Below are 57,425 nucleotides of genomic sequence, written 5' to 3' on the forward strand. Positions count from 1 at the left end.
GCGATCCGCTTCACCGAGTCGTATCCGCCGGCCGTGGTCGAGTGCACCTCCCACGGCAGAACGTGCGTCTTCCGGCTGCGCCAGGCCGGTATCTGCACTGCGGTCGGCGTGCTCCAGTACCTCTGAGCGACGAACGCGCCGTGCGAAGAACGCACCGTGCGACGAACTCTTTGGCGACGAACGGACTGAACGACGAACAAAACGCCGACACTCGGTGACCCCTTGCTTACTGCGGGTCATCAAACTAACGTAGTGATCGTTATGTTTCGGGCAGGCGATTCTCGCGGCCTGTACGACAACAGCGGTCGGCGCCCAGCGCCCTTCTGAGCCGCCAGGACATTTCCACTGCGCGGCCCCCGCAGGTACAGGCACACCCTGCGCCGATTCCTCCACCTCCCATGGAGCGGCAGACAGATGACAGCCGAAAAGTTTCTCGGATGGACCCCAGCCGCAATCGTCTTCGACTGCGACGGCACCCTGATGGATTCCGAACGACACTGGGAGGAGGCGCGTGAAGTGGTGCTCAGAAGCCATGGAACCGCCCCCGACGAGGAGTTCGCCCGGCGCACGAAGGGGCTCCACTACACCGAATGCGGCCGCATGCTGGCCGAATTCGCCGGGCGCCCCGAACTCGCCGAAGAAATGACCGAACAACTCCTGGACGCGTTCCGCCGGCTGGTGGCCGACGATCCGGTCACCATGCCGGGGGCGCCCCAACTGGTCGCGAAGGCCGCGACCTTCGCGCCGCTGGCCGTGGCCAGCAACTGCCCGCGGGACGTCGTCGAGGACGGGCTCGCCAAGGCCGGGCTGCTGCGCTACTTCGGCCATGTGCTGGTCCCCGAGGGGGAGGTGCGGCCCAAACCGTATCCCGATGTCTATCTGGAGGCCGCCCGGCTGTGCGGTGCGGCCCCCGCGGACGCCCTCGCCGTGGAGGACTCCCACTGCGGGTTTCTGTCCGCCTCGCGCGCCGGGCTGAGGGTGCTCGGCGTCGGGCCGCGCAAGCCGGTGGACGAGTCCCCGCCGGTCGATGTGTGGGTCTCCACCCTCGCCGACCCGGACCTGGTCAAGTGGGCGGACTCCCGGGCGGCCTGAGGGGCTGACCCGCGCACACCGCCTGGTCGGCGGGCGCCGCGCGTCACTTCTTCCCGTCGTGGCCGCCATGGCTCGCCGAGCCGTCCATGCCCTCCATGCCCTCCATTCCGTCCTTCTGCTTCTTCCCGCCGTGGGAGGCGCCGTGGGACATCCCCTTCTCGAGGGATCCGCCGATCTTCTCGCGCAGGGGCTCCAGCGAGTTCATGGACAGGCCGGTGACCGACCAGCGCTTGCCGACCAGGTACATCCCCCCGTAGTCCTTCGACGTCGTCAGCCAGTCGTGCTGGCCCTTGTCGGTGGCGAAGGTGACCATCGTGAACCGCTTCGCACCGGACCCGCAGGCGCCCTGGCGCAGCTCGTCCGCCTCGGTGATGACCGTGGCCTCGCAGCCGATGGCGTCGGCGAGCTTCGTCAGTGGCGCGGGCGTGCCGGGCTCGGCGAACTCCTTGGTGGCGGGGGATATCTTCTTCTGCTCATGTCTGGCGCCGTGTGCCTGGTCGTTTCCACCGCAGCCGGCCAGGAACAGCAAACCGGCGCAGACCGCGGTGGCACGGAGTGCGAGTGACACATCAACCTCCCGTAGAACGTCAGGCGGGGCGGTCCGGGCCCGGATGGCCTCGGACCACCCGCCGCGGTGGACCGTCAGTATGGTGTCCGCCCTACTGGCCCGCCTTCTTGCCCTTGTCGGTGACCGCGAACCAGGTGCCCTTCACGCCCTGGCCGTTGATGTCGCCGGGCTTCTTGTCCCCGGTGAAGGTGTACAGCAGCCAGCAGTCGAACGCGGCCTGCTTGGTGCCGTCGGGGCGCTTGAAGGAGGTGACCTTCGCCGCGTCGACCCCGGCGACCTTGGTGGTGTCCACGGCCTTGACGGGCTTCCAGGTGTCCAGGCAGGCACCGAGACAGCCGGTCTTCATCGGCCAGGCGCTGTCCTTGTTGAACCGGTAGACGGTCATACCGTCGCCATCCACGATGATCTTGCCGAGCTCGGCGTTGTTGTTGACCATCAGCTGGAGGCTGTCGTCCGTGGCCGCGGTCTTGCCGGCCGGCTTTCCGTCGGGCGCCAGCGCGTTCCAGGTGCCGCCCACACCCTGGCCCTTGGTGTCACCCGGCTTGTCGTCGCCCGCGAAGCGGTAGACCGGCCAGCCCGCCAGCGTCAGCTGCTTGGTGCCGTCGGAGCGGGTGACCGAGCCCAGCTTGGCGGAGTCGATACCGGTGGTGGCCGTGGCGTCGTCCGCGGGGACCGCGGGCCACTTGGTGGCGCAGTCGTCGTTGCAGTTGGACTTGGCCGGCTTGGGGGTGTCCTCGTCGAACCGGTAGAGCGTCCAGCCCTTGCTGTCGGTGATGAACTTGCCCAGCTTGGCGTCCTCCTTGACCGCCAGCTGCTTCGCCGGACCGGTCCGCTCGGCCGCGGCGCCCGCGGCCGCGCCCGTGTCGCCGCCCGCCTCGTACCCGCCGCCGGCGCCGGCCACCGCGCCCGCCGAGGCGGAGGCGCCCGCACCCACGGTCTGGCTGCCGCCCGCGGGCTGCACATTCGCGCTGCCCGCGGTGTTGTCCTTGCTGCTGCCGCACGCCGCCGTCAGCAGAACCATCGCTACCGACACCCCGGCGAATGCGATGTGACGCCGCTTCTCCATGACCATTCCTCTGCAATCTCGATCGGTCCGGCGGTGATTGCGCCGACGTCATGTGCATACGGAGCCCATGCGGACCGGCGTTCAGCGGCCTGCGAATTTGTCACCGGAGGCAAAAAACTCCGGATCGCTGAGCGCACAGCAGTCGGCGGCCGTTTCTCACGGCCGCCGCGGTGTCGGTGGTGCGGTGGTGCCAGATGGATCCGCCTCCGGCTACTCCTCGATGCGCAGCGCCAGGGCCGGGCAGCGGCGGACCGCGCGGACCGCCTGCGCCCGCAGCTGCCGGGGCACTTCCATCGAGGCCGAGGCCGGATAGCCGTCGATCCCGAGCGTCAGCACCTCGGGCGGCAGGATGTCCGCGCACAGCCCGTGGCCCTGGCACAGCGACCAGTCCACCAGGAGCTTCTCCATCGGCCCGCGCTGGGAGCGGTCGTCGCGCGCCGAGGGGTTCAGCGGGGCGGGCGGCAGGGCCAGTGGCAGCGCGTCCTCCGGCAGCGGCAGCACACCCATCGTGGGCCGTCCGCACCCGGCGCCGAGCGCATGTGCCTCGAACTCCTCGGGGAACGCCTCCAGCGCGGTGGTCACGAAACCGGCGGTGCCGTCGGGATGGCTGCACGCTCCGCGCTTCTTCACCGAGTTGACGTAGGCGCGCACATTGTCGATCGCGGCCTGGCCGCCGCCGCGCTCCACCTGGCCGATGGCGTCCGCGATCGCCGGCAGCCCGATGAAGCACGGCCCGCACTGACCGGCCGTCTCGGCGGCCAGCCAGCGCGCCACCCGTGCGGTCTCGCCGAGCGGGCAGGTGTTCTCGGGGATGGGCAGCACCGCCCCGGCGCCCAGCCGGGCGCCGTACTTCTTCATCGACTCGCGGGAGATCGTGGCCGCGTTGATGCTCCTGGGGTCCAGCCACTTGCCGTGGTAGCCGCCGACCAGCACCGCCTGGCCGGCGGTGAGGCCGCACAGCTCAAGGACGTAGGTCAGCGGCACCCCGGTGGGCGTCTCCATCACGTACTTTCCACCGACCGTCAGCAGCGTGGTGCCCGGTTCGGTGGGCAGCCCCACCGAGCGGTACGGCAGGGCGCCCATCCGCGCGGCCACCGCGAGCTGGGCGAAGGTCTCGGTGTTGGACAGCAGGGTGGGCAGCCCGCTGAGCCCGCTGTCACTGGTCCGGATCTTCCGGCCGTTGGGGATGGCCGGGGCGCCGCTGATGCCGTTGATGACCGCGCCGCCCTCACCGGCGACGAACCGGTCCGGGGTGCGGCTCACCCGCACCGGGACCCCGCTGGGGCCGCGCTCGGCGATCGCGGCGGCCAGGGACTCCTCGACATCCGGGCGGTGCACCGCGATGGCGACCTCCTCGGCGCCGATCGCCTCGGCGGCCAGAACGGCGCCGTCGATCACCAGATGCGGGGTGTGCAGCAGCAGCGCGGTGTCCTTGAGACAACTGGGCTCGCCCTCGCTGCCGTTGACCACCACGGCACAGCGGCCCTCGCGCCGGCCGGCCGACTCCACCACGGCCTGGACCTTCTTGGCGAAGGGGAAACCGGCGCCACCGCGCCCGCGCAGATCGATGTTCTCCGCGAGCGCCACGAGCTCGTCCGCCCGGAGGGCCGGCATGGTGCCATGGACGGTCAGATGGCCGACGCGGTCGAGCCGGTACACCTCGTCGAGCCCGGCCAGCAGCCGGGGCGGATCGACACAGGCGAGCCTGGGTTTGGTCGTGATCACCGGTCCCACCCGCGAGAGGCACCGAGCGGCTGACTGTCACGCGGGCCGGGCTCGGCCGCACGCTGGCGCGGCACGGTGGGATCGGCCCGCCGGGTCCGGCCCTCCTGCATGCTGCGGGCGGGCGGGTTCCTGACCTCGATGCCGTCCGCCCGGTCGATGTCCTGGCGCCGCCGCTGGACCAGACGCAGCCACAGCGCGATGGCCACACCGGCGAGCGCCGCGATGTAGCCGTAGGTGGCCCAGATCTTGGCGGCGCGGCCCGCCTTGAGACCGTGGATCAGCGCGGCGCACCACGCGGGGTAGGCGCCCACATGCAGCGCCCGCCACCAGCGGTACCGCCAGCGGGAGTTGCCCGCCGAGGCGAACGAGCTGCGCACGGCGCCGGTCACCGCGGCGATCACGAAGAGATAGCCGGCGATGGTGCCGAGCCCGATGAGCACCGGCTGATTTGCGTCCGCGAACGGTAGTACGGCGGACGCGGCGTTGGTGTGGCTCTCCGCGACCTTGACCCAGATGTGAACGGCCAGGAACAGCAACCCGGCGACCGCGGCCGCCCGGTGGATCGCCTGGGCCATCAGCCGCTGCCTGGTGTGCAGGATCATCTGGTCGGTCGCGGCGAGCCCCCACAGCACCGCCGAGGTGAGACAGACCAGTGCGAGCACACCCGCGCCGAAGTCGAGGAACGCGAAGGTCTTGGAGAACGCGCCGGCGTCCCAGGCCACGTACAGGGACAGTGCGGCGGAGCCGGCGATGGCGTAGATCCGGAGGTTGCGTGGCCCTCCGATCCCGGATGGAGCACGCTGCTGGGTACGGCGAGCGGCTCGTCGTCCGCCACGAGCTCGGCGTCCCCCGTGGCGCCCCTGTGAAGAGGGGAGCGGCGTTTGGGACATGGACATTGGAGCCTCCCGATCGCGCGGATTCGCGCGGGTGACGAGATTCGTCAAAGTCGTCTTGGGGGCGCCAGCTTCTCGGAAGTACACCTGATCTCCATAAGATTTGTCGTAACGTGACAACTTCTAGTGGACACGCCGTGCCCAGACCGTCTCCGGCTGATCGACTGCCGTCTCAATGGCAAAGAACCGGCAAAGTGTCGGGACCGGGAGGGGGCGGAGTCCTCTATGACGTAGCGGAGGACCCTCGACTCCCTGACCGGTACTGGACGAACCGGCTCAAGGAGGCAACCTCCACGGACCTGACCGACCCCCCAACGGCCAGGTCTCCCCCCGGCAAGAACGAGGTAATGATGGGCGAACTCGTGAACCGCATCTGGTCCCGCCCCCGTGGCGAGTGGACCCGCATGCTGCGCAATGAACTCCCGTCCGTGGCCGACGACGTGGTTGAGAACCTTCGGCACAGAATTCCGGGATTCGCCGAACTCCTGGAGAACGCTGAGCGGGACAAGGTCCGATGGGGAGTCGAGCAGGCTCTCCTGACGGCCCTCGGCCACCGCAGGACGGGCGAGGACGGCGCGGTCGAGCCGGCCGCCTCCCCCGCCCACGGCGAGGAGACGCTGGCCGAGGTGCCGCCCGAGCGGGCCCGGCGCGATCTCTTCGAAGCCCTCATCGGCGACGTGGCGGTCTCCGAGCGCACCCTGGTGGAGCTCTCCCGGGCCGCCCGCTGGCCACTTCCCGAAACGGTGCAGGCCATCGCCCTGCCCACCCCGGGTGAGGCGCCCCAACTGGCCGCCGTGCTGGGAGACACCCTCATCGGCGCGGTCGGCGACGAGCTGTGCCTGCTGATCCCCGACCCGGACGCGGACCCGGGGCCCACCCCGGACACCGGCGCCGCCGCCACCCAGGAGGGCGACCGGGACCCGGAGCGGGAAACGGCCCCCGCCGAGCCCGGCACCCGGGCGGCGCTGGAGACCGCGCTGCGCGGCCGTACCGCAGCCGTGGGCCATGTGGTGCCGCTCAACGACGCGGCCTCCTCGGTGCGCTGGGCCCGGCGCCTGCTGACCCTGGCGCCCGCCCGTCCCGGCCTCGAGGCCCGGGTGCTCTTCGTCGACGACCACCTGTCGATGCTGCTGCTCCTCCAGGACGAGTCGCTGGTCAGGGCGCTGGCCTCGCGGTGGCTCAAGCCGCTGGTCGGGCTGACCCCCCGGCAGAGCGAGCGGCTCCAGATGACGTTGCTGGCCTGGCTGGAGGGCGGTGGCGCGCCCGAGGCGGCCAAGGCCCTCAAGGTGCATCCGCAGACCGTGCGATACCGGCTGCGCCAGATCGAGAAGCTCTTCGGGCCGGGCCTGCGGGACCCCCGAATACGCTTCGAGCTGGAGATGGCGCTGCGCGGCCGCAGGCTGATGGCGCAGATGGACCGGATCCGGCGGCAGGCGTCCCGGGTGGGCCGCAGGACCCGTACCGGTGCGCCCCCCGGCGTCCGGCCGCTGGGCATCGCCAGGGAGGCGCGCGTCAACGGACTCTGACGGGAGGGCCTGACCGGAGGACCTGACCGATCGACGACGAACCGCCGGCCGCGCTCACGCGGCCGGCGGTTCGTCGTCGTCCTGGGCCGATTCGGCCGCCTCAGGGTGAAGCGGGGCGGTTCAGCCTCTCGCCCCGGCGGGCGCCGCCATACGCGGGGTGTTGCGCATCGCGGCGTTCAGGCCGAGCAGTTCGCGGTAGGCGTGGGAGCAGAAGGCGCAGCCGGCCAGATGGCGCGCGAGCGCCCGGCCGCGCACCCCGCCACGGCGCACCGAGGCGCCGATCTGGCCGCTGTAGTGCCGGCACCGGTTGTCGTGCGCCGACTCCAGATGGGCCCGTAGATACGACCTCCGCAAGCCCTCCCGGGCGCGGAAGGCCAGCGAGGTCACCCCACTGGGGGAGATGTTCAGGACCATGGCCACCCGGTGCGGGGGCTCCTCCTCGACGAGGGTCAGCCACAGCACGATCTGCCAGCGCTCGGGGAGTCCGCGGAAGCTGCGGATGAGCAGCTGGCGGTCCTCCCGGGCCATCAGACGCTGCTGGGGGTCGGCGGTGACCGCGTGCTGCTGCCGCCATGCCTCGAAGTCGGCGGTGAGCAGCACCCTTCGCTCCCCGGCGCTCCATTCCATGGCCGTATGGCGCACCACGGTGAGCAGATACGGGCGCCAGGGGCCGCGGGGTCCGCCGCCGGCGCGAACGGCCTGGAAGGCGCGGAAGAACGCCTCGGAGGTCAGATCCTCGGCGTCATGGGGATCACGGCAGCAGGTCCTGGCGTAGCGAAGGGTCGCCGCGTGGTGGCGGCGGTAGAGCAGGTCACCCGCGGCCGGGCTGCTGCTGCCCGACCGGTAGCCCTCCGCCAACTGCCGGGTGAGCTCCTGGTCGGGGACGGTACGGACCGGTCGGCCGGTAGACGCCCGGCCCAGGAAACCCTCGGTGTCCGGATGCCCCGCCGCCGGCGGGTCGGTGGCCGCGTCGTCGTCCGCGGCCTCGTGTAAGTGGGGGGTGGCAGCGCGGCGCGCGCCGGCCTCACGGCCGGCGCGCGCCTGGTGATTCCGCTCCATCAGCCGCACTGCTTGCCGCTGTTGATGCAGTCCACCGCCTCGTTCATCAGGTCTTCCGACATCACGTTGATGAAGTCGTCGTGGTCGGTGATGGGCTTGTGCAACTGCTCGGGGAAGCCGTCCACGGCGAACGGGGTGTTGGCCGGCACATCGTAGGTGATGGTGTTCACCAGCTGGGGGATGGCCTTGAAGCCGTTCGGGCAGGAGCCGTCCTCGCCCGCGAAGGCCACGTGGTCACGGTGGTTCGCGCTGTCGATGTTCTGGCCGTCCCAGCAGCTCTGGAAGTCGAAGGTGCGGGTGACGGAGGAGCCCGCGGGGCAGAGCGGGTACTTGTCGGTCAGCTGCCGGTCCTCGAAGCCGGTGCAGCTCCAGGAGGCGTTGGCGTTGGCGTCGCCGTTGGTGAACGCCTTGGCGTCACCGGTGATGATCCGCAGGAACTTCGGCATCGCCGTGACCTTGTTCTGCGCGTTGCCCTTGAACTCGATCTTGGAGCTCTTGGGGGTCAGGATCGTGCCGACGTTGCCCTCCTGGCCGCCGCCGAGGTCGTTGGCGTCCGCCTCGTCCTTGCCGTCCTGGGCGCGGACCACGGGCCAGTAGTACGTCGACTTGTCGTCCTGGTTCTCGCAGGAGGTGCCGCCCTGCTCGAAGGTCTGGTTGTTGGCGAAGGCGTCGTTGCTGTCGTTGCCCACGTAGTCGTGTGTGTGGTGGGCGCCGTTGCCGACACCGGGCGCGACGATGACGTTGTCACTGTTGCGCAGCTCGGGGTCGCCGACACCGCACTCGGTGGTGAAGGTGCCGGTGGAGCCGTTCTCCTGGGCCTGCGGCGGCTGCTGGACGTTCGGCTGCACCGTGGTGATGTCCACGAAGTCGTCCTGCGCCGGGCCGTTGCCCGCCTGGCCGCCCGCGTTGCCGGGCACCTCGTTGGCGCCCTGCTGGTTGCCGCCTTCCTGGCCGCCGCCCTGCTGCTCGCCGCCTTGCTGTTCGCCGCCCTGCTGCTGACCGTCCTGCTGGCCGTCGCCCTGTTGCTGACCGCCCTGCTGCTGACCGTCACCGCCTGCCGTGCCGGCGTCCTGCCACTTGCAGTCGACCATCCCTTGCAGCTGGGAGTCGTCGCCGCCCATGGCCGAGCCGATGTTGCCCAGCGTCCGGGAGCGCTCGTCGTGGAGCTTGGAGAGCACCGCGTCGTTCGAACCCTGCTGCCGGTTCATCCGCTGGTACGCCTTGGCCACCTGGTTGTCCAGCTCGGCCAGGTTCTTGTCGACCTGGGGCCTGGCCCGGGACGGCACGTCGTTCAGCTTCTGGCCCACATCGGGGCACTGGATCGTCCCCGCCTTCGCGGCCACGGTGCGGTTCTGGTCCGAGCCGCTCCGGTCGCCGTGGGCGGACGCGTTGGCGGCGATGATCGCGGCCCCGCCACCGCCGAGCGCCAGCGCGGCGACGATGGCGACGGTTTTATTGGTGAACCGCCCGCGTTTGTGGGTCTGTTGCCTCATAAGATCACTTCACTTAGTCGTTAGAGGGCGTCGAAGTCGACAAGCCCGGTGTCCTCGAGGACCGTGATGTGGTCGAGAACGATGGCATTGGCCCTGGTGGCCAGAGATCTGACCATGGAGTTGCGGCTCTCGGCGCGCACCTGCGCCACGAGGTTGAACACCTTGCCGTGAGCGGCGCGCAACCGGTTTGCGAAAACGCGCTCGAACTCGGCGCTGCTGCCGGCGCTGGTCATCTCGTTCAGCCAGCCCTGCTGCTGGGCGTTGGGCTGATTGGGCAGCGGGATCCCGAGGGCCCGGCCGACCTCCTCCGAGCGGCGGTCGAGTTCGGTGTGTCCCTCGATGAGATGCTCACCGGCGGTCTTCACGGCATCCCGGGCGCCACGTTCCTGGGCGAGGCGCCCCGCGGGGAGCTCCCACGTTCCGGCCAGCCTGACCTTGCGGACAAAGTCCCGGTCAGTAGCCGTGAGTGGCCCGTACTGGGTGCTGACCGTCCCACCGCCGTCGTCCGTGACGCCGTTGCGCGGCAGGGCCGCGCTGCTCTCGCCGAACAGCGACACCGGGACGAGGATCGCCGCCAGGGTGACGGCGAGCGCTCCAATGATGAGCCCGGTGCCGATGGTGCGGCTGGAGCCGATGGGTCTGGTGAGGTTTGCTGGTCGCACAGCGCCCTCCTTGGTTCGGAGTGACACCGGACGCTAGTACCTCGTGTGGCTCGGTCGTGGAGACCTCATCACCAGTGAATAAAGCCGGGACAGAGATCATTGCCGGCTGGTACCCTGCGCGGCCGCCGTCCTGAGGCGCCGTCAGAAGTTTTTTCGCGCCCGGTTGAGCAACGCGCGGCGCCCGTACGTACGGCAGGGAGAGCACCGGTGCACGGCCGCGCCCGAGCGGTCCGGCCGCACACCGTCCCGACGACCCGGAGGCGCCCCGCCGTGGATGCGACAGCGCGGAAGACCACGCCCACCAGGCCCCGTCATACGCCGAGAGGTCATCCGCTCAGAGTCGAGGCCGGCTGCGGCCACTGCCGGTACTGCCCCAGCTTGCCGTCGAGCACCCGGGCATCGGGGTGGTTCAGCTCCTGGAGAATTTCCAGGGCCCGCCGCCAGTCGGTGAGCGCGGTGGCCAGGTCGCCCTGGGCGAGCCGGGTGTCCCCCTGGTGGTGCAGGGTGTCGGCCTCCAGATACCGGTCGCTGATCTCGCGGTAGACGCGAAGCGCCCGGCCGTACGAGCTGAGGGCGTGCTCATACCGCCCCAGGTGGTGGTAGGCGTACCCCAGGCTGTCCAGCGCGGCGGCCTCGCCGGACGGGTCGCCGATCCGCCGGTGCAGCTCGACGGCCTGTCGGCAGTGGGCCAGGGCCTGCTCGTACTCACCGCGCAGGACATGCGTCCAGCCGATCTCGTTGAGCACACTGGCCTGTCCGCTGATGTGGGCCGAGGCACGGTAGTGGTCGAGCGCCGGCCGGTAGTGGTCCAGCGCCTCCTGGTGGCGGCCCTGGCGGTTGCTGAGAAAGGCCAGGGCGCGCAGGGTGCGGGCCTGTCCGCCCCGCTCGCCGAGCTCGGTGAACAGTTCCAGCGCCCGTTCCAGATGGCCGTACGCCTCCTCGTACCGGCCCAGCCGTCCCTCGGCGAACCCCAAAGTGCGGTGGCTGTGCGCCTGGCCGAGCCGATCGGACAGGGCCCGGGCCGCCCCCAGCGCGCCGCGCTGGATGGCGGTCTGCTCCTGCCAGTGGCCGCGCCGGTCCAGGAAGAGCTCCAGCGTCACGGCCAACTGCCAGGCGTGGGAGGGGAATCCGTGGTCCCGTGCGTGCTCGACGACCGACAGCAGTACGGCCCGCTCGGCCGAGAGCCATGCCTCGGCCCGGTCCTGGCGGCCGAGGTGCTCGGGCGCCGCGTCGGGCCGGGCCGGGGAGAGGGGCAGCGGTTCGGTCCGGTACGGGGCGAGCAGCGTGGCGGCGGTGCGCGCGGTGTGCAGATAGTGGTCGAACATCCGGTGCCGGGCGTCCCGGCGGACCTCGTCCGTGTCGTGGTCCTGGACCAGCTCCATGGCGTAGGCCCGCAGCAGATCGTGGAAGGTGTGCCGGCCCGGAGCGTGCTCCACCAGCAGATGGGCGCGGGTGAGCGCGGCCAGCAGGGCACGGGTGACCCGCAGCGGAAGCCCGGCCAGGCTCGCGGCCGCCGCGGTGGACACCTCGGGGCCCGGGTGCAGGGCCAGCAGCCGGAACAGCCGGGCGGCCTCCGGCTCCAGGGTCCGGTAGGACCAGGAGAAGACGCTCCGCGCGTCGGTGCTCGGATCGGCGCCCGCGAACGCGTCGAGGTTCCCCTGGCTCTCGCGCAACTCGGCGGCGACAGAAGAAAGGGGAAAGGACGGACGGGTCGCGGCACGCGCGGCCACCACCGCAAGCGCGAGCGGCAGCCGCCCGCACAGCCGGATGATGGTCGCCACCGCCCGCGGCTCCGCGGCGACCCGGTCCGTGCCCAGCCGCCGCACCAGCGCCTCATGGGACTCGGCCGGGGACAGCGGCCCCAGAGTAAGAGGACGGGCCCCTTCGCCCGCTATCAGACCGTGCAGCTGATTGCGGCTGGTGACGATGGTCAGACAGCCGGGGGAGCCGGGCAGCAGCGGCCGGACGTGCTGGGAGTCCACCACATTGTCCAGCAGGATCAGCATCCGCCGCCCCGCCAGCAGACTGCGGTACAGCGCGGTCTTGGCGTCCAGCCCCGTGGGCACCCGGCTCGGCGGAACCCCCAGCGCGTGGAGGAACGCGCGCAGCGCCTCGTTCGGCGACATCATCGAACCGGTCGGATCGAAGCCGCGCAGATTGGCGTAGAGCTGTCCGTCCGGAAAGCGGTGGGCGATCCGATGGGCCCAGTGCACGGCCAGGGCGGTCTTGCCGATCCCGGCCATCCCGTCGATCGCGCTGATCACCAGCGGAGTCGGCGATCCGGTCTCGGCGCCCTCGGGCAGCAGGGTCTGGATACCGGCGAGCTCGGCGTGGCGTCCGCTGAACGCCGGTAGGTCCGGCGGGAGTTGGGCGGGACGGACCGCCGGGATGGGCCGCGCCGCCGGAGGGCTGGGCTGGACCGGCTCGGCCGGGGCCGGGGTCGACCGGGGCACCACCTCGCGGTGGGCGGCGCGCAGTTCGGGGCCGGGGGTCACCCCGAGCTGTTCGGCCAGCCGGTCCCGCGCCGTGGAGAAGACCTTCAGCGCCTCGGCCCGCCGTCCGGTGGTGGCGAGTACCCGGATCAGCTGGGCCTGAAGGGTCTCGTCCAACGCGTGCTGGGCGGCGAACTGTTGGAGCACGGTGGGCAGTTGCTCCGGAACCTCGGAGGCCAGCGCCGTGGCGGTGGCCTCCTTGGCGGCGGCCAGAAGTTCGCGGTCGACACCGGAGAAGACGGGATGGGGCTGGATCTCGGCGGGGACTCCGGTGGCGGTCGGCCCCTGCCACAGCGCGAGCGCCCGCGAGAAGAGTTCGGCCGCCCGCTCCGGCTCCCCCGCTTCGGCGGTGCGCCGCGCCGAGTCGCTCAGATGCCGGAAGCGCAGCAGATCCAGCGTGTCCGCCTCGGCGTTCAGCCGGTAACCGCCCGAGCTGCGCACCAGCCGGCTGCCCTCCGCCCGCGCCGGCAGGTCGGGCTCCAGCAGCCGGCGCACCGACCCCACATGGCGGTGCACCACATTCACCGCGGTGCTCGGCGGATCCTGCGCCCAGAGCACGTCGACGATCTCGCCGAGCGCCACCGGCTGTCCCGCCCGTACCAGCAACAGCGCCAGCAGCGCCCGCTGTTTGGGCGGTCCCAGCTCCAGTTCGACATCATCACGCCATGCCCTGACCGGGCCTAACACCGTAAATCGCACAACTGGGGATCTTAGTCGAGCCCGTTTCGGGCACCGTGTTCTTCCGGCCGCGGTGTGACGTCAGAGATTCGTCACTCAATCGGCGCCCTTCTTCTTTTACGCTCACGCCATTGAGACATCAGCCTCGGGGGGAACGGGACGATGGACATCCACGCGGCGGCCGTCATGACCGACGACGCCGACACGTACTTACGGACGCTCTACCGACGACATGGCTCGGCGCTGCTGCGCCTGGCGGCCCGGCTGCTGGGCGGGGACTGGCACCGGGCCCAGGACATCGTGCAGGAGGTGGCGATCCGGGCCTGGCAGTACCCCATGGACGTCGGCCCCATGGACGGCACCGTCCGCCACCGGCTGTTCACCGTGGTCGGCGATCTGGTGACCGACGGCCACCAGGATCAGGTGGAGCCGTCGGTGGAGACGGCCGGTGAGGCGGAGATGGCGCTGCTGGTCACGCCGGACGCGGTCGATCAGGCGCTCACCGCCCAGGTGGTGTGGGACGCGATGGCGGATCTGGCGCCCCCGCAGCGGGAGGTGCTGCTGCATCTGCACTATCTGGACCGCAGCATCAACCAGGCGGCACGGGCGCTCGGGGTGCCGCCCGGAACCGTCAAATCGCGGACGTACTACGCGACTCGGGCCCTGCGGACGGCCCTTCGAGCGCGCGGCGTCACCGACTGCTGACCTCCTCCGGCCATCCACCGACTGCTTCCTGATCGAATGATCGCTACTATGGCGGTGTTTCGAGCGAAGACGAAAGCCGATCGCGTCAGGGGTGGGGAGCATGCGGGAGCCGGCGCCGAAGCGGCAGACACGGATCGCGGCACTGGTGGAGGCCCGGGGCAGCGCGCGGATCACCGATCTCGCGGATGAGCTGGGGGTGTCCGTCGTCACCGTACGGCGGGACGTGGAGGAGCTGGCCCAGCGCGGGGAGCTGCGCCGCGGCCACGGGGTGGCCCGCTCGCTGCGGCCGATCGCCCAGGAGTCCACCGCCACCGGCGACACCATCGGCATGGTGGTCCCGGAGCGCAACACCTATCTCACCGAGGTGGTCCAGGCGGCGCGGGAGGCCGCAGAGAAGGCCGGTCTGCGGCTCGCGCTGCACATCGCCGCGGACGAGCGCGGCACCGAGCGCGCGGTCCGCCAGGCGCTGGACGCGGGCGCGCGGGGTCTGCTGCTGGCACCGCGCTGGCGCACCGAGGCGGAGGCGCGGGCGGACCACACCTGGCTCGCCGAACTGGAGGTGCCCGTGGTGCTGGTGGAGCGCCGGCCCCACCGGGGCAGCGCCGTCTACGGGCTGGACTGTGTGCGCTCCGACCACGCCCACGGGGTGCATCTGACGCTCGAGCACCTGACCGCGCTCGGGCATCGGCGCATCGTGCTGGCGGCGCGCGACGACAGCCCCACCGCGCGGGTGATCCGGTCGGAGTTCGCCGCGCAGACCGCGGCCCGTGGCATCGCCGAGGGGTGCCCGGTCATGCTCAGCTCGCGCACCGCGGGGCCCGATCCCCGCCCCCGTGACGCGCGGGAGGCCGACCTGGCCGGCGCGGTGCGCCGCGCCGGGGCCACCGCCGCGCTGATCCACGGTGATATGGACGCGCTGGTGCTGGTCCAGCGGCTGCGCGAGGCGGGGATCGAGGTGCCGGGCGACTGCTCGGTGGTCGCCTACAACGATGTGGTCGCCGACATGGGGCAGATCGCGCTGACGGCCGTGGCCCCGCCCAAGGGCGAACTCGGGCAGGCCGCGCTCGAGCTGCTGATCCGCCGGCTGGAGCGGACGCGGAACGGGCGGTGGGCCGGTGCCACCCGCCATCTGGAGCTGCTGCCGGGGCTGGTGATCCGGGACTCCACCGCCCCTCTGCGCTGATTCTCCTGATTGATTGACCGCTTTGGTTTCTTCTGTTCGATGTATTGACGGCTTTTCAGTCAAGCGCTCAGGATTCCCTCTGACTCCACCGTTGAATCAGGGGAGGGTCCATGCCTGGTCAGAGACGCCCAGGACGCCCGGTAACCGGACGCCGGGCGACGGCGGGAACCACCGCACTGCTCACACTGCTCGCCCTCGTCCTGGCGGGCTGCGCGGGTTGCTCAACACATCGCGCAGCCGACACCGCCGGTGACGGACCCGTACGCCTCACCTTCTGGTCGCCGCTGCGCGGCAGTCAGGAGGTCGTCGACGAGTTCAACCGCACCCACGACACCATCGAGGTCGACTTCCAGCAGGTCCCCTCCGGCGAACAGGGCGGCTGGGCCAAGCTCAGCAACGCCGCCCGCGCGGGCAACGCCCCCGATGTCGCCACCATCGAATACCCCCAGCTGCCCGGCTTCACCATCGATGGCGTGCCCCGGGACATCAGCGAGCTGCTGCCCGACTCGGTGCGCCGCAAGATCCTTCCGCAGGCGCTGGACCTCACCACCTTCGACGGGCGCACCTACGCCGTACCGGTGGACATCGAGCCGATGGTCTTCCTGTACCGCAAGGACATCTTCACCAGGAATCACATCCCGGTCCCCAAGACCTGGGCGGAGTTCGAGAGTTCGGCCCGCAAGCTCAAGCAGGCCCAGCCCCGCTCCCGTATCGCCAGCCTCTTCACCACCGGTGGCACCCTCTATCTGGCGGGGTACGCCTGGCAGGCCGGTGCCCAGTGGTACCGGACGTCCGACGACACCTGGCACATCTCCATGGACGACGCCCCCACCCGCAAGGTCGCCGCCTACTGGCAGCGCCTGATGGACAACGACCTGGTGCGCGTGGAACCCGGCTCCAGCCAGCAGTGGCGCGCCCATATACAAAGCGGTGAGACGGCCGGCTATCTGGCCGGCGCCTGGGCCGCGGGCTCGATGATGTCGTCCACCCCCGGCGGCAAGGGCAAATGGGCCATCGCGCCGATGCCGCAATGGGACCCCGCCGAACCCAAGGTGAGCACACAGGGCGGCTCGACCTTCCTGGTCACCAAGGACAGCCACCATCCCGAGGAGGCCATGGAGTTCATCTCCTGGATGGTGACCAGCCCCGGCGCCCTGAAGGCCAAACTCGCCAGCGGTGTCAGCAGCGCCTTCCCTTCCGTGCCCGGTCTGGTCCCGGTCGCCCGTAAGGAGATGGACACCAGCTACTACTCCGGCCAGGACATCTTCGGCCTCTTCCAGGAACAGGCCGAGATGATCTCCCCCACCTGGAAGTGGGGGCCGCGGATGGTCTCGACCACCACCTCCGGCGACGACGGGCTCGCCCGCGCCGGAGCCGGCAGCGGCACCATCCTGGAGGCCCTGCGCGAGGCCCAGAGCAGAACCATGCCCGATCTGAAGAGCCTCGGCCTGTCGGTCACCACCCGCTGAGCCGCCACGCCTCCCATATCTCCGTCTCACCCCGAGCCGTACCTCATCCCGCCTGAGCCGAGGTAACCCGTGAGCACCGTCATGTCCTCGAAAGGGACGGCGCCGCCATCGGCGGCCGCCGCCGACCCGCCCCGCAGAACCGGACGACGCCAGCAGCGGATCGCCGCCGCCGTTCTGCTGACCCCCTTCACAGCACTGCTCGTCGCCGTGTTCCTGATCCCCGTCGGCTACGCCGTCTACCTCAGCTTCTTCTCCGAGGACCATGAGGGACTCGGCTTCGGCGGCGGGCGTACGGTCTTCACCGGACTGCGCAGCTATCTCTCGGTGCTCGAGGACCCCAGCTTCCTCTCCGGGTTCGGCACCATCGCGCTCTACTGCCTGATCTTCGTCCCGCTCGTGGTCATCAGCGCGCTCGCGCTCGGCCTGCTGCTCGACTCCGGCCTGGTCCGGCTGCGGCGCACCGCGCAGATGCTGCTCTATCTGCCGCACGCCGTGCCCGGCATCATCGCGGCCGTTATCTGGCTGTACCTCTACACCCCGGGGCTCAGCCCGGTCATCAAACTCTTCGCCCGGGCCGACATCACCATCGACTTCCTGGGCCTGCACACCGTGCTCCCGTCGATCGTCAACATCGCCCTGTGGAGCGGCCTCGGCTACAACATGGTCATCTTCTACGCCGCGCTCCAGGCGCTGCCGCGTGAGGTGATCGAGGCGGCGACCATCGACGGCGCCGGCGGCATCCGCACCGCGCTCCAGGTCAAGGTGCCCATCATCCGGGGCTCCGTGGTGATGGTCTGCATGTTCTCCCTGATCGGCGCGCTCCAGCTGTTCACCGAGCCCATGCTGATGAACCAGGCCACCCCGATGGTCAACTCCCGCTACACCCCGAACATGTACATCTACGACGCGGCCTTCCGCCGCAACAACTACGGACTCGCCTCCGCGGCCTCCGTCATCCTCCTGATCGTCACCTGCGTGCTGTCGTACGCCGTGACGCGCTGGTCGGGCCGCCGGGAACGGAGAGCGTGATGACCACGACCACACCCACCAGCCCCGTGGGCGCCACCCGGGGCCCGTCGTCCAGACCGCTCGGCAAGCCCTTCGGCGGCTCCAGGCTGACCAGCCGCGGCGTCGCCAACGCCGTGGTCCTGATCGCCGCCCTCTACACCATGCTGCCCGCGCTGTGGCTGCTGCTGGCGTCCACCAAGAACGCCGACGCCCTCTTCGGCAGCGACATCTTCTCCCTCGGCGACTTCTCCTTCGCCCGCAACCTCTCCGATCTGTTCTCCATGGACGGCGGGCTCTACGGCGAGTGGTACGTCAACAGCCTGCTGTACGCGGTCGTCGGCGCCCTGACCGGCTCGCTGATCAGCGTGGCCGCGGGCTACGCCTTCGACAAGTACGAGTTCCGGCACAAGGAGAAGTTCTTCGGGCTCGTCCTCACCGGCGTCATGGTGCCGCCGACCGTACTGGCCCTTCCGCTCTATCTGGTGGCCTCCGAGATCGGGATGGTCAACACCTTCTGGTCGGTCTTCGTCCCGGTGCTCTTCAACCCCTTCGGCGTCTACCTCGCCCGCCTGCTCAGCAGCGGCTATGTGCCCAACGAGGTGCTGGAGGCGTCCCGGGTCGACGGCGCGGGCGAGTTGCAGACCTATGTACGGGTCAGCCTGCGGATGCTCGGGCCCGGTTTCGTGACCGTCTTCCTCTTCCAGCTCACGGCCATCTGGAACAACTTCTTCCTTCCCATGGTGATGCTCTCCGACCAGCACCTCTATCCGCTCAGCCTCGGCCTCTACACCTGGAACAGCGCCGCCACCGTCTCGCCCGAGTACTACCCCCTCGTGGTCATCGGCTCACTGCTCGCCGTCGTGCCGCTGATCGTGGCGTTCGTCCTGTTGCAGCGCTACTGGAAGTCCGGACTGACCGCAGGGAGCGTCAAGTGACCGCACCGCAAATCTCCGCCCGCACCCGCCCCCGTGCCGTCCTGGCCATGGCCGAGCGGTCCGCCCGGCAGGTGCTCGGGTCCGTGAGCCCGGACCGGCTCACCGAACTCCTCGACCTCGACCCCGCCCTCGTCCTGGACGACTTCACCACCCCGGCCGCGCACCGGGCCCTCGCCGGGGCCGAACTGCTCGTCACCGGCTGGGGCTGCCCGCCCCTGGACCGCCGCGCGCTCGACGCCGCGCCCCGGCTGCGCGCCGTGGTCCACACCGCGGGCACCGTACGCCACCACATCACCGACGCCTGCTGGGAGCGCGGCATCTCGGTCTCCTCGGCGGCCGCCGCCAACGCCCTGCCCGTGGCCGAGTACACCGTCGCGATGATCCTGCTGGCCAACAAGCGCGTCCTGGACATCGCCCGGGACTACCGCGCCGAGCGGCGCGCGATCGACTGGAACGAGCGCTACCCCGACGCCGGCAACTACCGCCGGACGGTGGGCATCCTCAGCGCCTCCGCCATCGGCCGCCGGGTGATCGAGCTGCTGCGCCCGTACGACCTCGACATCCTGCTGTACGACCCGTATGTCACGGCCCGGGAGGCGAAGGAGCTCGGGACGCGGCGGGTGCCCCTGCGGGAACTCTTCGCCGGCAGCGATGTCATCAGCGTCCACACCCCACTGCTGCCCGCCACCGAGGGGCTGGTCGGCCGGGAGCTGCTGGCCGCCATGCCGGACGGCGCCACGCTCATCAACACCGCGCGCGGGGCGGTGGTGGACCAGGCGGCGCTGACCGAGGAGGTGGTGGCCGGGCGGATCCGCGCCGTCCTCGACGTCACCGTGCCGGAGGTGCTGCCCGCCGACTCCCCGCTGTACGACTGCGACAACGCGCTGATCACCCCGCATATCGCCGGATCCAAGAGCGGTGAGCTGCGCCGCCTGGCCGACCTCGCCATCGGCGAGATCGAGAACTACGTCACCGGCCGCGCCTTCGCCCACCCCGTACGACCGGAGATCCTCGACCGCTCGGCATAAGCGTGCGGACAGGCGGGGCGGCGTCGCGGGAATGGGCGGCGCCCGGCGGCGTTGCCGTCGGGCGCCGATTCCTCCCGGCCACCGCCGGGATATGCCCTTCCGCATCCCCTCCCTCCTCCGCCTCGCCCCGCTCGTCCCCCGCCCCGCTCCTGCCCCCCACCCATCCGCGCGCCCTCTCACGTTCCGCGACCCCAGGAGGCCCACCCCGCCATGCCCGAGCTGCCCTTCCTCCTCCCCGCCGACGACCGCGCCCTCAGCCCCCACACCGGCTACACCCGCGCCCACTGGGAGGCCGCCGCGGACGGCATGCTGCACGCCGCCCTCCGCTACGCCACCCCCGGCCAGGCCCTGATCGACCTGCCCGGCCCCCCGTCCAAGTCCGGGGTGCGCTCCGACGGGCTCGAAGGGTTCGCCCGCACCTTCCTCCTCGCCGCCTTCCGCGCCGCCGGGGCCTCGGGCCAGGACCAGCACGGCATCCTGGAGCGCTACACCGCCGGGATCGCCCGCGGCACCCTCACCCCAGGGCGCGGCGACGCCGAGTCCTGGCCGGTGATCGGCCATCACGGCGCCCACGGCCAGCCCATGGTGGAGTCCGCGTCGGTGGCCCTGGGCCTGCGGCTGACCGCGCCGTGGACCTGGGACGCCCTGCCGCCCGACGCCCAGGACCGCACCGAGGAGTGGCTGCGCGGCGCGCTGCGCCACCAGCCCGCCCCCAACAACTGGTACCTCTTCCCTCTCACCGTGGCCGGATTCCTGGAGTCCGCCGGGCGCGGCGACGCCGAGACGGCCCGCGCCATCGAGCGCGGACTCGCCCTCCTGGAGGGCTGGTACCAGGGCCAGGGCTGGTACTCCGACGGCGACGGGCGGTCGTTCGACCACTACAACGGCTGGGCGCTGCACATGTACCCGCTGCTGCACGCCCATCTCGCCGCCGACGGCGCGCTCCTGGACCGGCTCGGCCCCCGGCTGCGCACCTTCCTGGAGAGCTTCTCGCTGCTCTTCGACGCCGACGGCGCCCCCATCCACCACGGCCGCTCCCTCACCTACCGCTTCGCCGCCGGCGCCTCGGTGGCCCTCGGCGCGCTCACCGGCCACACCCCCCTCGCGCCCGGGGCCACCCGCCGCGTCCTCAGCGGGGCGCTGCGCCACTTCCTGGACCGCGGGGCGCTGACCGAGGACGGGGTGCTGAGCCTTGGCTGGTACGGGCCGCACGCCGCGACCCTCCAGCGCTACTCCGGGCCCGGCTCGCCCTACTGGGCCTCCAAGGGGTTCCTCGCCCTGCTGCTCCCGCCCGGCCACCCGGTGTGGACCGAGCCCGAGGAGGCCGCGCCCGCCGAGGGTCCCGACCGGGCGCTGGCACTGCCCGCCACCGGGCTCCTCATCCAGACCACGGGCCGGGACGGGCTGGTGCGGCTGCACAACCACGGCAGCTACAAGCTCCGCCCCTGGGAGGCCGAGCACGCCCCCGCCGACCCGCTCTACGCCCGGCTCGCCTACTCCACCCGTACCGGGCCCACCAGCGCGGACAACACCCCCGACAACCACATCGCCCTCGAAGTGCGCGGAGTGCGCAGCGACCGGCTGCGCATCCACCCGCTGGCCGCGGGCCCCGACTGGCTCGCCTCCTCCCACACCCCCGCCTTCCCCGACGGCGGCCCCAAGGTGCCCGCGCTCCGCATCGACAGCCTGACCCTCGTCCGCGGCCGGCTCGAAGTGCGCGTCCACCGCACCGTGGGCGCCCCCGCCGGGACCCGGATCCACCACAGCGGGTGGGCCGTCGCCCTGCCCCCGGGCACCCCGGCGGAGACCGAGCGGGGCGCCGAGGTGCGGCTGGACGGGGGAGCGGTGACCGGTCAACTCCTCGGGCTGCACGGCTGGGAGACCGCCACCGCGGTCCGGGCGCCGCAGGGCACCGCGTACGGGCCGTGGGCCCTCGTCCCCGAACTCACCGGCACCGTCGGCGAGAACCCCTCCGGCACCCTCTTCGTCGCCCTGGCCTCGCTCACCGGGGAACGCGACCCGGCCCCCCTCGCCGACCTCGCCACCGCCGAGGTGAACGGGCTCGCGGTCACCGTGCGGCTGCCGGACGGCGCGGGCGTCGTGGTGGACTTCGGCACGGGCGGCGCGCCCACCGTCACCGAGGTGAGCGCATGACCCGGCTCGGCATCTGCTCGGTGACCCTGCGCGGACTCGATCCGGACCGGGTGATCGCGGCGGTGGCCGGAGCGGGGCTGGAGTGCGTCGAATGGGGCGGCGATGTCCATGTGCCGCCCGGTGACGAGGACACCGCGCGGCGGGTCCGGGACGCCACCGTGGACGCCGGGCTCGCCGTCGCCTCGTACGGCTCCTACTACCGCGCCGGGCACGGCGATCCGGAGGAGTTCGACGCGGTGCTCCGCTCCGCCGTGGCGCTCGGCGCCCCGCGCGTCCGGATCTGGGCGGGCGCCACCGGCACCCGGGAGACCTCGCCCGCCGGGCGCCGCGCGGTTGTCGAGGACACCCGGCGCGCGGCCGTGCTCGCCGCGGACGCGGGAGTGGAACTCGCCTACGAGTTCCACCGCAACACCCTGACGGACGGCGCGGACCACACCCTCCGGCTGCTGGCGGAGGTGGACCGCGCCGAGGTCGCCACCTACTGGCAGCCGCCCGTCGACATGCCCGACGCCGAGGCCCTGAAGGGGCTGGACGCGCTGGGCGACCGGATCGCCGCGGTGCATGCCTTCTCCTGGTGGCCCGGGACCACCCGGCTGCCGCTGACCGCCCGCGCCCCGCTGTGGCGCGGCGTCTTCGAGCGACTGCGCGCACATCGCGCCACGGGGTCCGGCGGCGGTCCGCCGCTGGATGTCCTGCTGGAGTTCGTGCCGGGCGACGACGAACGGCTGCTGCCCCGGGAGGCGGCGACGCTACGCGCGCTGGCCGCGGCGGGCTGCTCCCCTCCCCGCCCCTTCCCGTAACTGTGGCTCCGCCCCAGCCCCCGCCCCGGGGCTCCGCCCCAGCCCCCGCCCCGGGGCTCCGCCCCAGACCCCGAAACCGGGGCTGAGCCCCAGCCCCCAGGCCGGTGCTGCGCTCCAGCCCCCGTACCGGGGCTCCGCCCCAGCCCCCGTACCGGGGCTGTGGCCCAGACCCTGGACTGGGCCGGTGCTGCGCTCCAGACCCCGGACCGGGGTTGCGCCCCTTCCCGCGGCATCGATGTGGGCCCCGCCGCAGGCTGCGCCCAGGCCCCGAGCCGGGGCTCGGCCCCAGACCCAGACCTCGGCCGGGTCTGCGCTGCGGACCTCAAACCCCGGGCCGGGGCTGCGCCCCTTCTCGTGGCGTCGATGTGGGGCTCCGCCGCGGGTTGTGCCCGAGAGCCCGGACCGGGGCTCCGCCCCAGACCTAGGCCCCCGGGTCGGGGCTGCGCTCCAGACCTCAGCCCTTGGGCCGGTGCTGCGCCTGTTCCCGGGGCGTCGATGTGCGGCTCCGTCGCGGGCTGCGCCCAGGCCCCCGGACCGGGGCTCCGCTCCAGACTCCGGGCCGGGGCTGTGCCTCAGACCTCAGACCGGGTTTGCGCCTTAGCCCCCAGTCCGGGGCTGCGCCCCAGGTCTCGGGGTCCAGGGGCGGAGCCCCTGGTATCGGGAAGGGGCGGGGAGGGGAAAGCGTCGATAGGCGGCTCCATCGCGTGGTCTGCCGGACATCCCGTAGACGTAGCTGCGCCTAAGGGGTCTGCGTCGAGCGATGGGCGGGTGATTACTGGGGGGTGCCGGAGGCGCTTCCGTAGGAGGTGCCTCCTTCGATGGTGCCGCCGAACTCGTCCCGGAGCCGCTCCATGTTCTTCCGGGGCGAGGACGACAGCACCCATCGGTTGCCCACCAGATAGACCCCGCCGTACATCTGCGCCGTCTCCAGCCAGTCGCGCTGCCCCTTGGCGGTGACAAAGTCGAGGAAGACGAACTTGCCCTTGGCGCTCTTGCAGACGGCCTGGCGGTAGTCGTCCACCTTGGTGGTGAACTCCGGCTCGCAACCGGCGGCCGAGGCGAGCTGTTCCACCCGCGCGGCCTTGGGCGCGGGGCTCGCGCTCGGCCGGGCGGCGTCGCCCCCGGTCTCCGCCTTGGCGTCCGCCTTACCGCCCCCGCCCCCGCCCCCACCGCACCCGGCGAGGGCCAGCAGCGCCCCCACCGCCGCCGCGACCGCCACCGTGCGCGGGCCGCGGCGGCGCGGGGCGCGGTCGGCGATCCGGACCGGGTGCGGAACGTCGGCGTCGGCGGCGTCGTACATGAAAGGCCCTCTCGTCGCGGATCCGGGATGCGGGCGGCTGAGTCCACCGCACCCACGGATACGGATGGGTCGAGCCGATCGTTCACCGTCCACGCGCCGCCCCGGGCCCGGCCGGGTGCGCAGGGGAGTGTCCCAACCCTTGACAGCCAGGTCGGATGCTGGATTACTGGACCGCGCCCGATCGGTAACCGAATGTTCGGTCGGCAATCGGAGGTGGTGGACGGCCCATGGCGGGATCCCCGAGCGCGGCTCCGCTCGACGACGCCGAGCGGATGAGCCCTGAGGAGCTGAGGGCGCTTCAGCTCACCCGGCTGCGCGCCACCCTGCGCCATGCGTACGACCATGTCGAGCTGTACCGCAAGAAGTTCCGCGAGGCCGGGGTCGGCCCCGAGGACTGCCGCACCCTGGAGGACCTGGCCCGGTTCCCCTTCACCACCAAGGCCGATCTGCGCGACAGCTACCCCTTCGGGATGTTCGCCGTCGAGCAGAGCGAGGTGCGCCGGATCCACGCCTCCAGCGGTACCACCGGCCGTCCCACCCTCGTCGGCTACACCGAGCACGACCTGGCGGTATGGGCGGAGGTGATCGCCCGCTCGATCCGCGCCGCCGGCGGTCGGCCCGGCCACAAGGTGCATGTCTCCTACGGCTACGGCCTGTTCACCGGCGGCCTCGGCGCCCACTACGGCGCCGAGCGGCTCGGCTGTACGGTCATCCCCGCCTCCGGGGGAATGACCGCCCGGCAGGTGCGGCTCATCCAGGACCTCAGGCCCGAGATCATCATGATCACGCCCTCGTATCTGCTGACGCTCCTCGACGAGTTCGAGCGACAGGGCGTCGATCCCCGCTCCACCTCCCTCCAGGTCGGCATATTCGGCGCCGAACCCTGGACGGAGGAGATGCGCCGGGAGATCGAGGAGCGCATGGGCATCCACGCGGTGGACATCTACGGGCTCTCGGAGGTGATCGGCCCGGGGGTGGCCCAGGAGTGCGTGGAGACCAAGGACGGGCTGCACGTCTGGGAGGACCACTTCTACCCGGAGATCGTGGACCCGCTGACCGACGCGGTGCTGCCCGGCGGCGAGGAGGGGGAGCTGACCTTCACCACCCTCACCAAGGAGGCGCTCCCCGTCATCCGCTACCGCACCCGGGATCTGACCCGACTGCTGCCCGGCACCGCCCGCCCCGCCTTCCGGCGCATCCAGAAGATCACCGGCCGCTGTGACGACATGCTCATCGTGCGCGGGGTCAATGTCTTCCCCAGCCAGATCGAGGAGATCGTGCTGCGGGTCCCGGCGGTGGCGCCGCACTTCCAGGTCGAGCTGACCCGGCGCGGCCGGATGGACCATATGGCGGTACGGATCGAGGCGCGCCCCGGGGCCGAGCCCGAGCAGCGCGCGGCCGCCGCGGCGGCGATCGTCCGGGGAGTCAAGGACGGTGTGGGGCTCACGGTCGAGGTGGAGGTCGTGGATCCGGAGACGCTGGAGCGCTCCGTGGGCAAGATCCGCCGGGTCAAGGACCTGCGGACGGAGGGCTGAGGGCCCTGCGTAGGGGGTATTGAGCGCCGTCCCGGGACCTCGGACGGAGGGCTGAGGGTCGAGCGTCCTGCGTACGGGCAGCCGAACTCCGCCCCGGGACTCGCGGACAGAAAGCTGAACCGGCGCGCGTACGAGTTGCTGAGCACCGCCCCGGGCGCCGTCCGTGGAGACAGGTCGGCGCGCCCGGAGGCGATTGGCTCAGCGTGCCAGTTCGAGGGCGGCCACCTCGTGATGGAGCGGCAACCGCGCCCCGCAGACGGTCGCCTGGGCCTGCGCCGCGACCCTGCGCCGGTCGTCGACGGCCCGCATCGGCCGCAGCGGCCGGTGCAGGTCCACCCGCACCGTGAGCCCGTCGGCGCGGAGCACCCGGCGCAGCGAGGCGCCGAAGTCGTCCTCGCCGACGAAGGCGGCCACCGTGGTCGGGACGCCGTGCTGGACGTAGTCCAGGGTCACCGGGCGCACCGGCGCCCCCGCGTCCAGCGCGGCCTGGAAGGTGGCCCGCCGGAAGCTGCCGCCCGTGCCCGCACACCAGGTGATGCCCTGCGGAAAAGCCATCACCGACTGGCCGTCGCGCAGCCTGGCCGCCATCTCCCGTACGGTTTCGGGGAGTTCGCGCAGCGAGCCGCGGTCGATGTACATCGTGCCCGCGCGGGTGACCATCGGGCCGATCAGCGGCCAGTCCGCGATCTCCCGCTTGGCCAGCATGACCACGGGCTCTATCGCGAGCAGCGCGATGACGTCGAGCCAGGAGATGTGGTTCGCCACGACCAGCGTGCCGGTGCCGCCCGGGGCGCTGAGCCCGGTGTCGCCGGTCACCTCCAGCCGGATCCCGAGGGAGCCCAGCAGCGCGGCCGCGCGCGCACGCAGCCTCTCGGGCTCGGCGATCTTCTGCCCCGACAGCAGCGCACCCATCACCGACCGGCCGAAGACCGCGGCCCGCCGGGCGGCCCGGGTGGCCGGGACGCGGCCCGCGGCGTGGGCGACACAGCCGGTGGTGCACGGGGACCAGGCCGCCCAGGCGTGCGCGGGCAGGCTCATCACGGCCGGGACGGTCACTGCGATTCACCCAGGAAGTAGCGGCGGTAGCGGTCGTTCATCCGCTCCGTGTCCAGCAGCACGAAGAAGTCGGCGTCGTTGAAGGCCCGGTCGTGCTGCGGGGATCCGCACATCCAGGCACCGACCCGCAGATAGCCACGGAGCAGCGGCGGCAGTTCGGCGTAGCTGGGCTCGCCGTCCAGCGGCCGCGAGGGTATCCAGGGGTCGTGCGGGTGGACCCGCATCTCGGGCGGGGCGGCGTGCTTGGTGGTGCCGAGCAGCCAGGCGCCCGCGGCGGCCTGCTCGCCGTCGGCCAGCGGAACCGAGGCGCAGCCCGCGAGATAGCGGTGTCCGGACAGCAGAACATAGCGGGCCAGACCGGCCCACATGAGGTTGATGACGGCGCCCGAGCGGTGGTCGGCGTGTACACAGGCGCGGCCGGCCTCGACCATGGACGAGCGGACCTCGGCCGGAAGCCCGCGCAGATCGAACTCGGTGTCCGAGTAGAGCCGTTCACTGCGCCCCGGGGGAAGCAGCCGGTAGGTGCCGACCACGGTGCCCGTCGCCGTGTCCGTGACGATCAGGTGGTCCATGACCTCGTCGAACTCATCCACATCGCGGCCGTCGACCGCCGCGTCCAGCCGACCGCCCCTCTCTTCGCCGAACACCTGGTAGCGCAGCCGCTGCGCCGCGTGGATCTGCTCCGGGGTGTGGGCGATCGAGGTGACGTACGAGCTGGTGGCCGCCGTTGTCGAGGACGTCGTGAGCACGGACATTCCTGTTCTCCGTTCGGGGGAAGTCAGGAGCGGTGGGGACTGGGGAGGGTGCGGAAGAGCGGAAGAAACGCCTCACTCGCCGTGCGGTGCGCTGAGGCGGCGCGTACCGCGGGCATCCACCAGTCTTGCCGTGGCGACGTACGTCACAGTGTCCGTGCGGTGATTCGACGACTGCCAGTCGATGACGAAAGCATGCCGCTGGTAGGGCGTGGTTACGGAGCGGTAGCGCCGGTGTCGCCGCTGTCATCGGCGGCGTCGGCGGCGCCGGTGGCGGACCGGAGCGGGAAGCCCAGCGCGTGGGCCGCGGTGGCAGGAGTGGGCTGGGACCAGTAGTCGCTCACGGCCTGGGCCGTGGACAGGGAGCGAGTTTCGGCCAGATCCAGATAGAGGACGCCGCCGAGATGGTCGGTCTCGTGCTGGACGATCCGCGCGGGCCAGCCGGTGAACTCCTCGTCCAGCTCCCGCCCCGTCTCGTCCTGTCCGCGCAGCCGGATCCGGTCCGGGCGGCTGACCACGGCGGCCCATCCGGGGATGCTCAGACACCCCTCGAAGAACGCCGCCCGGCCGTCGCCGATCGGTTCGTAGACGGGATTGACCAGTACTCGGTACGGCTGCGGCACCCGGCCGCGCGCCTCCCGCACCTCGGCCGTCACCTCCGCCGGGTCCTCGATCACCGCGAGCCGCAGCGGCACACCGATCTGCGGGGCGGCGAGCCCCACTCCGGGCGCGGAGTGCATCGTCTCCCGCATCGCCGCCAGCAGCCGGTCCAGCTGGTCCGGGGCCAGTTGGCCGTCGTAGGGCAGGGCCGGTCGCCGGAGCACGGGGACGCCCGCGGAGACGATCGGCAGCGGGCGGATCCCGGAGAGCAGTTCATCGACGAGCTCGGAGAGGCTGGTGGTCGGCATGGGGACAGACTGGCAAGACGATCACGCCACGGCAATTCGCGGAGGTGGGAGCGGAAGTCGGCTGCGGTTCGGTGGCGCCCCGAAGGGGCGCGGGGCGGTGTCGGTGTGCGGCTCCGCCGCGCGGGCGCGACCGGCCACGACGGTGCCATGGACGATCGACGGCACGTCACGGCACTTCCAGCGGGGCGCTCAGCCCCGTTCGGTCTGGGAGCCCCGTTCGGTCCGCGAGCCCCGTTCGGTTCGTGTGTCCCGCTCGGCCCGTGCGTCCTGTTCTGCCCGTGCCTCCGGCAGCAGCCCGCGGATGTCGTTCGGCAGTACGCCGTAGAGCTTCTCCATCAGCTCCGGGTCCACGGCCGAGTCCAGCACCTCGAAGAACGCGGCCGCCTCGCGCAGCGCCTCCTCCTCGGTGCGCTCGGTGCGCCAGGCGATCCGGCCCGCGAAACCGGTGAGGCCGAACCGCTCGCCGTGGTCCCGCCGGTACGCCCGCTCCTCGGGCGTGCCCTCGTGCGCGGCCGCGACCCGGCGCAGGGGCTCGCCCGCCTCATGCGGCAACTGGGCCGCCATGTGGTCCGCCAGCCCGCCCGGGATGCGCTCGGCGAGGGTTTCGAGCGTCGCCCGTATCGCCCGCTCGGCCGACTGCCGGTCGGGCAGCTGGGCCCGGGCCTGGACCAGTCCCGTCAGTTCTTCGTAGCGCATGGTCGGCGCTCCTCGTGGTCGGATGCCCGGCTGCTGTGCCGAGCGCCCCGTGCCGAGTGCCCCGTGCCGTTCGCCCGAACCGTGGCGCGCGCCGGGACCGGGTCCAGGGGGTGCCGTCCGCTCAGCGGGTCGGTGGCGGTCGGCCGCGGTTCGAAAGGCGCCCTGAGGGGGCGCGGGGGAAGTGCGCCGGGGTGCCGTCGGCCGCCCGCGGCCGCGCCCACGCCGCGGAGCCGCGCATCGGCACGGTCGGCTCGGCGAAACCCTCAGCCCTCGCGCGCGGCGAGCAGCGGGCTCAGCACCCGGGTGCCGGGTCCGGTGCGCCCGCCGGGGCCCGGGAGCTGGGTGGTGTTGCCGACCGTCAGGGGCTCCCCGCAGTGGGCGCACGCGGAGACCGGGGTGGTGTCCCGTCCGCAGCCGAGGTGGCGGATCCGGGCCGGGGGCCCGGCGGAGCCGGCGTACCAGCGGTCGCCCCACTCCATCAGCGCGAGCAGCACCGGATAGAGCTCCTCGCCCTTCGCGGTGGCGCGATAGTGCTCACGCGGCGGCCGCTCCTGGTATCGCTCCCGGATCAGCACCCCCTCCTCGACCAGCCGGGCCAGCCGGGCGGCCAGGACCTTGCGCGATATGCCCAGGTCATGGGCGAGATCGTCGAAGCGGGTGACCCCGGTGAGCACATCCCGCATGATCAGCGCCGTCCAGGCGTCGCCGAACAGATCGGTGGCACGGGCGATCGAACAGGCCACATCGGCGAGCGGAGTACGGGTCATGACACGACCCTACCCGAGTTCCCCGAGGGAACTAACCGATGTTAGGTTTCCTCGGGGAACCCGAGGCGAGCCCGTCCGGACCACCCCGGGCACACCGGTGAATCCGCGAATCCGCGCACCCGTGAGGGAGAAGACGATGGCCGCCGCCCCGCACATCGAACTGGACTCACGGTCGCCCGAGGCCGTCGACGGCCGCCAGATCAGGGCCGTCACCTTCCAGGACAGCCGTCTGGAGTACGTCCGCGGCACGCTCGGGACCGTGGACCTCCCCGCGCCCGGAAGCCGCGCCGTGGTCGTGGGCAGCGGCCGCGGGCTGCTGGCCCGAGGGCTGGCCGGTCTCGGCTTCGAGGTCGTGGCCGTCGACCCCTCCGCCGCCGCGACCGAGATGGCGCGCGAGGCGGACGGGGGCGAGCACCCCGGGGTCGACTACCGCACCGCGCCCGCCGAGCGACTCGGCCTCGCCGACGGCGCGTTCGACCTCGCCTACTACGCGGACACCTTCGAGATCACCTCGGAGCTCGACCGGGTGCTCGCGGAGGCCGCCCGGGTGCTGCGGCCCGGCGGTGTGCTGATCTACGACACCGTCAACCGCACCTTTCTCTCCCGGCTGATCTACCTCGGCGCCTTCCAGCGCGTCCCGATGACCCGGATCATGCCGGCCGGCCGCTACACCGCGGCCCGGCTGCGCACCCCCGCCGAGCTGACCGCCGCCCTGGAGCGGCAGGGGCTGCGCAACGAGGACATCTGCGACTTCAAGCCCAAGGATCCGCGCAGCCTGGTCAAGGCCACCATGGCGCGCCGCAGGGGGCGGATCAGCGATGAGCAGATCCCGCCGATCGTCGACTTCGTCCTGGCCCCGGACGCCCGGCCGCTGGTCACCTATCTCGGCTACGCCCGCAAGGGCTGAGCGGCGAGCCCGGCACCCCGCCCCGGCGGCGGCGAGCCCGGCACCCCGCCCCGGCGGCCCGGGGCGCACACTGGGCGCTGTGACGCACAAGCACAGCGCCGGACTCCTGTTGTACCGCGGTGCGGGCCCGGCCGGTCCCGCCGTCGAGGTGCTGCTCGCCCATATGGGCGGCCCGTTCTGGGCCAGGAAGGACGAGGGCGCCTGGACGGTGCCCAAGGGGGAGTACGAGGAGGACGAGACCCCGGAGGCCGCCGCGCGCCGGGAGTTCCAGGAGGAGCTGGGGGTGCCCCCGCCCGGCGGTGAGCCGATTCCGCTCGGCTCCGTGACGCAGACCGGGGGCAAGGTGGTCATCGTCTGGGCGCTCAGGGGCGAGCTGGATCCGGCGGAGATCACTCCCGGTACGTTCGCCATGGAGTGGCCGAAGGGCTCGGGCCGGATGCGGGAGTTCCCCGAGATCGACCGGGTCGCCTGGTTCGGCCTGGACGAGGCCCGCCGGAAGATCGTGACGAGGCAGCGGATCTTCCTGGACCGGCTCGAAGAGCTGCTCCAGGAGGCGGCCGGCGCGGGCCCCGGCGGCGCATTACCGTGGCCCGCGCCCGTCGCCGTCAGCTCACCCCCCCCGCCGCCGTCAGCTCACCCCGTACCTCCCGTTCCGCAGCGCACCGTGGCCGCCGCCCAGTCGGCGTGGTCATGCGCGTTGCCGTCGCCGCCGTCGGTGACCCGCAGCCGCAGCTTGCGCGCGCCCTCGATGCGCGCCTCCATCGGTACGGCCGCGTCCGAGCCGTGTGCCGTTTCGCCCCGGTACACCCGCTCGCCGTCGGCGTAGACCTCGAAGACGACGCTGCCGTCGGCGCCCACCTCGTCGTCCAGGCCCGTGGTCGCGGTGAACGTCGAGCAGTTGCCGCCCAGGAAGACCTCGACCGTCGAATCGGCGTGTGTGCCGAGGCCCCGCTCGTAGGTCGTGCCGTCGATGGTGAGCGCCTTGCCGTCGCCCGGGGCGGCCTCGCCGTTGCTGCGGTCGCGTTCGACCGGGCCCCAGCCGTTGTCCGCGGTGAGGAAGTCGAGCGTGGACACGGACACTTCACCGCGTGGCGGGGGCGGTGTGCCGTCGATCTCGGCCGACGCCGAGCCGCTCACCCGCGCGCCACCGGTCGAGGTCGCGCGGACCTCGGCCACGGCGGGCCGCGGGCCGTTCGGGGTGCCCTCACCACGGGTGAGCTCGGTCCGTACGGTGGCGGTCCGGCCCGCCGCGAGATCGCCCAGGTCGAGGGTGCCGGGCGTGGCGGTCCACCCCTCGGGCAGACCGAAGGCGGCGGTGACCTCGTGCAGCGGGGTGTCGCAGGGGTTGGTGACGGTCAGCTCGGCCGAGGTGGAGCCGCCCGCCGGCACCGTGGTGTCGGCGGGGGTGAGTTTCGCCTCGGGGGCGCAGACCACCGGGCCGCGCGGGGTGCCGGTGCGGGCCTCGGCGCCGGTCAGCGGGCGCAGCCGCAGGGTGTAGGCATACTCCTTGGCGGGCCGCACCTGATACTCGGGCAGCACGGTGTGGAACGTCTCGCTCACCCCGCTCACCGCGTGGTCCAGGTGCAGGGTGTTGCCTTCCGGATCCTCGCGGAGGGCGAACGGGTAGGCGGCGCGGTCGATCCCGGTGTACGGGGTCACGCCCGCCGAGAAGTCCCCGGACACCAGGAGCCCGCTACTCCCGTCGGACAGCGAGGCCCAGCGGACGTCCTCGTGGTTCCCGTAGTCCTGCGGTTTGGTGTATCCGGCGAACTGCTCGTCCACGTCGGTGGAGTACACCCCCACCGGGGCACCGTCCTCGCGGTCGTTGTAGTTCTCCTGCGGCCCGCGCCCGTACCAGGTGAACCGGTCGTAGCGGTCGGGCACCCGGAGCGAGAGCCCGAGGCGGGGCAGATAGGGCACCGCGCGCGCCGCGCCCCGGGCCTCGACGCGGTGGTCGAGGCGCAGCTCCCCGGTGCCGCTGACGGTGTACCGCAGGGTCTGGGCGAACGAGGAGTCCCGTACACCGGGCGCGGCGGCCGATGAGGGGACGGTCACGACGACCTCGCCGCCCCGCTCCGCCACCGTGACCTTGCCCGGTTCGGTGCGCAGCCGATCCAGGCCCGCATCGCGCCAGGGCCCCTCCTCGGAGCCGATCTCATTGCTGACCGGGGCGCGCCAGGCGTCCAGCTCGGGGCCGGAGCCGAGCAGCTCCCGGCCATCGGCCTTCATGGAGACCAGTTCGCCACTGGTCCGGTCGAAGCCGTACGAGAAGCCCTCGACGGCGACGGTGAGGCGGCCGCCGGACGTGGTGGCCCGCACCTTCCCCGGTGCCCGCGCCGGCACCGTGCCCGCGAGCTGCCGGCCGCCGATGTCGAACTGCTCCACCGCCACCCGTTCCCCCGCCTTCGCCCAGGCCGTGTCGGACGCCCACACCGCCTCCACGGTCAGCTGCCGGTCGGCGTCCCGGGGGTTGGCGGGCGGCTTCGGCAGCTGGAGGGTGGTGTGCTGACCGGGGCCCAGGTCGAGCGTGCGGCTGCCCCGGGTCAGGGTGCGGGCGCCCTCGGTGACGCGCCAGCGCAGCCGGAGGTCGTCGGTGCCGGTGAAGGACCGCTCGTTGCGCACCTCGACCCGGCCCGCGCGGGCCTCGTCGCCCGAGATCCGGATCGGGGCGTGGACGGCCGCCATGGCGCGGGCCTCGGGCTGGACGGTGCGGTCGGAGGAGACCACGCCGTCGACCCCGCCGGTCCCGGCGCCATAGGACAGGAACTCCCCCTTGCGGTCGAGCCGGTCGAAGTCGAGCGCGAGCACCGCGTCCGCGCTGGGGTCGGCGGCGAGCTGATCGGGGCTCAGCGCCTTGTGGTAGACGCGGACCTGGTCGACGGTGCCGTGTGCCATCCGGGTGCCGATGTTCTCCTGCTCCGTCTCCGGGTTGCGGCCGATGTTCACCGGCTGCGCGGAGTGGTCCACGCTGCCGGTCCAGTCGGCCGACGCGGTCTGTTTCCCGTCGATGAGCAGCCGGAGCGTACGGCCGTCGAAGGTGCCCGAGACGCGATGCCACGAGCCGTACCAGCCGTCGGGGACATCGGCCGCGACGGTGTGCCAGTCCCCGTCCCCGTGGACGAAGAACTCCAGGGTGTCCTTGTCGCGCATCTTTAGCGCATAGCTGTGGTCGCCCTTGGCGATCACGGTGAAGGAGCCGGTCCAGTCGGCCGGTTTCACCCAGGCGTCCAGGGTGAGCGCGTCCGACACCGCGTCCAGCTTCGGATCGCGGTAGACCTCCACGAAGTCGTCAAGACCGGACAGCTCCAGCGCCCTGCCCCGGTGGCCGGCCACCAGACCGGGCTTTCCCGAGACATAGGACAGGATGTCGTTGCCGGAGGTGTCGGGGGTGGTGAGCAGCGGCTGGGTGATGTTCTGCTCCGCCCAGTCCCAGATGTAGCCGCCCTGGACCTGGGGGTACTTCCGCACGACGTCCCAGAACTCCCGGAAGTTGCCGAGCGAGTTGCCCATGGCGTGGGCGTACTCGCCCATGATGATCGGCTTGGTGGTGGACTTGGCCTTGTCAGCGAGGCTCGCGGGGGAGGGGTAGCGCGGGCCCCAGACATCGGCGAACGGGGCGTCGCCGTCCGGGCTGTTGGGCTGGTGGTAGACCGGCCGGGCCGGGTCCTCGCGGTCCAGGAAGTCGGCCATCGCGTAGTGGGCCTTGCCCAGCCCCGCCTCGTTGCCGGTGTCCCACATCAGCACGCTGGGATGGTTCTTGTCCCGTTCGTACATCGCCATGAGCCGGTCCAGGAACGCCGCCTGCCACTCGGGCCGTTCGGCCAGGCAGTTGTCCGGGCAGGCGTCGTGGTGATGGGTCTCGATGTCCACCTCGTCGTCGATCCACAGACCGCGTGCGTCGGCCAGTTCGTAGAGGTACGGATCCGAGGGGTAGTGCGAGGTGCGCACGGAGTTGATGTTGAGCCGCTTCATCAGGGCGACGTCCGAGGCGGTGCGCTCACGGGTGGCGTGGCGGCCGGTGTCGGGGTCGGTCTCGGAGCGGTTGACGCCCTTGACGAGGATGCGCTCGCCGTTGACGAGGAGCTGTCTGTCCTTGATCTCGATCTTGCGGAAGCCCACCGGCTGGGCCGTGGTGTGGGTGACCGTGCCGTCGGCGCCGGTGAGCCGGACGACGAGGGTGTAGAGGTGGGGCGTCTCATCGGTCCATTTGGCCGGGTTGGCCACGTGGGCGGTGAGAACGGTGGACCCGCTGTCGCCGTCCACCGTCCCCGACATCGTTGTCACCTTGTGTCCGCGCTGGTCGTACAGGGTTCCGAGGACCTTGCGCCCGTCCGGGGCGCGGTCCTGTGTCTTCGGCCCCTTCGCGGCGATGTCGACCTCGGCGGTCAGCCGGGCGTCGCGGTACCGGGCGTCGAGATCGGTCTTGACCGTGATGTCCCGCAGATAGGTGGCCGGGGTGGAGTACAGCCCGACCGAGCGGAAGATGCCCGAGAACCGCCACTGGTCGTAGTCCTCCAGATGCGACCCCGAACCCCAGCGGTGGACCTGCACCGCGACGGTGTTGCGCCCCGGGTGCAGCCGGTCGCTGATGTCGAACTCGGCGGGGGTGTAGCCGCCCTGGTCATAGCCCGCGTAGGAGCCGTTCACCCACACCAGATAGCCGCTGGTGACGCCCTCGAAGCGGAGGAATGTCCGCCGCTTCTCCCAGCTCTCCGGCAGCTCGAAGGTCTTGACGTAGGCGCCGGTCGGATTGACGTCGTGCGGGACCTTCGGGGGATCGTCCGGATACATTTCGGTGGGGATGTTCCGGAACATCGGATGGTCGAGACCGTCCGTCTGCCAGGTGTGCGGCACGCTCACGCTGCGCCAGCCGCCCTCGGAGGTGTCATAGCCCTCGGTGAAGAAGTCCTTGGGCACCTCCTCGGGGCGGTCGGACATATGGAGCTTCCAGGTGCCGTCGAGCGAGGCGGTCCAGCGGCTCCTGGAGTCGCCGTCGAGGGCTTCGGCGGTGTCGGCGTACGGGGTCAGCCGGGCGTGGGCGGGCTCCTGCCCGACCGAGGTGACCTCAGGGTCCTCCAGCAGCCGGTACACATCCGCGGGCGGATCCTTGGGATCCGCCGCTGCCGCCGGGGCGGTGGGGACGGTCAGCGCGAGGGCCAGGGCGAGGGCGGCGAGCCGGGGGAAGCGCGAAAAGCGGGAGAAGCGGAGGGGGTGGCGGAAACGGGGGAGAGGTAGACGACGGCGGAGGCGTCGGAGCATCTGGTGGTCCACCCTTCTATGGGGTGTTGAAACGTTCCAGAGCGAACAGGTCCGCACATTAGCCAACGCGCCCCCTCGCGCCAAGATGTCGCGCGGCACTCACCCTCGGCCCGGCGCGGCTACCGTGAAGAGAGTGAGGGCCGTGCGGAATGCCGTGCCGAGCGCGCGGTGAGGCCGACGGAGGCACCGTGGGTATGGAGAGCGCCAGGAGTACGGAGTATCCGCCCCGGCTGCGGCTGGATGAGCTGCTGGAAGAGTTGCAGGTGCGGATCGACGGGGTGCGCGGCACCCAGGACCGGGTCCACAGTCTGCTGGAAGCGGTCCTCACCGTCGGCCGGGAGCTCGATCTCTCGCATGTGCTGCGCAGGATCGTCGAGGCCGCCGTGGTGCTGGTGGACGCCGAATACGGGGCGCTGGGGGTGATCGGCGAGGATCAGCTGCTGGCCGAATTCCTCCCGGTGGGCGTCGACAAGGAGCGGGCCGAGGCGATCGGGCGGCTGCCGGCGGGCCATGGTCTCCTGGGCGAGCTGATCCGCCACCCCAAGCCGCTGCGGCTGGGCGAGCTCTCGGAACATCCCGCCTCCTACGGCTTTCCGCCGAACCATCCGCCGATGCGCTCCTTCCTCGGGGTGCCGATCCGGGTGCGCGACGAGGTCTTCGGCAACCTCTACCTCACCGAGAAGCGCGGCGGTGAGGAGTTCGACGGCGAGGACGAGACGGTGCTGTCCACCCTGGCCGTGGCCGCCGGGGTGGCCATCGAGAACGCCCGGCTGTACGAGGAGGCCCGGCACCGCCAGCGCTGGCTGGAGGCGAACGCCGAGGTCACCCACAGCCTGCTGTCCGGAGTGGACGAGACCAGGGTCCTGGAGCTGATCGTCGAGCACGCGCGGCGGATCCTCTCCGCGGATCTCGGAGTGCTGATGCTGCCGGTGGCCGACACCGACGAACTCCAGGTCGCGCTGGCGTCGGGGACCGACGCCGAGGCCCACCGCGGTCTTGTACTGCCCCGCCGGGGCACCTTCGGCGGGGCGGCCTTCACCGCCTCCGAGCCGGTCACCAGCACCGATGTCCAGAACGACCCGCGGATCACGGTCGGCCCGCAGCGCTGGGAGGGGCTCGGCCCGGCCGTCGCGGTGCCGATGCGGACGCACGACGGAGTGGGCGGGGTGCTCTCGCTGGCCCGTGTGGCGGACAGCCACGCCTTCACCCAGGTCGAGACCGACACCCTGCTGGGGTTCGCCGGTCAGGCGGCGATCGCGATGAAACTGGCCGAGCGGCGGCGCGACGCCGAACAGCTCGCCCTGCTCGAGGACCGCGACCGGATCGCCCGCGATCTGCACGACCTGGCCATCCAGCGGCTCTTCGCCGCCGGGATGACGCTCCAGTCCACCCTGCGCTTCGTCCAGCATCCGGAGGGCTCCGAACGGCTGCTGCGGGTCGTGGACGACCTCGACGACACCATCAAGATCATCCGCTCGACGATCTTCGGGCTGCGCTCGCACGAGGCGGGCCCCGCCGTCCAGGGGCTGCGGGTCCGTACCGCCAAGACCATCGAGGAGGCCGTGCCCGCGCTCGGCTTCACCCCCTCACTGCGCACCGAGGGCCTGGTCGACACGGATGTGCCGTGCTCCGTCGCGGATGACATGGTCGCCGTCCTGGCCGAGGCGATGTCGAACATCGCCCGGCACGCACGGGCCGACGCCGCCGAGATCTCGCTGGTCGTGGCGTCCGGACGGCTGACCCTCACGGTCACGGACAACGGGGTGGGCATCCCCGAGGGCGGGCATCGCAGCGGACTGCGGAACCTGGCCGAACGCGCCGAGAAGCTCGGCGGAGAGCTGGAGCTCGGCGAGCCACCGGGAGGTGGCACCCGCCTGGTGTGGGCGGTACCCCTGCCGGAGCGGTAGGCGGTAGGCGGCTGGCTGCCGGGTGTTGTGCGCGGTCGGCCGGTGCGGTGCGCCTGCCGGCGCGGTGGGTGGGCGGTCGCTGGTGTGGTTGGGGGTCGCTGGTGTGGTGGGGTGGCTTGTCGGTGTGGTGGGCGCCGCCGGTGCCGGTGGGTGGCTGCTGGTGTGGTGGGTTGCTGTCTGGTGCTGGTGCTGGCATCGGTGGGCGGGTACCTGGTGTGGGGTGTGAGGGTTTTGTCGCGTAGTGGGTGAGGGGCGTGCCGTGTCAGTGGCCTCGGTCCAGTGCCTCGGTCGCCCCGCCGCGCGGAGTGGCCGGTCCCACCGGTCCGTACCCCAGCCGGATCAGCATCTGCACATGGCCGGGTGCCCGGTGTTCGTCGTTGAGCGCCCAGCGCAGATCCGACCACTCCAGCGCCTGGTGCAGCAGGGACGCCCGGACCGCGTGCGAGGTCGCCAGCAGCAGCACATGTTCCAGCGCCTGCCCGGCCCGCAGCCAGTCGGTGCGCCGGTCCTGGTCCGTGGCCAGTACGGCGATGGTCGGGTGGCTCTCGAACTCCGCGGCGGGCGGATCGCCCCCCTGGCGCGCGTCCGGAAGCGGGCCGCGGAAGTCACGCATCGGCACCCGTCCGGTGGCGTCCCGTGGGCCGAGGGCGGCCGTGGGGATTCCGTACGGCCCGGTGTCGCGGATCCAGTCGCGGCTCTCGGCCAGCCGGCGCGGATCCCCGGCGGCGCGCCGCTCCGCCTCGGCGGTCAGTCGCAGCAGCCGTGCGGTCTCCTCGGGGTCCGCCGGCCACAGCGTGGCCCCGTGCGCCCGCGCCGCCTCCGTCAGTTCGCACAGCACCCGTGGTGGCAGCCGGCGCCCGGAGAAGGGGGAGCGGCTGCTGTGCCGCCGCCAGATGACGTCGTACAGATCGGGGTGCGGATCGCCGTGGCGCCCGGCGCCGTCGCGGGACGCCACGGTCAGGCGCACCGTGGCCAGCAGATCGGGCTGTGAGCGGTACGGCAGCAGTTGGACGACCGGGTCCCAGCCGAAGTGGGCCACGGCGACCCGCAGATTGAACACGGCGGCCCCGGCGGAGACGGTCAGCGCCCGGCCCATCGGATCGGCGTACCGCAGCGCCCGATCGAGGGCGGCCCGGACCTCCAGGGTGACGGTCTCGGGGTTCAGCCGGTAGCGCCAGGGCTGGGTGTTGTGCATCGACGGAGCGGCCACGGCCGCGGAGATGAGCTTTTCCAGGATCGCCGCGTCGAGCGTTGCGGGCTGCATGGGTCTTCTCCTCGCCGGTGGACCGTCAGCGGTGGTGGGGGTCGGCGGCGGTGGGCCGTCGGTGGTGGGCGGTGGTCGGGCGCGTCGGTGGTACGGGCGGGGCCCCGCGGCCCCGTGCGGCGGACCCCGGCTCAGCCCGGGTGGTCGTCGGCGGGGTGCGGGGCCGAGTGGGTCGCCAGCACCGCCGCCTGGATGCGGCGCTCCACGCCCAGCTTGGCCAGCAGCCGGGAGATGTGGTTCTTGACGGTCTTCTCGGACAGGAAGAGCCGCTTGCCGATCTGCCGGTTGGTGAGCCCGTCGCCGATCAGCACCAGGATCTCCCGCTCGCGCGGGGACAGCCCGGCCAGCACCTCGTCCCTGGGCTCCTGCGGGGCGGTGTCACCGCGCAGGGTGCTCATCAGCCGTGCGGTGGTGGCCGGGTCCAGCATCGACTGGCCGGAGGCCACCGTGCGCACCGCCGAGACCAGGTCCGATCCCTTGATCTGCTTGAGCACATAGCCCGCCGCCCCGGCCATGATCGCGTCCAGCAGGGCATCGTCGTCGTCGAACGAGGTCAGCATCAGACAGGCCAGATCCGGCATACGGGAGCGCAGCTCACGGCAGACCGTGATGCCGTCCCCGTCCGGCAGCCGGACGTCCAGGATGGCCACGTCGGGCCGCAGCGCCGGGCCGCGGGCCAGCGCGTGGTCGACGGTTCCGGCGTCGCCGACCACCTCGATGTCCGGTTCGGCGTCCAGCAGATCGTGCAGTCCGCGCCGGACCACCTCGTGATCGTCGAGTACGAACACCCTGATGGGCGTCGCCGGTGTCGCTCGTGTCTCGGTCATGGGCTCTCGCACTGTTCGTCCGCCGTCCGCCCGTCCCCCGGTGGAAAATCCTGGCGCAGCAGGTCAGGGCGGTACCAGGGCCGAACGGGCCCCCAAGGGGGCTGCCCGGCCCTCGTCCCGCCCTCCCCGCGCGTGCGACGGTCACGGCATGGGCACGGAAGTGCGGGGGCGGCGGATGTGGCGGTGGCGGCGCAACCCGCTCAGACGCCGCTCGGATGTGATCGAGGCGTGGGTCGTGCTCGTCACCGGCCTGGTGATGGCGGTCGGCGGCCCGGCGGCCGGGGTGGCCGCGGGTACCGCCGTGGACGCGTCACTGCGGCAGGAGCGGGCGGACCGGCACCGGGTGCCCGCGGTGCTGAAGGAGAACGCCCCCGCCGCACAGCCCGCCGCCGACGGGTCCACCACCGGCGTGGTACGCGCGGTCGTGCGGTGGACCGGCCCGGACGGCGCCGTCCACACCGGTACGGCGCGGGTCCACGAAAGCAGTAAGGCGGGCACCGCCACGGAGGTCTGGACCGACGGTCGGGGCCGGCTGGTCCAGCGGCCGCCCACCCCCGAGCAGATCGCCACCCGCGCGGTGCTCGCCGGGACGTCCGCCGCGGCGGGCGTGGGCGCGGTGTCGCTGGCCGGACGCGGTGTGGTGCGCTGGCGGCTGGACCGCGCCCGCACCCAGGAGTGGGGACGCGCCTGGGCCGAGGTCGGCCCGCGCTGGAGCCGCCACATCCGGTGACGCGGAGCGGTGTCCGGACCTGGTCTTCGTGCGTGTGTGCGTGTGTGCGTTGCCCCGGTGGCGGGGTGCGTGTCGGAGTCACCGCATCCGGTGGTGTGTCGGCCGTGCCCGGCTGTGCTGTGAGCCCGTGGCCTCGGTGACTGACGTTGCCGGGGCCGTCGCTGTCCGATGCCGGGGCGCTTTCCGGTGGCGGCCGGGGGTATCGCTCGGTGCCCCGGCCCCCGCCGACCGGGGGCGTCGCTCGGTGCCGCGCCGCCTGCTCGATGGGTCGCCGCCATGGTGCGCGGGGGCGGCGGGACCGCCTCGGGCGGTCCGACCCTGCGGCCGGGCCCCCGGCCGCAGGGTCGGACCATGTCGTGTCGGGGACCGTGTCGTGTCGGGGACCGTGCCGTGCCGTCTCGGCGTCGCCGCGCCCGGCACGGCGTGGCCCCGCCGGATGGGGCCCTACCGCCGCTGGGCCGTATGGGGCGCGGCCGTGAGCTGGTTGTCGAAGTCCACCACGCCCTCGATCGCCCGGATCAGGCGGGCCGCCGCCGGGATGAGAACGGCCTCCTTGACCCGTCCGGTCAGGGTGACCACGCCCTCGTTCACGCTCACCCGGACGATTTCCCCCTCGGCCGGGAAGAGATGGGTCACCACCTCGCGGCGCACCTCCTCCTCGATGTCGTCGTCCGGCCGCAGAAACACCTTCAGCAGATCGGCGCGGCTGACGATGCCCTCCAGCCGCCCCTCCTCGTCCACCACCGGGAGCCGCTTGACCCGCTTATGGGTCATGATCCGCGCGGCCTCGGCGAGCGTGGCGCCCGCGTGGACGGTGATGGCGGGGGACGTCATCAGCTCATCGGCCGTCACCGCGCCCGCCTTGGCGATACCGGGCAGGTCGCGCAGTTGCGCCACCCGCGCCGGGTCGCTGTCGCGGAACTCCTCCTTGGGCAGCAGATCCGCCTCGGAGACCACGCCGATGACCCGGCCCTCGCCCTCCAGCACCGGCAGGGCGCTCACCCGCCACTGCTCCAGCGTTCTGACGATCTCCTTGAACGGCGCTTCGCGGCCGACGGCGACGACGGTATGGGTCATCACATCACTCACGATGTGGGCACTCCCGGGCACGGCATCCTCCTAGGTCACGCTGCCTGTCTTCCGCCCGCCTCGCCACCGGCCGCCAGCCGGTGCTCGATCCCGCCGCGCACCCGCCCCGCCAGCCGGGCCAGCCCGGCGGAGGTGGCCGGCCGGGGCGGGACCGGGTGGCGGATCCGCCGGGCGTGCGGCGGCAGCCCCGCGAGATCGGTGTCGAACCGCCGACGCGCGCGGTCGAGGGTGTCGGGGGCTTCGGTCCGCTGGCCCCCGCGCATCACGGTCTCCAGCAGTGGCGTACCGCCGTGGGGCGGAAGTTCGTCCCGCTCGCCGATCACATCGGCGTAGCCGGCGCGGCGCCACACCTGCTTGGCCCCGGGGGCCGTGGCCTTGGCCGAGGACAGTTTCATCACCGGTTTCCCGTCGTAGGCCACCAGCTTGTACGCGGTGTCGAGGTAGGCGGCGTCGGCCGACACCCCCATCCGGGTGCCCACGGCGAAGACATCGATCGGCGCGCCCGACCGGATCAGCTTCTCGATGGCGTACTCGTCGAGCCCGCCGCTCGCCACGATCCGCACCTCAGGCAGCCCCTCCGCGTCGAGGATCCGCCGCGCCCGCACCGCCTGTTCGCCCAGGTCGCCGCTGTCCAGCCGGATCGCGCCCCGGGGCCCGGACGCCAGCTCGCGCAGCACCCGCGCCGCGGTGGCCACTCCGGCCGCCGTGTCATAGGTGTCCACCAGGAAGGTGACCGGGCCGGGGTGGGTACGGGCGAACGCGCGGAACGCGGTCTCCTCGTCCGGGAACGCCTCGATGTACGAATGCGCCATCGTCCCGGTGGCCTCGATCCCGTACGCGGCGGCCGCCGCCACATTGCTGGTCGCCGTGAACCCGGTCATCGCGCTCAGCCGCGCCGACTGCATCCCCGACCAGGGGCCGTGGGTGCGGCGCAGCGAGAAGTCCACCACCGGGCGCCCCGCCGCGGCGAGCACGCACCGGGCCGCCTTGGAGGCGACGGTGGTCTGATGGCTCAGCTGCCCCAGCAGATACGTCTCGATCAGCTGGGCCTGCGGCAGCGGCGCGGTCACCTCCAGCAGCGGCTCCCCGGCGAGGACGATCCGCCCCTCGGGCACCGCCCGCACCTCGCCGTCGAAGCCGAGCCCCAGCAGGGGCTCCAGGTCCTCGTACGGACGACGCATCGCCACGGCGAACGCCTCCACGTCCTCGGGCTCCACCCGGAAGCCGGACAGACAGTCCAGCGTCGGCTCCAGGCCCGCAGCCACCAGGAAGCCCCGCTCGGGCGGCAGGTCGCGGGCGTAGAGGTCGAAGGTGGCCGGGCCGGTCATGCCCTCGCGCAGATACGACAGGGCCATCGTCGCCTCGTAGAGGTCGGTGACCATCGCCTCCGACATCGTCACTCCCGCCTCCCTCCGCACATCAGCCGCATGGGACGACCGCCACCGGACACGGCGCGTGGTGCACCGCCGCGTGGATCACCGAGCCCAGATGGGCGACCGGGCCCGGCTCGGTCTTCTCCCGGCCCAGCACGAGCAGCCCGGCGCCCCGCGCGGTGTGCGGCACACCGAGCGCCGGGCGCTCCGCGGTCAGGGCCTGCGCCACCGTCACGCCGGGGTACTTCTCCCGCCAGGGGCGCAGCGCCGCGTCCAGCGCCCGCTCCGCCTCCGCCCTCTCGTCCCCCGTCTCATCGTTCCCCGTCTCGTCGTTCCCCGGCCCGCTCGCGTGTACGGCGCGCAGCACTCCGCCGCGCCGGGCGGCGGCGTCGAAGGCGAACCGCAGCGTCTCCTCGTTCGGCCCCCGCAGGGTCACCCCGACGGTCACATCGGCGGTCAGCGGCTTGTCGTCGGCATGCACCATGATCACCGGCCGTTCGCCCTGTGCCAGGACATGGCGGCCGGTCGAGCCGAGGAGGAAACCGCCGGGGGTGCCACGGCCGCGTGAGCCGAGCACCAGCATCTCGGCGTCCCGGGCCGCGCCCAGCAGCGCGGACACGGTCTCGCGCGGCACCAGCTCGGCCGAGACCCGCAGCCCCGGATGGGCGTCGCGCAACTCGCCCACCAGGTCGGTCAGCAGCCGCTGCGCCCAGTAGTTCTGATCGTCCTCGTGGGGGAGGGTCGGGGCCCCGGGCGACGGCGGGTTCCAGGCGTGGACCAGCCGCAGCCGCAGATCGCGCAGCAGCGCCTCGCGCGCCGCCCAGTGCGCGGCCGGCGGACTCTCGGCGAATCCGTCGACGCCGACCGTGATGGGCGCTGCCATGCGCGTCACCTCCCCGCTCACTTCCCCCGGGCCACCAGCGGGCGGGCGCACTCGCCGACCGCGATCTTGATAGCGCCGGTGTCGGCCGCGTGGGCGAAGACGTCGTACGCCTCCTCCATCTGGTCCAGCTCGAACAGATGGGTGATCAGGGTGGACGCGGGCAGCCGCCCGGCGGCCAGCAGGGAGAGCAGAGTGGCGGTGGAGTAGGTGTCGACCAGTCCGGTGGTGATCGTCACGTTCTTGATCCACAGATCTTCGAGGTGCAGCGTGACGGGCCGGGCGTGCACCCCGACGTTGGCGATCCGGCCGCCCGGCCGCACCATCCGGGTACAGGTCTCGAAGGACTGCGGGCTCCCCACGGCCTCGATCACCACATCGGCGCCGAGCCCCTCGGTGAGATCGTCGACCAGCCGCTCCGGGTCCTCGGCGGAGTCCGCCACCGCGTCGGCGCCGACCCGCTTGGCGGCGTCCAGCCGGGCCGGGTCCGGGTCGACGGCGATGATCCGGCCGGGGGAGAAGAACTGCGCCGTGGCGATCGAGGCCAGCCCGATGGGCCCGGAGCCCACCACCACGACCGTATCGCCCGGCCCCACCCGGCCGTTGAGGACGCCCACCTCGTAGGCGGTGGGGAAGACATCCGCCAGCAGTACGGCGTCATGGCCCTCGGCCGTACTCGTGAGCGGATGGGTGGACAGATCGGCGAACGGCACCCGGACATACTCGGCCTGGGTGCCGTCGACCGTGCGCCCCAGCACCCAGCCCCCGCCGCCACGGCACTGTCCGTAGCCGCGCTCCCGGCAGAAGCGGCAGTGACCGCAGGCCGAGACGCAGGAGATCAGCACCCGGTCGCCGGGGCGGATCCCACGGACGTCGGTACCGGTCTCGACGACCTCGCCCACCCCTTCGTGGCCGAGCACCCGGCCGGGTTCGACGTCGGGCTGCTTGCCGCGGAGGATATGGAGATCGGTGCCGCAGATGGTCGTGGTGTCGATCCGGACGATCGCGTCGGTGGTGGCCTCGAGTTCGGGGTCGGGCACCTCCTGCCAGGAGGACTGCTCCGGCCCGTGGAAGACGAGTGCTTTCATGGCCGTTTCCCTTTCCTCCGGCGGCCTCGGTCGCCTCCGGTTGTCTTCGGCTTCCGGTTGTCCTGGGCTTCCGGTTGTCTTGGGCTCCCGGTCGTCTTCGGCTTCCGGTTGTCTTCGGCTTCCGCCGCTGCTCCCCGCCGCCTGGGCGTGTGGCGCGGTGTCCCGTTCCCGTGGCCGGACGGGGGCTCATCGCTGGGGCACGACCGCGACGGGGCAGGCGGCGTGGTGCGCCACGGCCTGGGTGACCGGCCCCAGCCGGGGGCCGAACCCCACCCGGCGCGGTCCGCGGCCCACGACCATCAGCGCCGTCCCCGCCGCCGCGCCCACCAGCCGCCGGGCCGGGCTGTCCGACGCGACCTCCTCGAAGACCCGCACCTCGGGGAACTTGTCCCGCCACGGCGCCAGCACCTCGCCCAGCGAGTGCTCCGCCTCCTCGCGCGCATCGCACAGCCCCACGTCCACCACCCAGGGGGCGTCGCCCCGGATCGCGGGGACCCGGTTGGCGTACACGGCCCGCAGCACACCGTCGCGCCGGGCCGCGGCGTCGAAGGCGAACTCCAGGATGTCGTCGCACGGCTCGCCCGGCTCCACCCCGGCCACCACATCGCCGTGCCGCTCCTCGCGCCCGTCCGCCCGCACCAGGACCACGGGCGTCACGGAGCGTGCGGCGAGCTCGAGGCCGACGGAGCCGAGGAAGAAGCCGGCGACCGCCCCGATCGAACGAGACCCCACCACCAGCAGTTGCGCCCGCTCCGCCTCGGCCAGCAGTACGGGCGCGGGCATACCGGGGATCTGGTCGGTGAGGATCGCCATGTCCGGGTGGTCGGCGTCCAGCTCGGCGCGCGCCGAGCGCAGCGCGCGTTCGGCCCAGTACTGCCAGGCCGCCTCCCGGCCCGGTGTCAGCTCCTTCTGATCGGGCACGGGCCAGGCGTTCACCAGCCGCAGCGGGGCGTCGCGCGAACGGGCCTCATGGGCCGCCCAGCCGGCGGCAGCCAGGCTCTCTGGGGAACCGTCCAGTCCGACGGTCACGGGGCGCGCCATCGCTGCCTCCTTCCCGGCAGGCCCATTCGGCACCTCGGACACCTCGGGCCCCGGCTCACCTGCGGGGCGTTCGGTCCGCCGTCCGCCGGCGGCCGACCGCGCGCGGTGCCGCATGAGCGAGCGCCGCCCTGGCGGCCCGCGCGCGTGCCCTCACGACAGCCACGGCCCTTTGGGCACCGCCCCGGTCACCACCGGAAGGTGCCCGGTCCGAGGCGCGGCGCCGGGGGCGCCCACTTCTCGCGGGCCCTGATTGCGCGGTGCGCGGTACTCGGGTCTCCGCTTCTCCGCGTCTGCCGGATGCCCCCGGTGCCAATTCAAGCGGACCATGGCCGGGCCCCCGCCGACAGGGCCGACCGGTCCCGGGGAGGGCCCGGAGACCAGGTCATACGGCCCATTCCACGGCCAGGGGAGGGGCCCGGAGATGCGGTCCGGCTGTGTGCTGTGTGCTGTCTGTGGTCTGTGGTCTGTGGTCTGCCGGGTGTCGTCTGCCGTCCGCCGGGTGCGGGTCTCGTTTCGCGCCTTCGGCGCCTTGAGCAGCGGGGCAGGGGGTGCCGGGGCGCGGCCGCGGCGCCGGGTGACGGGCCGGTGGGGCGTGGCGCCGGTGGCGGCTTCTGTGGTTGGTGGTCGGAGCCCCTCCGGAGTGCGGGCGCCGGGGGTTCGGTACCCCCTTCTCGAAAATGCTTGATCTGGTGCAACTGATACATCAAGCGATCTCCGGGACCCTATTCGACCGGGACCAGCACCACCGGGCAGTGCGCATGGTGCAGTGCCGCGTGGGTGACGGCGCCCAGCTGTATGCCGAGGCGGGGCGTTCGCCGGTGTACGGCCAGCACCAGGATGTCCGCCGCTCGTGACGCCTCCATCAGCGCCTGTGCGGGGGCGCTGTGGGTGGTGTGCTCGCGCACCCGGATCTGCCCGAACTCCTCGCGCAGTTTGGCCACCATGGCGTAGGCCACCGTCTGCTCGCGCTCGGCGCGCAGCGCCACCATCTCGCGGGCGGGCAGGGCATGATCGCCCGCGAAGACCCGTGGCCGCGGCCAGGCGTAGAGCACCCGCAGCCGGGCCCGGCGGCAGCGCGCCTCCTCGAAGGCGAAGCGGGCCGCCGGCGCGTCCGCGCCGCTCTCCACGCCGACCAGCACCTTGCCGTGGCCCTCTGGCCCGTACGCCGCCGGTGGCCCGCCGCGCACCACCAGCAGCGGGCGCCGGGTGTGGGCGGCCAGCCGCAGGCTGACCGAGCCGAGAAGCAGACCGGTGAAGCCGCCCAGCCCCCGGGTGCCGATGACGATGAGCGAGGCGTCCTCGCCGATCCGCAGCAGTTCGGGCACCGCGTCCTGGGCCGTCAGGGTGGGCACGATCCGCAGCTGTGGATCCTGCTCCCTGGCCCGCGACACGGCCAGTCGCAGCACGGTCCTGGCGATCTCGACGGCGGGGCGTGACGGTTCGCTGTCGGTGTCGAAGGCGAGCGGGTCGGCCCGGCCCCACGGCCAGGCGTGCACGATCTCCAGCGTGGCCTCACGGCGCCGCGCCTCGGCGACCGCCTGGTCCAGCGCGGCCCAGGCGCTGTCGGACCCGTCCAGGCCCACCACCACCCGGCCGCCCCGCACCGGCCTGGCCGGGTGGGTCATCGCCGCGCACCTCCCCGGCCCGCGGAGTCGTCGAACCGGTAGGTGAGCCGGTCGACCACGGCCACCACGCCGTCCACCTGTCCGGTCATCCGGACCGCGATGGGGATCTCGCTGTGCCGGTCCAGCTGCCCCTCCAGCCGTACGACCCCGTCGGTCACGGTGACCACGACGGACTGCGGGCCGAGCCACAGCGAGCGGACCAGCACCTCGTCGATGACCTCGGCGCGGATCTCGTCGTCCGCGCGGAGGAAGACCCGCAGCAGGTCCCGGCGGGTGACGATGCCGATCAACCGGTCCTCCTCGTCGACCACCGGAAGCCGCTCGACGCGATGGCGTTCCATCGCGCGGGCCGCGTCCACGATGCTGTCCTGGGGGCGCACGGTGACCGCCGGGCGTGACATCAGCTGTCCGGCCGTCGGGGCGGGTTCGCTGAGATCGGTCCCGGTGATCATGCCGACCACCTTGTCGTCCTCGTCCACCACGGGCAGCCCGCTGAACCGGTGCCGGGCGAGCAGCGCACCGACCTCGTCGAACGAGGTCATGGAGCTCACCCGGACGACGTCGTCGGTCATCACGTTACCGATCTTGCGGTGCTTCATCCGTCCTCCCCGATCCGCTCCCAGCGTGGGACGGCGCCCCGGCCGCCCTCTTGGGCTGCCCGGGGTGCGCTCGGGGCCGTTCGGCCCGCCCGCGCGCCCTGGGCCGAACGACCCCCGTCGGGGCCTAATCGCCCCTCGCGCCGGGTCCCGGACGGGCGCGAGGGTGAGAGGCGTCGGGACGGCGCGGGAACCGCTGTGCGGAAGGTGGTGCGAATCGGTGGAGCTTCCCCTGGTGGTGGGCGTCGACGGCTCGCACCACAGCCTTCAGGCGGTGGACTGGGCGGTGGGCGCGGCCGCCCGGCACGGGGTGCCGCTGCGGCTGGTCCACGCCTCGCTGTGGGAGCGGTACGAGGGCGCCGCACCCGCCGCCGACCCCCGGCGCCCCTGGGAGCTGGTCAGGGACGAGGAGATCGCCGCGTCCGCCGCGGAGCGCGCCTGCCGGTGCGGACCGGATGTGAAGATCTCCGCCGAGGTGCTGCCGGAGGACCCGGTGGCCGCGCTGCTGAGCGCCGGCCAGGACGCCTCGGGCCTGGTCGTCGGCTGCCGCGGGCGCGGTGAACTCGCCGCGCTGCTGCTGGGCTCGGTGAGCCTGGCGGTCGCCGCCCGTGCCACCTGCCCGGTGACCGTCGTACGCGGCGGCGAGCCCAACCGGCGCGGCGCCTTCGGCCGGATCGTGCTCGGCGTGGGCGAGCCCGGTGAGGCGGCCGGCCGGTCGGCCGCGGCGCGGTTCGCCTTCCGCGAGGCCGCGGTGGGCCACCGCACGCTGGAGGCCGTACGGGCCTGGCGCGCCCCGGCCGGTGAGGTCACGGATGATCTGCTGCTGGAGGGGGACCCGGTCCGTGCCCACTGGTCACGGGCGGAGCGGACGCTGGGCGACGCCCTGCGGGCCTGCCGCCGGTACCACCCCGAGGTCAGCGTCCACGCCGAGACGGTCGAGGGACCGGCCCGCAAGGCGCTGCTCCACGCGGCGGCCACCGCCGATCTGCTGGTCCTCGGCGCCTGCCGCGGCCACGGTCGCACCGTCGGGTTGCAGCTCGGCCGCATCGCCCACGCGGCCCTGCACCACGCACCCTGTCCGGTGGTGATCGTGCCGGAGCGGGGCCGGACGCACGGCGGGGAGTGACCGGCGGGCAGGTAACCGGACACCACGAGGGGACATTCGGACACCATGAGGGAGAGAGGTCCATGCCAGACGCACCGACCACGACGGGCTCGCCGGTGAGCGGGCTCGCCGACGACCGGATCCGCGCCCTGGACGCCCACTGGCGCGCCGCCAACTACCTCGCGGCGGGCCAGATCTATCTGCTGGCCAACCCGCTGCTGACCGAGCCACTGCGCCCGGACCACATCAAGCCCCGGCTGCTGGGCCACTGGGGCACCTCACCCGGGCTCAACCTCGTCCACACCCATCTGAACCGCGTCATCAAGGACCGCGACCTGGACGCCATCTGCGTCTGGGGCCCCGGCCACGGCGGCCCCGCGGTGCTCGCCGGCTCCTGGCTGGACGGCAGCTACTCCGAGATCTACCCGGACGTCGGCCGGGACACCGAGGGCATGGCCCGGCTCTTCCGGCAGTTCTCCTTCCCCGGCGGGGTGCCCAGCCATGTCGCCCCCGAGACCCCCGGCTCCATCCACGAGGGCGGTGAGCTGGGCTACTCCCTCGCCCACGCCTACGGGGCCGCGCTGGACAACCCCGGGCTGCTGGTCGCCTGCGTCATCGGCGACGGCGAGGCCGAGACCGGCCCGCTGGCCGCCTCCTGGCATGCGAACAAGTTCCTGGACCCGGTCCACGACGGCGCCGTGCTGCCGATCCTCCACCTCAACGGGTACAAGATCGCCAACCCCACCGTGCTCGCCCGGCTGCCCGAGCCCGAACTCGACGAACTGCTGCGGGGATACGGCCATGAACCGATCCACGTCACCGGGGACGAACCGCTCGCGGTGCACCGGATCATGGCGCGCGCCCTGGACGAGGCGCTGGACCGGATCACCCTGCTCCAGCGCACCGCCCGCGAGGAGGGCATCGCCGAGCGGCCGCGCTGGCCGGTCATCGTGCTCCGTACGCCCAAGGGCTGGACCGGGCCCGAGGAGGTCGACGGGCTTCCCGTGGAGGGCACCTGGCGCGCCCACCAGGTGCCCCTGCCGGGCGTCCGGGAGAACCCGGAGCATCTGCGCCAGCTGGAGCGCTGGCTGCGTTCGTACCGCCCCGAGGAGCTCTTCGACGCCGACGGGCGGCCCCGGCCGGCCGTCCTGGCCGAGGTCCCGGAGGGCGACCGCCGTCTGGGCGCCAATCCGCACGCCAACGGGGGACGGCTGCTGCGCTCGCTGCCGGTGCCCGCCCTGGAGCGGTACGCGGTCCCCGTGGACAAGCCCGGTGCGACCATGCACGAGCCGACCCGGGTCCTCGGCGGGCTGCTGGAGAAGGTCATGGAGGACACCGCCGCCCGCCGCGACTTCAGGGTGGTCGGCCCCGACGAAACCGCCTCCAACCGGCTGGAGGCCCTCTTCGGCGCCACCGGCAAGGCGTGGCAGGAGGCCGTACTCCCCACCGATGAGCACCTCAGCCGGACCGGCCGGGTCATGGAGATCCTCTCCGAGCACGTCTGCCAGGGCTGGCTGGAGGGCTATCTGCTGACCGGGCGGCACGGCCTCTTCTCCTGCTACGAGGCGTTCGTGCACATCGTCGACTCCATGGTCAACCAGCACATCAAATGGCTGAAGGTGTCCCGCTCACTGCCGTGGCGACGCCCCGTGGCCTCCCTCAACTACCTGCTGACCTCCCATGTCTGGCGCCAGGACCACAACGGCTTCTCGCATCAGGACCCCGGTTTCGTGGACCATGTGCTCAACAAGAGCCCCGAAGTGGTGCGCGTCTATCTGCCGCCGGACACCAACACCCTGCTCAGCGTGGCCGACCACGTCCTGCGCAGCCGGGACTACGTCAATGTGGTCGTCGCGGGCAAACAGCCCTGCTTCGACTGGCTCGACCTCGACCAGGCGCGCGCCCACTGCGCCCGCGGCGCCGGGACCTGGGAATGGGCCGGGACCGAGAACGGCGCGGGGGAGCCGGATGTGGTGCTGGCCGCCGCGGGCGATGTGCCCACCCAGGAGGTCATCGCGGCCGCCGGGATCCTCCGCCGCCATCTGCCCGATGTGTCCGTGCGGGTGGTCAATGTCGTCGACATGACCCGGCTGCTGCCGAAGGAGGAGCATCCGCACGGGATGACGGACCATGAGTTCGACGCCCTGTTCACCCGCGACCGGCCGGTCATCTTCGCCTACCACGGCTATCCGTGGCTGGTGCACCGGCTGTCCTACCGCCGGGCCGTCCACCCCAACCTCCATGTGCGCGGCTATGTGGAGATGGGCACCACCACCACGCCGTTCGACATGGTGGTCCGCAACGACCTGGACCGCTACCGGCTGGTCATGGACGTCATCGACCGGACCCCGGGGCTCGCGGTGCGCGCCACGGCCGTACGGCAGCGGATGCAGGACGCCCGCACCCGCCACCACGCCTGGATCCGCGAGCACGGCACCGATATGCCCGAGGTCGCCGAATGGTCCTGGACCGGCTGAGGACCCGGCCGCCGGGGCCGCACCCGGCGGGCGGGCCCCGGCCCCGTCACCCGGTGGGGAAGTAGTTCTCCAGATAGGCGTTGCGGAACTTCCCCGCCGGGTCGTGCTCGGCCAGCAGCCGCGCGAAGTCGGCCGCCCGGTCGTACGAGGAGAGGATCCGCTCCGGCGCGGCCGTCGTCAGCTTGCCCCAGTGCGGCCGTGCCCCCAGCGGCAGCAGCGCCTCCTCCATCGCGGCCACCACCTCGATCACCGCGTCGTGGTCGGGGACCCAGGTGAAGTGGAAGGCCACGCTGTCCCGGCCGTACGCGGGGCTCAGCCACAGCTCGTCCGCCGCGACCGTACGGACCTCGGACACCTGCACCACCGGCGCGATCCGGTCGCCGAGGCCGCGCAGCGCCGCGAACGCCGCCGAGGCGGCCTCGCGCGGCAGCAGCAGTTCCGACTGGAGCTCATCGCCGTTGCTGGGGGTGAAGTCCGGGCGGAAGTGCGGCAGCCGCTCATGCCACGGCCCCGGCGCGCCCAGCTGCTCGGTGCAGTGCAGCGGCGGCATCGCGGGCACCGGGTGGTGGTGGCGGTCGGCCGGGCGGGCGCCCAGCCACGGCTGTCCGGGCTCCGGGGGATCGGGCAGATCGGTGCGGCACTTCAGCCACACCACGCCCTCGCCGGAGCGCCAGTCGGTGAAGACGCTGACGCTGTAGGCGGCGCCGAAGATCTCCTCGAAGCTGTCGTCCAGCCGGTCCAGCGGAAGCCCGGTCCACAGCCACTGGGCCACGTCGAAGGTGGGCTCGATGTCCAGCGTCATGGCGGTGACGACGCCCAGTCCGCCGAGCCCGACCACGGCCCCGTTCAGCCGGTCCCGGTCCTGGTCCCGGTCGATCCGGGTCACCTCGCCCCCGGGGCCGACGATCTCCAGCCCCGCGACCGCGGCGGCCAGACAGCGCTGGGCGCTCCCCGAGCCATGGGTGGCGGTGGCGCAGGCCCCCGCGACCGTGATGTGCGGCAGCGAGGCGAGATTGGCCAGCGCGTAACCCTCCGTGTGCAGGGCCTGGGCCACATGGGCGTAGCGCATGCCCGCCGCGACGGTCGCCGTGCGCTTCCCGGCGTCGATCTCGACGCGGTGCGGCAGCCGGTCGAGGTTGACCAGATCGCCCTCGGTGTCGGCGATGCGGTTGAAGGAGTGGCCCGTGCCCAGGACCCGCACCCGGTCCGCGGAGAGCACGGTCCGCCGCAGCTCGTCGACGGTGTCCGGGTGGTGCAGCCGGGCGGCGGAGAAGGTGATGTTCCCGGCCCAGTTCGTCGGGGCTTGGGTGGTCGGCATCCGTGTCGTCCTGTTTCCGGTGGTGGGCGATTTTCCGATGGTGGGCGATGGGTGATGTTGTCATGCCCTTGGTACAGGTCCACACCCTCATCCGTACAGACCCGGATTCGCCGTCCATGCCCCGGACGGCCCAGCAGGACGGGCCGCCCCACCTGGGTTGCGCCCACGATGGTGCGCAAAGCGGTCGGCATCGCCGCTCGCGAACCGCTGGAGAGGGGCGGCCATGACGGAGGAGAGCACCACCGGACACGCGAAGGGGAACGGGAACGACACCGGTAACCGGGGCGGGCTGCTCGGCGAACTCTCCGCCGAGTTCGCCGGCACCATGGTCCTCATCCTCTTCGGCTGCGGCGTGGTGGCCCAGGTCGTGGCGGGCGGCGCCCTCACCAAACCCCCCGGTGGCCTCGGGGCCCACGACTCCATCTCCTGGGCCTGGGGGCTGGGCGTCACCTTCGGCGTCTACGTGGCGGGGCGGCTCAGCGGGGCGCATATCAACCCGGCGGTCACCCTCTCCCTGGCCGCTTTCAGGGACTTTCCGTGGCCCAAGGTGCTGCCGTACATGGTGGCCCAGACGCTCGGCGCGTTCATCGGGGCGCTGCTGGTGCGCTGGAACTACACCGAGGCGCTGGGGCACGCCGACCCCGGGCACACCTTCAAGACCCAGTACGTCTTCTCCACCCTCCCCGGCAACGGTGTGCTCCCGGTCAGCGAATGGGGCGCGCTGCGCGACCAGATCATCGGCACCGCCATCCTGATGCTGCTCATCTTCGCCGTCACCGATCTGCTGAACCAGTCCCCGAGGGCCAACCTGGCACCCTTCGTCATCGGCCTGATCGTGGTGGCCATCGGCATGGCGTGGGGCGCCAACGCCGGATACGCCATCAACCCGGCCCGCGACTTCGGGCCCCGGCTGGCCAGCTTCATCACCGGCTACCACAGCGCCTGGCACGACCAGTACGGGAGCTTCTACTTCTGGGTGCCCATCGTCGGCCCGCTGGTCGGCGGCCTCGTCGGCGCCGCCCTGTACCAGGTCCTCGTCAGCCGCTTCCTTCCGGTGGCCGGGCCGCCCGAAGTGGGACGCGTCCCCGCTCCCGAGAGCTGATCCGGGCCGGACCCACGCACGAGAGGAGGCAGCATGCCGGAATTCGTCGGTGCGGTGGACCAGGGAACCACCAGCACCCGTTTCATGATCTTCAACCATGACGGGGACGAGGTGGCGCGGTACCAGCTGGAGCACCACCAGATCCTGCCGCGCGCGGGATGGGTCGAGCACGACCCGGTGGAGATCTACGAGCGCACCAACTCCGTGATGCAGAACGCCCTCCGCGCGGGCGGGCTCTCCCCAGGCGACCTGGCCGCGATCGGCATCACCAATCAGCGCGAGACCACGGTCATCTGGGATCCGCGCGACGGCCGCCCGTACTACAACGCCATCGTCTGGCAGGACACCCGCACCGACACCATCGCGGCCGCCCTCGAACGGGACGGCCACGGCGAGGTCATCCGCCGCAAGGCGGGGCTGCCGCCCGCCACCTACTTCTCCGGCGGCAAGATCAAGTGGATTCTGGACAACGTCGACGGCGTCCGGGAGGCGGCCGAGCGCGGCCACGCCCTGTTCGGCAACACCGACGCCTGGGTGCTGTGGAACCTCACCGGCGGCCCCGGCGCCGGGATCCACGCCACCGATGTCACCAACGCCAGCCGCACCATGCTGATGGACCTGGAGACGCTGGACTGGGACGACGAACTGCTGGAGATCTTCGGCATCCCACGGGCGATGCTGCCGACGATCAACCCCTCCTCCCACCGCGAGGCGTACGGCAAGGCCCGCACCTCCCGCCCGTTGCGCAGCGCCATCCCCATCACCGGTGTCCTCGGCGACCAGCAGGCGGCCACCGTCGGCCAGGTCTGCTTCGCCCCCGGTGAGGCCAAGAACACCTACGGCACCGGCAACTTCCTGCTGCTCAACACCGGACAGGAGCTGATCCGCTCGCCCAGCGGGCTGCTCACGACCGTGGCGTACCAGTTCGGCGACAGCCCTCCCGTCTACGCCCTGGAGGGCTCGATCGCCGTCACCGGCTCGGCCGTCCAGTGGCTGCGCGACCAGATGAGGATGATTGACGCCGCCGCCGAGAGCGAGCGGCTCGCCCTCACCGTGGAGGACAACGGCGGGGTGTACTTCGTGCCCGCGTTCTCCGGGCTCTTCGCCCCGTACTGGCGCTCCGACGCCCGGGGCGCGATCGTCGGCCTCACCCGCTTCAACACCAACGGCCATCTGGCCCGGGCCACCCTGGAGGCCATCTGCTACCAGAGCCGGGACGTGGTCGAGGCCATGGAACGGGACGCCGACATCCACCTGGATGTGCTGCGGGTGGACGGCGGGGTCACCGACAACGATCTGTGCATGCAGATCCAGGCCGATGTGCTGGGCGTACCGGTCAGCCGCCCCGTGATCGCCGAGACCACGGCGCTCGGCGCCGCCTACGCGGCGGGGCTGGCCACGGGATTCTGGCGGGACACCGATGAGCTGCGCTCGCACTGGAGCGAGTCCAGGCGGTGGGAGCCCCAGTGGGACGAGAAGGCCAGGGAGAAGGGGTACGCCGGCTGGAAGAAGGCCGTCCAGCGCACCCTGGACTGGATCACGGTCGAGTAGGCACGGCGGGCCCGGGGCCGTGCGTCAGCGATCGTCGGTCATCAGCCGCGCACGGCGGGTGCGGAGCGGTGTGACCGCGCCGCACCCGGTTGCGCCGGGCGTCCGACGGCGGTTCGCTGGAAGTACCCGGTGGTGGCCGAGACCCCCTGGGACGCGCTGTGTCCGCCACCACCGCCGCTCGTCAGTAATCGACGCGGAGGTGATCCAGGTGAAAGCCGTCGTCTATGAAAAGCCCTATTCGGTGGCCGTGAGGGACGTCGACGACCCTCGGATCGAGCATCCCAACGATGTGATCGTGCGCATCACATCCAGCGCGATCTGCGGCTCCGATCTGCATATGTACGAGGGTCGTACGGCGGCCGAACCCGGCATCGTCTTCGGGCACGAGAACCTCGGAGTGGTCGAGGAGACCGGCCCCGGTGTGGTCTCGCTGGCCAAGGGCGACCGCGTGGTCATGCCGTTCAACGTGGCCTGCGGATTCTGCAAGAACTGCCTCGCGGGCGACACCGGCTTCTGTCTGACCGTCAACCCCGGTTTCGCGGGCGGCGCCTACGGCTATGTGGCGATGGGCCCGTACCGGGGCGGCCAGGCCGAGCGGCTGCGGGTGCCCTTCGCCGACTTCAACTGCCTGAAGCTGCCGCAGGGCGAGGAGCTCGAAAGCGACTTCATCCTGCTCGCCGACATCTTCCCGACCGGCTATCACGGCTGTGAGCTGGCCCAGGTCTCCCCGGGCGAGAGCGTGGCCGTCTTCGGCGCCGGCCCGGTGGGGCTGATGTCCGCCTACTCCGCGCTGCTGCGCGGCGCCGCCACGGCGTTCGTGGTCGACCGGGTACCCGAGCGGCTGGCGAAGGCCGAGGAGATCGGCGCCATCCCCATCGACTTCTCCAAGGCCGACCCGGTGCGGCAGATCCTGGACCGTACCGGCGGCGAGGGCACCGACAAGGGCATCGACGCGGTGGGCTACCAGGCCCAGGCGCACGAAGCCGGCCGTGAGGAGCCCGCGTCGGTGCTCAACTCGCTGGTCGACACGGTGCGGCCGACCGGACGGCTCGGCGTACCGGGGCTGTACGTGCCCTCCGATCCCGGCGCCCCCGATGAGCATGCCAAACACGGTCAGCTGCTGGTCTCCATCGGCCGGATGTTCGAGAAGGGCCAGCGCATGGGCACCGGCCAGTGCAATGTCAAGAGCTACAACCGCCAGCTGCGCGACCTGATCATCGCCGGGCGTGCCAGGCCCAGCTTCGTGGTCTCCCATGAGCTCCCGCTGGATCAGGCCCCGCAGGCGTACGAGAAGTTCGACAAACGGGTGGAGGGCTACACCAAGGTGGTGCTGCACCCGGTGCTCGCGGCCTGACGGACCCTCGGCCGAGGTCCAACCTCCTATGGCCGCCAAGGCCCCTGTGATCAAAAAATCACTGAATGGGGCGGTATGCACCATACTTGGTTATGTGCACCCGAACGGCTGTCTCGTTCAGCTCCGGGAGGAGGAGCGATCATGAAGAACTCCCGGGTGGCACTGGCTTTCGTCAGTGGCTATCTCTTCGGGCGCGGCCATAGGGGAGCGTTGGTCCTCGGCCTCGCCGGTCTCGCGGCGGGAAAGCGCCTCACCTCCGGATTCAGCCCACCTGGCGCCCAGCAGCTGAAGTCCTCCGAGCTCGGCAGGCTCGGCCAGGACATCGGCAACCGGCTGGTCTCCGCGGGCCGGGAGGCGGCCCTGTCGGCGGCCAGTAACCGCA

Annotated in this window: 46 protein-coding genes and 1 pseudogene (2 of these 47 only partly in view); 22 read left to right on the forward strand and 25 right to left on the reverse strand. The window is 72.2% G+C overall.

Going from position 1 to position 57,425, the window contains the following annotated elements; all coding sequences use genetic code 11:
• Both AB0E24_RS32090 and AB0E24_RS32095 read left to right on the forward strand, forming a co-directional pair.
• Positions 1-126 carry the 3' end of a ScbA/BarX family gamma-butyrolactone biosynthesis protein gene (locus AB0E24_RS32090; RefSeq protein ID WP_069867279.1) on the forward strand. 810 nt of this gene lie to the left of the window's left edge, so the window shows 126 of its 936 coding nt (coding positions 811-936); its start codon lies beyond the left edge, outside the window; the stop codon is at positions 124-126.
• 288 nt (positions 127-414) lie between these two features.
• Positions 415-1,092, forward strand: a complete 678-nt coding sequence (locus AB0E24_RS32095) for an HAD family hydrolase (RefSeq protein ID WP_069867278.1) — start codon at positions 415-417, stop codon at positions 1,090-1,092.
• 43 nt (positions 1,093-1,135) lie between these two features.
• On the opposite strand, the gene AB0E24_RS32100 is transcribed toward AB0E24_RS32095, so the two are convergent.
• The 4 genes from AB0E24_RS32100 to AB0E24_RS32115 all read right to left on the reverse strand — a co-directional run bounded on the left by AB0E24_RS32100 (position 1,136) and on the right by AB0E24_RS32115 (position 5,173).
• A complete protein-coding gene (locus AB0E24_RS32100; protein WP_359382258.1) occupies positions 1,136-1,660 on the reverse strand; it encodes a hypothetical protein in 525 nt (174 codons plus the stop codon).
• A 91-nt stretch (positions 1,661-1,751) separates the two neighbouring features.
• On the reverse strand, positions 1,752-2,726 hold the full coding sequence (locus AB0E24_RS32105) for an SCO0930 family lipoprotein (protein ID WP_359382260.1): 975 nt from the start codon (positions 2,724-2,726) through the stop codon (positions 1,752-1,754).
• Positions 2,727-2,936: 210 nt separating this feature from the next.
• Complete coding sequence (locus tag AB0E24_RS32110; protein ID WP_069867543.1) at positions 2,937-4,451, reverse strand: NADH-quinone oxidoreductase subunit NuoF family protein; 1,515 nt, start codon at positions 4,449-4,451, stop codon at positions 2,937-2,939.
• Positions 4,448-5,173 carry a ferric reductase-like transmembrane domain-containing protein gene (locus AB0E24_RS32115; RefSeq protein WP_231981183.1) on the reverse strand — a complete coding sequence of 242 codons (726 nt, stop codon included), beginning with the start codon at positions 5,171-5,173 and terminating at the stop codon, positions 4,448-4,450. The genes AB0E24_RS32110 and AB0E24_RS32115 overlap by 4 nt, the downstream gene beginning before the upstream one ends.
• Positions 5,174-5,691: 518 nt before the next feature.
• Between AB0E24_RS32115 and AB0E24_RS32120 the strand changes: the two genes are divergently transcribed.
• On the forward strand, positions 5,692-6,870 hold the full coding sequence (locus AB0E24_RS32120) for a PucR family transcriptional regulator (RefSeq protein WP_359382263.1): 1,179 nt from the start codon (positions 5,692-5,694) through the stop codon (positions 6,868-6,870).
• Positions 6,871-6,990: 120 nt separating this feature from the next.
• Here AB0E24_RS32120 and AB0E24_RS32125 read toward each other — a convergent pair whose 3' ends face one another.
• The 4 genes from AB0E24_RS32125 to AB0E24_RS32140 all read right to left on the reverse strand — a co-directional run bounded on the left by AB0E24_RS32125 (position 6,991) and on the right by AB0E24_RS32140 (position 13,275).
• Complete coding sequence (locus tag AB0E24_RS32125) at positions 6,991-7,929, reverse strand: RNA polymerase sigma factor (protein WP_359382266.1); 939 nt, start codon at positions 7,927-7,929, stop codon at positions 6,991-6,993.
• Positions 7,929-9,422, reverse strand: coding sequence for a DUF1996 domain-containing protein (locus tag AB0E24_RS32130; protein ID WP_174883073.1), 1,494 nt, complete (start codon positions 9,420-9,422; stop codon positions 7,929-7,931). The genes AB0E24_RS32125 and AB0E24_RS32130 overlap by 1 nt, the downstream gene beginning before the upstream one ends.
• A gap of 20 nt (positions 9,423-9,442) precedes the next feature.
• Positions 9,443-10,084, reverse strand: a complete 642-nt coding sequence (locus AB0E24_RS32135; RefSeq protein WP_093702721.1) for a DUF4142 domain-containing protein — start codon at positions 10,082-10,084, stop codon at positions 9,443-9,445.
• Positions 10,085-10,410: 326 nt separating this feature from the next.
• The gene (locus AB0E24_RS32140; protein WP_359382270.1) at positions 10,411-13,275 is read right to left on the reverse strand and encodes an AfsR/SARP family transcriptional regulator; all 2,865 of its coding nucleotides are present in this window, start codon (positions 13,273-13,275) and stop codon (positions 10,411-10,413) included.
• A gap of 141 nt (positions 13,276-13,416) precedes the next feature.
• On the opposite strand from AB0E24_RS32140, the gene AB0E24_RS32145 reads away from it, so the two are divergent.
• From AB0E24_RS32145 to AB0E24_RS32180, 8 genes are all read left to right on the forward strand, one after another.
• Complete coding sequence (locus AB0E24_RS32145) at positions 13,417-13,959, forward strand: sigma-70 family RNA polymerase sigma factor (protein ID WP_359382273.1); 543 nt, start codon at positions 13,417-13,419, stop codon at positions 13,957-13,959.
• A 100-nt stretch (positions 13,960-14,059) separates the two neighbouring features.
• Positions 14,060-15,142, forward strand: a complete 1,083-nt coding sequence (locus tag AB0E24_RS32150; RefSeq protein ID WP_147967255.1) for a LacI family DNA-binding transcriptional regulator — start codon at positions 14,060-14,062, stop codon at positions 15,140-15,142.
• Between the two features lie 110 nt (positions 15,143-15,252).
• The gene (locus AB0E24_RS32155; protein WP_069867269.1) at positions 15,253-16,611 is read left to right on the forward strand and encodes an ABC transporter substrate-binding protein; all 1,359 of its coding nucleotides are present in this window, start codon (positions 15,253-15,255) and stop codon (positions 16,609-16,611) included.
• 81 nt (positions 16,612-16,692) lie between these two features.
• Entirely contained in the window at positions 16,693-17,640 is a 948-nt protein-coding gene (locus AB0E24_RS32160) for a carbohydrate ABC transporter permease (protein WP_069867541.1), read from the forward strand.
• Positions 17,640-18,554 (forward strand): carbohydrate ABC transporter permease, encoded by a 915-nt coding sequence (locus tag AB0E24_RS32165; protein WP_359382278.1) that lies wholly within the window; start codon positions 17,640-17,642, stop codon positions 18,552-18,554. The genes AB0E24_RS32160 and AB0E24_RS32165 overlap by 1 nt, the downstream gene beginning before the upstream one ends.
• Positions 18,555-18,601: 47 nt before the next feature.
• Positions 18,602-19,582 (forward strand): hydroxyacid dehydrogenase, encoded by a 981-nt coding sequence (locus tag AB0E24_RS32170; protein ID WP_250849473.1) that lies wholly within the window; start codon positions 18,602-18,604, stop codon positions 19,580-19,582.
• A 210-nt stretch (positions 19,583-19,792) separates the two neighbouring features.
• A complete protein-coding gene (locus AB0E24_RS32175) occupies positions 19,793-21,736 on the forward strand; it encodes a DUF2264 domain-containing protein (RefSeq protein ID WP_359382281.1) in 1,944 nt (647 codons plus the stop codon).
• Positions 21,733-22,536: a sugar phosphate isomerase/epimerase family protein gene (locus AB0E24_RS32180; protein ID WP_359382284.1), complete on the forward strand. Its 804-nt coding sequence runs from the start codon at positions 21,733-21,735 to the stop codon at positions 22,534-22,536. The genes AB0E24_RS32175 and AB0E24_RS32180 overlap by 4 nt, the downstream gene beginning before the upstream one ends.
• A 772-nt stretch (positions 22,537-23,308) precedes the next feature.
• Here the strand turns inward: AB0E24_RS32180 and AB0E24_RS32185 are convergent.
• Positions 23,309-23,836, reverse strand: a complete 528-nt coding sequence (locus AB0E24_RS32185) for a hypothetical protein (RefSeq protein ID WP_359382286.1) — start codon at positions 23,834-23,836, stop codon at positions 23,309-23,311.
• 227 nt (positions 23,837-24,063) lie between these two features.
• Between AB0E24_RS32185 and paaK the strand changes: the two genes are divergently transcribed.
• Positions 24,064-25,371 carry a phenylacetate--CoA ligase PaaK gene (gene paaK / locus AB0E24_RS32190; protein ID WP_069867264.1) on the forward strand — a complete coding sequence of 436 codons (1,308 nt, stop codon included), beginning with the start codon at positions 24,064-24,066 and terminating at the stop codon, positions 25,369-25,371.
• 198 nt (positions 25,372-25,569) lie between these two features.
• Here the strand turns inward: paaK and AB0E24_RS32195 are convergent, their stop codons facing one another.
• The 5 genes from AB0E24_RS32195 to AB0E24_RS32215 form a co-directional block, all read right to left on the reverse strand.
• Entirely contained in the window at positions 25,570-26,427 is an 858-nt protein-coding gene (locus tag AB0E24_RS32195; RefSeq protein ID WP_359382289.1) for a lysophospholipid acyltransferase family protein, read from the reverse strand.
• A complete protein-coding gene (locus AB0E24_RS32200) occupies positions 26,424-27,182 on the reverse strand; it encodes a GNAT family N-acetyltransferase (protein WP_069867263.1) in 759 nt (252 codons plus the stop codon). The genes AB0E24_RS32195 and AB0E24_RS32200 overlap by 4 nt, the downstream gene beginning before the upstream one ends.
• 212 nt (positions 27,183-27,394) lie before the next feature.
• Positions 27,395-28,087 carry a peptide deformylase gene (locus tag AB0E24_RS32205; protein WP_093700800.1) on the reverse strand — a complete coding sequence of 231 codons (693 nt, stop codon included), beginning with the start codon at positions 28,085-28,087 and terminating at the stop codon, positions 27,395-27,397.
• 189 nt (positions 28,088-28,276) lie between these two features.
• On the reverse strand, positions 28,277-28,783 hold the full coding sequence (locus AB0E24_RS32210) for a DUF2267 domain-containing protein (protein ID WP_359382293.1): 507 nt from the start codon (positions 28,781-28,783) through the stop codon (positions 28,277-28,279).
• Between the two features lie 263 nt (positions 28,784-29,046).
• Positions 29,047-29,550, reverse strand: coding sequence for a winged helix-turn-helix transcriptional regulator (locus AB0E24_RS32215; protein WP_102936636.1), 504 nt, complete (start codon positions 29,548-29,550; stop codon positions 29,047-29,049).
• 136 nt (positions 29,551-29,686) lie between these two features.
• Between AB0E24_RS32215 and AB0E24_RS32220 the strand changes: the two genes are divergently transcribed.
• A complete protein-coding gene (locus AB0E24_RS32220; RefSeq protein WP_102936635.1) occupies positions 29,687-30,457 on the forward strand; it encodes a class I SAM-dependent methyltransferase in 771 nt (256 codons plus the stop codon).
• Between the two features lie 79 nt (positions 30,458-30,536).
• Positions 30,537-31,025: pseudogene (locus tag AB0E24_RS32225) on the forward strand (NUDIX hydrolase); the annotation flags it as partial.
• A gap of 65 nt (positions 31,026-31,090) precedes the next feature.
• Here the strand turns inward: AB0E24_RS32225 and AB0E24_RS32230 are convergent.
• On the reverse strand, positions 31,091-35,716 hold the full coding sequence (locus AB0E24_RS32230; protein WP_359382297.1) for a glycoside hydrolase family 2 TIM barrel-domain containing protein: 4,626 nt from the start codon (positions 35,714-35,716) through the stop codon (positions 31,091-31,093).
• A gap of 194 nt (positions 35,717-35,910) precedes the next feature.
• Here AB0E24_RS32230 and AB0E24_RS32235 point away from each other — a divergent pair, with 194 nt between their 5' ends.
• Positions 35,911-37,623 carry a GAF domain-containing sensor histidine kinase gene (locus AB0E24_RS32235; RefSeq protein WP_102936634.1) on the forward strand — a complete coding sequence of 571 codons (1,713 nt, stop codon included), beginning with the start codon at positions 35,911-35,913 and terminating at the stop codon, positions 37,621-37,623.
• Between the two features lie 262 nt (positions 37,624-37,885).
• Here the strand turns inward: AB0E24_RS32235 and AB0E24_RS32240 are convergent, their stop codons facing one another.
• The gene (locus tag AB0E24_RS32240; protein ID WP_359382300.1) at positions 37,886-38,887 is read right to left on the reverse strand and encodes an Acg family FMN-binding oxidoreductase; all 1,002 of its coding nucleotides are present in this window, start codon (positions 38,885-38,887) and stop codon (positions 37,886-37,888) included.
• Positions 38,888-39,018: 131 nt separating this feature from the next.
• On the reverse strand, positions 39,019-39,714 hold the full coding sequence (locus AB0E24_RS32245; protein WP_069867256.1) for a response regulator: 696 nt from the start codon (positions 39,712-39,714) through the stop codon (positions 39,019-39,021).
• A gap of 148 nt (positions 39,715-39,862) precedes the next feature.
• On the opposite strand from AB0E24_RS32245, the gene AB0E24_RS32250 reads away from it, so the two are divergent.
• On the forward strand, positions 39,863-40,444 hold the full coding sequence (locus AB0E24_RS32250) for an Rv1733c family protein (protein ID WP_359382303.1): 582 nt from the start codon (positions 39,863-39,865) through the stop codon (positions 40,442-40,444).
• 444 nt (positions 40,445-40,888) lie between these two features.
• Here the strand turns inward: AB0E24_RS32250 and AB0E24_RS32255 are convergent, their stop codons facing one another.
• The 7 genes from AB0E24_RS32255 to AB0E24_RS32285 form a co-directional block, all read right to left on the reverse strand.
• Positions 40,889-41,554: a CBS domain-containing protein gene (locus AB0E24_RS32255; RefSeq protein WP_174883061.1), complete on the reverse strand. Its 666-nt coding sequence runs from the start codon at positions 41,552-41,554 to the stop codon at positions 40,889-40,891.
• Between the two features lie 14 nt (positions 41,555-41,568).
• Positions 41,569-42,927: a nicotinate phosphoribosyltransferase gene (locus AB0E24_RS32260; protein WP_359382411.1), complete on the reverse strand. Its 1,359-nt coding sequence runs from the start codon at positions 42,925-42,927 to the stop codon at positions 41,569-41,571.
• Positions 42,928-42,952: 25 nt separating this feature from the next.
• Complete coding sequence (locus tag AB0E24_RS32265) at positions 42,953-43,789, reverse strand: universal stress protein (RefSeq protein WP_232637702.1); 837 nt, start codon at positions 43,787-43,789, stop codon at positions 42,953-42,955.
• Between the two features lie 17 nt (positions 43,790-43,806).
• Positions 43,807-44,874, reverse strand: coding sequence for an alcohol dehydrogenase catalytic domain-containing protein (locus AB0E24_RS32270; protein WP_359382307.1), 1,068 nt, complete (start codon positions 44,872-44,874; stop codon positions 43,807-43,809).
• A gap of 186 nt (positions 44,875-45,060) precedes the next feature.
• On the reverse strand, positions 45,061-45,915 hold the full coding sequence (locus tag AB0E24_RS32275; RefSeq protein WP_069867251.1) for a universal stress protein: 855 nt from the start codon (positions 45,913-45,915) through the stop codon (positions 45,061-45,063).
• A 722-nt stretch (positions 45,916-46,637) separates the two neighbouring features.
• A complete protein-coding gene (locus AB0E24_RS32280; protein ID WP_359382310.1) occupies positions 46,638-47,540 on the reverse strand; it encodes a universal stress protein in 903 nt (300 codons plus the stop codon).
• Entirely contained in the window at positions 47,537-48,139 is a 603-nt protein-coding gene (locus tag AB0E24_RS32285; protein WP_359382313.1) for a CBS domain-containing protein, read from the reverse strand. The genes AB0E24_RS32280 and AB0E24_RS32285 overlap by 4 nt, the downstream gene beginning before the upstream one ends.
• A 217-nt stretch (positions 48,140-48,356) precedes the next feature.
• On the opposite strand from AB0E24_RS32285, the gene AB0E24_RS32290 reads away from it, so the two are divergent.
• Positions 48,357-49,262 (forward strand): universal stress protein, encoded by a 906-nt coding sequence (locus tag AB0E24_RS32290; protein ID WP_359382316.1) that lies wholly within the window; start codon positions 48,357-48,359, stop codon positions 49,260-49,262.
• A 62-nt stretch (positions 49,263-49,324) separates the two neighbouring features.
• Entirely contained in the window at positions 49,325-51,718 is a 2,394-nt protein-coding gene (locus AB0E24_RS32295) for a phosphoketolase family protein (protein WP_359382318.1), read from the forward strand.
• Positions 51,719-51,764: 46 nt separating this feature from the next.
• On the opposite strand, the gene AB0E24_RS32300 is transcribed toward AB0E24_RS32295, so the two are convergent.
• Complete coding sequence (locus tag AB0E24_RS32300; protein WP_359382320.1) at positions 51,765-53,036, reverse strand: FAD-binding protein; 1,272 nt, start codon at positions 53,034-53,036, stop codon at positions 51,765-51,767.
• A gap of 223 nt (positions 53,037-53,259) precedes the next feature.
• On the opposite strand from AB0E24_RS32300, the gene AB0E24_RS32305 reads away from it, so the two are divergent.
• From AB0E24_RS32305 to AB0E24_RS32320, 4 genes are all read left to right on the forward strand, one after another.
• Positions 53,260-54,138 (forward strand): MIP/aquaporin family protein, encoded by an 879-nt coding sequence (locus AB0E24_RS32305; RefSeq protein ID WP_359382323.1) that lies wholly within the window; start codon positions 53,260-53,262, stop codon positions 54,136-54,138.
• A gap of 33 nt (positions 54,139-54,171) precedes the next feature.
• On the forward strand, positions 54,172-55,689 hold the full coding sequence (gene glpK, locus AB0E24_RS32310; protein WP_100805433.1) for a glycerol kinase GlpK: 1,518 nt from the start codon (positions 54,172-54,174) through the stop codon (positions 55,687-55,689).
• A 208-nt stretch (positions 55,690-55,897) separates the two neighbouring features.
• Complete coding sequence (locus AB0E24_RS32315) at positions 55,898-57,043, forward strand: glutathione-independent formaldehyde dehydrogenase (RefSeq protein ID WP_079260793.1); 1,146 nt, start codon at positions 55,898-55,900, stop codon at positions 57,041-57,043.
• A 141-nt stretch (positions 57,044-57,184) separates the two neighbouring features.
• Positions 57,185-57,425: the beginning of a hypothetical protein gene (locus tag AB0E24_RS32320; RefSeq protein ID WP_359382326.1), read on the forward strand. Its footprint extends 281 nt past the window's final position; only the first 241 of its 522 coding nucleotides appear in the window; it begins with the start codon at positions 57,185-57,187; the stop codon falls past the right edge of the window.

The sequence above is a fragment of the Streptomyces malaysiensis subsp. malaysiensis genome (genome assembly GCF_040653035.1).
Taxonomy (GTDB): domain Bacteria; phylum Actinomycetota; class Actinomycetes; order Streptomycetales; family Streptomycetaceae; genus Streptomyces; species Streptomyces malaysiensis.

Excerpts from the sequence above, each read along its gene's own strand:
- AB0E24_RS32300 (WP_359382320.1), bottom strand. The coding sequence starts at position 53,036 with ATGCCGACCACCCAAGCCCCGACGAACTGGGCCGGGAACATCACCTTC.
- AB0E24_RS32245 (WP_069867256.1), bottom strand. The coding sequence starts at position 39,714 with ATGACCGAGACACGAGCGACACCGGCGACGCCCATCAGGGTGTTCGTA.
- AB0E24_RS32185 (WP_359382286.1), bottom strand. The coding sequence starts at position 23,836 with ATGTACGACGCCGCCGACGCCGACGTTCCGCACCCGGTCCGGATCGCC.
- AB0E24_RS32205 (WP_093700800.1), bottom strand. The coding sequence starts at position 28,087 with ATGCCGACCACCAGCCTCTCCGAGCTCGTCGATGAACTGCTCTCCGGG.
- AB0E24_RS32250 (WP_359382303.1), top strand. The coding sequence starts at position 39,863 with ATGGGCACGGAAGTGCGGGGGCGGCGGATGTGGCGGTGGCGGCGCAAC.
- AB0E24_RS32280 (WP_359382310.1), bottom strand. The coding sequence starts at position 47,540 with ATGACCCACCCGGCCAGGCCGGTGCGGGGCGGCCGGGTGGTGGTGGGC.
- paaK (WP_069867264.1), top strand. The coding sequence starts at position 24,064 with ATGGCGGGATCCCCGAGCGCGGCTCCGCTCGACGACGCCGAGCGGATG.
- AB0E24_RS32180 (WP_359382284.1), top strand. The coding sequence starts at position 21,733 with ATGACCCGGCTCGGCATCTGCTCGGTGACCCTGCGCGGACTCGATCCG.
- AB0E24_RS32175 (WP_359382281.1), top strand. The coding sequence starts at position 19,793 with ATGCCCGAGCTGCCCTTCCTCCTCCCCGCCGACGACCGCGCCCTCAGC.
- AB0E24_RS32125 (WP_359382266.1), bottom strand. The coding sequence starts at position 7,929 with ATGGAGCGGAATCACCAGGCGCGCGCCGGCCGTGAGGCCGGCGCGCGC.
- AB0E24_RS32210 (WP_359382293.1), bottom strand. The coding sequence starts at position 28,783 with ATGCGCTACGAAGAACTGACGGGACTGGTCCAGGCCCGGGCCCAGCTG.
- AB0E24_RS32220 (WP_102936635.1), top strand. The coding sequence starts at position 29,687 with ATGGCCGCCGCCCCGCACATCGAACTGGACTCACGGTCGCCCGAGGCC.
- AB0E24_RS32160 (WP_069867541.1), top strand. The coding sequence starts at position 16,693 with ATGTCCTCGAAAGGGACGGCGCCGCCATCGGCGGCCGCCGCCGACCCG.
- AB0E24_RS32265 (WP_232637702.1), bottom strand. The coding sequence starts at position 43,789 with ATGGCAGCGCCCATCACGGTCGGCGTCGACGGATTCGCCGAGAGTCCG.
- AB0E24_RS32235 (WP_102936634.1), top strand. The coding sequence starts at position 35,911 with ATGGAGAGCGCCAGGAGTACGGAGTATCCGCCCCGGCTGCGGCTGGAT.
- AB0E24_RS32200 (WP_069867263.1), bottom strand. The coding sequence starts at position 27,182 with ATGTCCGTGCTCACGACGTCCTCGACAACGGCGGCCACCAGCTCGTAC.
- AB0E24_RS32145 (WP_359382273.1), top strand. The coding sequence starts at position 13,417 with ATGGACATCCACGCGGCGGCCGTCATGACCGACGACGCCGACACGTAC.
- AB0E24_RS32155 (WP_069867269.1), top strand. The coding sequence starts at position 15,253 with ATGCCTGGTCAGAGACGCCCAGGACGCCCGGTAACCGGACGCCGGGCG.
- AB0E24_RS32215 (WP_102936636.1), bottom strand. The coding sequence starts at position 29,550 with ATGACCCGTACTCCGCTCGCCGATGTGGCCTGTTCGATCGCCCGTGCC.
- AB0E24_RS32230 (WP_359382297.1), bottom strand. The coding sequence starts at position 35,716 with ATGCTCCGACGCCTCCGCCGTCGTCTACCTCTCCCCCGTTTCCGCCAC.
- AB0E24_RS32095 (WP_069867278.1), top strand. The coding sequence starts at position 415 with ATGACAGCCGAAAAGTTTCTCGGATGGACCCCAGCCGCAATCGTCTTC.
- AB0E24_RS32130 (WP_174883073.1), bottom strand. The coding sequence starts at position 9,422 with ATGAGGCAACAGACCCACAAACGCGGGCGGTTCACCAATAAAACCGTC.
- AB0E24_RS32120 (WP_359382263.1), top strand. The coding sequence starts at position 5,692 with ATGATGGGCGAACTCGTGAACCGCATCTGGTCCCGCCCCCGTGGCGAG.
- AB0E24_RS32275 (WP_069867251.1), bottom strand. The coding sequence starts at position 45,915 with ATGGCGCGCCCCGTGACCGTCGGACTGGACGGTTCCCCAGAGAGCCTG.
- AB0E24_RS32165 (WP_359382278.1), top strand. The coding sequence starts at position 17,640 with ATGACCACGACCACACCCACCAGCCCCGTGGGCGCCACCCGGGGCCCG.
- AB0E24_RS32150 (WP_147967255.1), top strand. The coding sequence starts at position 14,060 with ATGCGGGAGCCGGCGCCGAAGCGGCAGACACGGATCGCGGCACTGGTG.
- AB0E24_RS32295 (WP_359382318.1), top strand. The coding sequence starts at position 49,325 with ATGCCAGACGCACCGACCACGACGGGCTCGCCGGTGAGCGGGCTCGCC.
- AB0E24_RS32260 (WP_359382411.1), bottom strand. The coding sequence starts at position 42,927 with ATGTCGGAGGCGATGGTCACCGACCTCTACGAGGCGACGATGGCCCTG.
- AB0E24_RS32170 (WP_250849473.1), top strand. The coding sequence starts at position 18,602 with ATGGCCGAGCGGTCCGCCCGGCAGGTGCTCGGGTCCGTGAGCCCGGAC.
- glpK (WP_100805433.1), top strand. The coding sequence starts at position 54,172 with ATGCCGGAATTCGTCGGTGCGGTGGACCAGGGAACCACCAGCACCCGT.
- AB0E24_RS32305 (WP_359382323.1), top strand. The coding sequence starts at position 53,260 with ATGACGGAGGAGAGCACCACCGGACACGCGAAGGGGAACGGGAACGAC.
- AB0E24_RS32285 (WP_359382313.1), bottom strand. The coding sequence starts at position 48,139 with ATGAAGCACCGCAAGATCGGTAACGTGATGACCGACGACGTCGTCCGG.
- AB0E24_RS32105 (WP_359382260.1), bottom strand. The coding sequence starts at position 2,726 with ATGGAGAAGCGGCGTCACATCGCATTCGCCGGGGTGTCGGTAGCGATG.
- AB0E24_RS32270 (WP_359382307.1), bottom strand. The coding sequence starts at position 44,874 with ATGAAAGCACTCGTCTTCCACGGGCCGGAGCAGTCCTCCTGGCAGGAG.
- AB0E24_RS32240 (WP_359382300.1), bottom strand. The coding sequence starts at position 38,887 with ATGCAGCCCGCAACGCTCGACGCGGCGATCCTGGAAAAGCTCATCTCC.